Raw genomic sequence first — 57,671 nt, 5'->3', positions numbered from 1 at the left:
AAACGCTGAGTTAAACGATAGCCATCCATGTTCGGCATATTAACGTCAGTGAGCACGATATCGACGTTATTGGCACTCAGCACCGCCAGAGCGTCCAGCCCATCGTTCGCTGTCATCACCTGATAACCCAATGCGGTGAGCTGATCGGCTAATAACCGACGATTAATCGGATGATCGTCCACAACCAAAATTTGCATATCCGCATTATCATCCTGATTGGCTTTCGGCGCTGGTAGCTGTATGGGGGAATTGCTGGCCACCGACAGCGGCTCAAGCAATAACCGATCCAGTAGCGAGATAATCTCTAGCAACGTAGAAGTACTCAGCAACCAATAACCTGGGCGAGTCTCTTGTGGCAAACCGATATGCTCAATGGAGAGTTGAATCCAAGTCGATAGCGGCGCGCTGATTTGTGGCAAATAATCACAAATCAACACTTGATCGTTCAAGGGCTGATCAAGGCTGTAGCGCCGAACTATGGCACCAAAATGACTCAGAAGATCAAGTAAATAGCGCTCCAGACGCGCATTGCGAATATCCAGCCACAGGGTTTTCCCTTGCCAGCGATCGCTCTGTGGCAACACGGTATTATTGGCTTCATCGCTGTTTTCGGCTAAATACAGTGGGATGCGGATAGCAAAAATACTGCCCATCCCTAACTCAGAGATCACCTCGACATCCCCGTCCATCAAGTTGACCAACTTCTCGCAGATAGCCAAACCTAAACCCGTCCCCTGGAAATGGCGCTGCACGCCAGTGCCTACCTGGAAGAAAGGATCAAAGAGCTGGTTTATCTCGCGCGAATTAATGCCGACCCCCGTATCCCGTACTCGGAACTCCAGATAGTCGCCACGCACCCGCACTTGCAAGATGATGCAGCCTGTATCGGTGAATTTAATAGCGTTATTCAACAGGTTAGAAATCACCTGTTGCAGGCGAACAGGATCCCCCATCATCACTCGCGGGACATCCGGTTCAATAAAGCAGTACAGACCTAGCCGTTTTTTCACCACCAGCGGTAGATAGTTAGCGGAGATATGTGTGATCACTTCAACGGTAGAAAATTCACTTGGCTCAATTTTCAGTTGTTCAGACTCGATTTTAGAAAAGTCGAGTATGTCACTGATAATTTTGAGTAATAAGCCAGAGGAGTTATTCATCGCCGTCACCAAGCGGTCAACACCTTGTGGGAGCTCTTTGGTTTGCAATAAATCGAGGTTACCAATAATCCCATACAGTGGGGTGCGCAACTCATGGCTGACGGTGGCCAAAAACATCGATTTAGATTGGCTGGCCTGCTCTGCTGCTGCGGCCATCTCTTGCAGTGACTCTTCCATTTTCACCCGCGAACTGACATCCACCAGCACGCAGATAGCCACATCTTCGTTACGGTAGCGGGAGTGAACAAAGCTAATTTGCAGATTATTGTTATTACTGGTCATCACATCGACGAAGTTAGCCTGCTGCTCACAAATAATGCGGGTAATGCGTTCACGGTCTTCGTTCGTTAACAAATTAATATAGTTATGCGCTAATTCATTGCTGAGGATATTGGTCCCATCACTGATGCGCAGGATGGAGATCCCCACCGGAGCAGAGGCCACAATTTTGCGGTTGAACTGCTCATGCTCTTCCAGTCTCAAAGCATTATCTTCAGCCGGGTGGAACATTTTTCGTTCAAATAGCCAGGCTAGGGTAAATATCACCACCGCAGAGAGTATATTCAGCAGTAATGCATTAAAAATTAATAACTTGAATGTTTCGATTATCGTTCTAACGGGCAAGGAATAGGCAATGCTGAGGGTCGATGGCAGCAAATTCTTTTTCAGTATCAGACTATTATAATCATCGATATAGCCGAAATAAGATGGGGAATCAGGATAGTTATCCAGCATCGAAGCATGACGCTCCCCGGTCGCCAGCCGTAATACCGGCTCATTGTCCTGATCCAGCAAGGTCACGCCAATCGGCAGTGGCCCAGATGAGATAAAATCCTCCAGACGAATCGTTTGCTCAGTACCGACAAATGCTTCTAATTTGTTACCCACATACAACGGGCTAAGCACATACAACGTCCCAATCTCTGGCCGTACGCCAGGAACCACCCAATACAGCGCGCTATCTTTATCCTGACCATTAGCATCACGATATTTTAAAATCTGTTCATTCAGTGACTTAAGTAGATTTTCTTGATCCATTGGCGCGTTGCGGATATCGAAATCCACCATACACAATGTGTCGTTACCGATAAAGAAGATGCGGTTAAGGTCATAAGCGGCGGCGAAATTCTCTTTCCAATACAGGATAAGGTTACTCAGCGAATTTAATGAGGAGTGGCGAGAGGTGTTAAGCGCAGCGCAATCGGCATCTGAATTGAGCGGATAATATTTTGGTGTCGTTTTGTTTCTAATGAATGAGCCAGCGGCAATATCGCTGCTCGCCGAATTGTGATTTAACCTATTCTCCGCCATATATTTGATATCGCGAATAATGTCGGAGGAGTGCCGGATGTAACTCTGCGCCTGCTCAAAGTTAGTATTATATTCCTGCCGAATATCAGACTTTTTCTCATTAAGAATGTTCAGGATATAAAACGTCGTCAACAACGCACCGAGTGACCATAGCATGACGGCCAATACCCGAAACAGGTAGCGGGAAATTTTCAGTGTCGTGCGAAATGAAGAAAGATATTTCAATCTGATACCTGGTTAAAGCATTGCCGGAGAGGCTACGTGGTTGACAGAATACACTACCAATAACACATAAAAAAGCCAGCACGTAGGCTGGCCTTTGTCTTCATCAAGTGACGCTGCGGTTGATAAGTTCACGGGAGCCATTAACAGCTCCCGGATGCACTTATCAGCGCATTATGCGTTCTCGTCTTCTACATCATCGTCTTCAGCTGCAGCATCGTCTTCCGGTGCGTTCAGTGCTGCGTTTTCATCGCCGCCCTCTTCACCTTCCAATGACTCGCCATCAAGGATGTCATCATCCTCTTCCGGTTCGGCGACACGTTGCAGACCGACCACATGCTCATCTTCAGCAGTACGGATCAGCGTGACGCCTTGGGTGTTACGACCCACAACGCTCACTTCTGAAACACGGGTACGAACCAAAGTACCGGCATCAGTAATCATCATGATCTGATCGGTTGGTGCAACCTGAACGGCACCGACAACCTTACCATTACGTTCACTGACTTTAATGGAGATAACCCCCTGAGTCGCACGGGACTTGGTTGGGTACTCTTCCACTGCGGTACGTTTACCGTAACCATTTTCAGTCACAGTCAGGATTTCACCATCACCACGCGGGATAATCAGGGAGATAACCCGATCATCGCCATTGAGGTTGATACCACGAACACCCGTCGCAGTACGGCCCATCGAGCGGACCTGCGTTTCTGGGAAGCGAACCACTTTGCCTAATGCGGAGAACAGCATAACTTCATTGCTGCCATCGGTCAGATCCACACCAATCAGCTCATCGCCTTCATTTAGATTGACGGCAATAATACCGGCACTGCGTGGGCGGCTGAACTCAGTCAAGGCCGTTTTTTTCACAGTACCGCTAGCGGTTGCCATGAAGATGTGGCGGCCTTCTTCATATTCCCGCACTGGCAGAATGGCGGTAATACGCTCATTCGGCTCAAGCGGCAACAAGTTGACGATTGGACGACCACGCGCCCCACGGCTGGCCTCAGGCAACTGATAGACCTTCATCCAGTAGAGACGACCACGGCTAGAGAAGCACAAAATAGTGTCGTGGGTATTGGCAACCAACAGGCGATCAATGAAGTCTTCTTCTTTGATACGCGCAGCTGACTTACCTTTACCGCCACGGCGCTGAGCTTCGTAATCCGTCAGCGGTTGGTATTTGACGTAGCCCTGATGGGACAGCGTCACAACCACATCTTCCTGATTAATCAGATCTTCGATGTTGATATCAGAGGTGTTGGCCGTGATTTCAGTACGACGAGCATCGTTATATTGCTCTTTAATCGCCACCAACTCTTCGCGGATCACTTCCATCAGGCGCTCTGGGTTATCCAGAATAAAGATCAGCTCAGCAATAGCGGTCAGCAGCTCTTTATACTCATCCAGCAGTTTTTCGTGCTCCAGACCGGTCAGTTTCTGCAAACGCAGATCCAAAATGGCCTGAGCTTGTTGCTCGGTGAGGTAATATTTGCCGTCACGGATACCGAACTCTTCTTCCAGCCATTCAGGGCGGGCAGCATCACCACCGGCACGTTCCAGCATGGCAGCAACGTTACCTAACTCCCACGGACTGGCAATCAAGCCGGCTTTCGCTTCCGCAGGGGTCGCCGCACGACGAATCAATTCGATAATCGGATCGATGTTAGCCAAGGCAATGGCCAGCGCTTCCAGGATATGTGCGCGGTCACGGGCTTTACGCAACTCAAAAATGGTCCGGCGCGTGACCACTTCACGGCGGTGGCGCACAAAGGCAACCAGAATGTCTTTCAGGTTCAGCAATTTAGGCTGTCCTTGAGACAGAGCCACCATATTGATACCGAAAGTCACCTGCAATTGCGTCAGCGAGTAGAGGTTGTTGAGTACCACTTCGCCGACGGCATCACGTTTGATTTCAATCACGATACGCATGCCGTCTTTATCAGACTCATCACGCAACGCACTGATGCCTTCAACTCGTTTTTCTTTAACCAGCTCGGCGATTTTTTCAATCAACCGCGCCTTATTCACCTGATACGGGATCTCGTGAATAATAATGGTTTCACGGCCAGTTTTAGCGTCAGCTTCTACTTCACCACGAGCACGGATATACACCTTGCCACGGCCAGTACGATAAGCTTCTTCAATACCACGGCGACCATTGATAATGGCGGCTGTTGGGAAGTCTGGCCCCGGAATATATTCCATCAGCCCTTCGATGCTGATGTTTTCATCTTCGATATAGGCCAAACAGCCATCAATAACCTCAGAAAGGTTATGTGGCGGAATATTGGTTGCCATCCCAACGGCAATACCTGACGAACCGTTAACCAAAAGGTTAGGGATGCGCGTTGGCATTACAGCAGGAATTTGCTCGGTGCCATCGTAGTTCGGCACATAGTCGACGGTATCTTTTTCTAAATCCGCTAACAATTCGTGAGCAATTTTAGACATACGGATTTCGGTATAACGCATCGCCGCGGCGGAGTCGCCATCAACGGAACCGAAGTTACCCTGCCCATCCACCAGCATATAGCGCAGTGAAAACGGCTGGGCCATACGCACTATTGTGTCGTAGACCGCGCTGTCACCATGCGGGTGATATTTACCGATAACGTCCCCAACTACACGGGCCGATTTTTTATATGGTTTATTCCAGTCATTGCCCAGTACATTCATCGCGAACAGTACGCGACGGTGAACCGGCTTCAGTCCATCCCGGACATCTGGTAAAGCACGTCCGACAATAACGGACATCGCATAATCCAGATAGGAGCTTTTCAGCTCTTCCTCGATGTTGACCGGTGTTATTTCTCTGGCAAGGTCGCTCATTGAGCCGCTATCCCTCTACTAATTACCGGATTTAAAGGTACGAAACTATATCACAAAACCCCAATTTTGGCGAAACTACATTGCGCTTAAGTCTTAGACACAAAACTGCGCCAATTGATGGGGAACATGTATAATCCGCGCAAAGAAACAGAACAGTGAGAACTCTTCATGCGTGTAGATACCACAGCCCCCCAACACAATGTCGACGAGCAAGAAATCGCTAAATTTGAAGCGGTTGCCTCCCGCTGGTGGGATTTGGAAGGTGAGTTTAAGCCACTCCATCGCATTAATCCCCTGCGTCTCGATTATATTTTGCAGCGCTCAGGCGGCATTTTCGATAAAAATGTGCTGGACGTCGGTTGCGGCGGCGGCATTCTAGCAGAAAGCATGGCACAGGAAGGTGCACAGGTCACCGGGTTGGATATGGGCTATGAACCGCTACAAGTGGCACGGCTGCATGCGCTTGAAACGGGTGTCAAACTGGATTATGTGCAGGAAACCGTTGAAAGCCATGCGCAAAAATTCCCACAACATTACGATGTAGTGACCTGCATGGAGATGCTCGAGCACGTTCCTGATCCAGCCTCGGTGATCCGTGCCTGTGCGCAATTGGTCAAACCTGGCGGGCATGTTTTCTTCTCAACTATTAACCGCAATACCAAATCCTGGTTGATGGCCGTGGTCGGCGCGGAATATGTTTTGAAGATGGTGCCGAAAGGTACCCATGATTCGAAAAAATTTATTCGCCCATCAGAACTTATCGGCTGGGTCGATCAAACCCCGCTGCGCGAACGCCACATTATCGGGCTGCATTACAATCCGATAACAGACCATTTCAAGTTGGGTCGCAACGTTGATGTGAATTATATGGTGCATACTCAACGAGATACAGAGTAATCACCTTAGTCATTGGCGTTGTGCTGTCTTGCTACTGCGCCAATGACTTCTGCACGAAACTGCACCTGAGTGGCCTCAGCCTGCACCAATTTGTGACTTTATACGCCGTCAATCGAGAAAATGGGCAGAAACGGTTTTTTTAAACAAAAAAAGCGATAAGTTATGCTGTTTTTTCTTAATGTTTAATAAACCGGCAAACGATCAAATTTTTAAGATTTTCAGTAAAATCTTATCCCCTAGATTGGCAGTAGGTGAGCCCCAGTAATGACGCAGCCTGAGGGCCGTTTGTAACAATTCACCCCCAAGTTATCCACACAATTGTCCGATCTTGTTCACTTGCTAAAAGACACAATACTCACTATCTTGTTATCTAACCAACACCCACCCCCTATATATTGTGTTTACATACTGAACAATGACACTACTCACTGCCTGAAAATGCAGCGTGGCGTTTGCTTGGCTTACAGAGTGTAAACACACGGAAGGTAAAAGATCACATGAACCAAAGCCTACTTGTTACTAAACGCGATGGCACTAAAGAACGCATCAATCTGGATAAAATCCACCGGGTCATCGACTGGGCCGCGGAAGGTTTACATAACGTCTCGGTATCTCAAGTAGAATTGCGTTCACACATTCAGTTTTATGATGGTATTAAGACTGCCGATATCCATGAAACCATCATCAAAGCTGCGGCTGATCTTATCTCCCGTGATGCACCAGATTATCAGTACTTGGCCGCTCGTTTGGCGATTTTCCACCTGCGTAAAAAGGCTTACGGCCAGTTTGAGCCACCAAAACTTTTCGCCCATGTGACGAAAATGGTGGATATGGGCAAATACGACAAACATCTGCTGGAAGATTACACCGCAGAAGAGTTCGAACAGATGGACACTTTCATCGACCATTGGCGCGATATGAACTTCTCCTACGCTGCGGTTAAGCAGTTGGAAGGCAAATATCTGGTGCAGAACCGTGTGAGCGGCGAGATCTATGAAAGTGCCCAATTCCTGTACATGCTGGTTTCCGCTTGCCTGTTCTCTAGCTACCCGCGTGAAACTCGGATGGATTACATCAAGCGTTTCTATGATGCCATTTCGACCTTTAAAATCTCGCTGCCAACACCAATTATGTCCGGTGTTCGTACCCCTACGCGCCAGTTCAGCTCTTGCGTGTTGATCGAGTGTGGTGACAGTCTGGATTCGATCAACGCCACCTCCAGCGCCATTGTGAAATATGTGTCACAACGTGCCGGTATCGGTATCAATGCAGGCCGTATCCGTGCGCTGGGTAGCCCAATTCGTGGCGGTGAAGCCTTCCACACCGGTTGTATTCCGTTCTACAAACACTTCCAGACCGCCGTAAAATCCTGCTCACAGGGCGGAGTTCGTGGCGGTGCGGCCACCTTGTTCTACCCAATGTGGCATTTGGAAGTTGAAAGCCTGCTGGTGCTGAAAAACAACCGTGGCGTTGAAGGCAACCGCGTGCGTCATATGGATTACGGCGTACAAATCAACAAACTGATGTATCAACGTCTGCTGAAAGGTGAAGACATCACCCTGTTCAGCCCGTCAGATGTGCCGGGGCTGTATGATGCGTTCTTCGCTGATCAGGATGAGTTTGAGCGCCTTTATGTCAAATATGAGCAAGACAGCAGCATCCGTAAACAGCGTGTAAAAGCGGTTGAGCTATTCTCTCTGATGATGCAAGAACGCGCTTCTACAGGCCGCATCTATATTCAGAACGTGGATCACTGCAACACCCATAGCCCATTTGACCCAAAAATTGCACCGGTACGTCAGTCAAATCTGTGTCTGGAAATTGCTTTACCAACCAAGCCGTTGAATGACATCAACGACGAAAATGGCGAAATCGCACTCTGTACCTTGTCGGCGTTCAACCTCGGTGCCATTGATAGCCTTGATGATTTAGAAGACTTGGCGGTGCTGGCAGTACGTGCGCTGGATGCTCTGCTCGATTATCAAGACTACCCGATTGCCGCAGCACAACGTGGTGCAATGGGCCGTCGTACCTTGGGTATTGGCGTGATTAACTTTGCTTATTATCTGGCGAAGAATGGCGTGCGTTACTCCGATGGCAGCGCTAACAACCTGACTCACCGCACTTTTGAAGCGATTCAGTACTATCTGTTGAAAGCTTCAAACGCGCTGGCCCGTGAACAAGGTGCTTGCCAGTGGTTCAACGAAACCACCTATTCACAAGGTATTCTGCCGATCGATACCTATAAGAAAGATTTGGATGCTATCAGCGACGAACCTTTGCATTACGACTGGGAAACGCTGCGGAAAGAGATTCAGACCCACGGCCTGCGTAACTCCACGCTGTCGGCGCTGATGCCTTCTGAGACGTCATCGCAGATCTCCAATGCCACCAATGGTATCGAACCACCACGTGGTTACGTCAGTATCAAAGCCTCTAAAGATGGTATTCTGCGTCAGGTTGTTCCTGAATATGAGCGCCTGAAAGATGCTTACGAACTGCTGTGGGATATGCCAAATAACGACGGTTACTTGCAATTGGTTGGCTTGATGCAGAAATTCGTCGATCAGGCGATATCGGCAAATACCAATTACGACCCAACCCGCTTCCCATCAGGCAAAGTGCCGATGAAGCAGTTGCTGAAAGATTTGCTGACCACCTACAAATTTGGTGTGAAGACCCTTTACTATCAAAACACCCGTGACGGTGCTGATGATGTGCAGGAAGATATTCAAAGCCAACCGGGTGATGACGACTGCGAAGGCGGTGCATGTAAGATCTGATTTAGCAGTCAGGCCCTCCCCCAGTTGATGCCAGCTTTATCACGCGGCAAGCTGGGGGATGATTAATTTTGTTATTTATACCAATAACTTGGTGTTGCAGTTAACCCCCGTGCGTCGCCAAGTAAGAAGGTATAAAGGGCTTATTTTTATTTGCCCTTCGCTTGTCCCCTGAGGAAATCATGGCCTATACCACTTTTTCACAAAATAAAAACAACCAGTTACTCGAACCCATGTTCTTGGGTCAATGCGTCAACGTGGCGCGTTTCGATCAGCAAAAACACCCTATTTTCGAAAAACTGATTGAGAAACAGCTCTCTTTCTTCTGGCGTCCAGAAGAGATCGACGTCTCACGCGATCGTATCGATTACAACGCATTGCCCGATCACGAAAAACATATTTTTATTAGTAACCTGAAATATCAAACCTTGCTGGACTCCATTCAGGGCCGTAGCCCTAACGTCGCCTTGTTGCCGCTGATCTCGATCCCTGAGCTGGAAACCTGGGTAGAAACCTGGTCGTTCTCTGAAACTATTCACTCCCGCTCTTATACGCATATCATCCGCAATATCGTTAACGATCCAGCGATTGTTTTCGATGATATCGTGACCAACGAAGAGATCCTCAAACGCGCGAAAGATATCTCGGCGTATTATGACGATTTGATTGAAATGACCAGCTACTACCATCTGCTGGGCGAAGGCACTCATCAGGTCAACGGCAAAACCGTGGTCGTCAACCTGCGTGAGCTGAAGAAACAGCTTTATCTGTGCCTGATGAGCGTGAATGCGCTGGAGGCGATCCGCTTCTATGTCAGCTTCGCCTGCTCATTTGCGTTTGCTGAACGCGAACTGATGGAAGGCAACGCCAAAATCATCAAAATGATCGCTCGCGATGAAGCACTGCACCTAACTGGCACCCAGCACATTCTTAATTTGATGCGCGCTGGTGAAGATGATCCGGAAATGGCTGAAATTGCTGAAGAGTGTCAGCAACAGTGCTACGACCTATTCGTTTTGGCCGCGCAACAAGAGAAAGAGTGGGCAGAGTACCTGTTCCGCGACGGTTCCATGATTGGGTTGAACAAAGAGATTCTGTGCCAATACGTTGAATATATTACCAATATCCGCATGCAGGCCGTCGGTCTGGGTGTGCCATTTAATACCCGCACCAACCCGATTCCCTGGATCAACTCTTGGCTGGTCTCCGATAACGTGCAAGTGGCCCCGCAAGAAGTTGAAGTCAGCTCCTACCTGGTCGGTCAGATTGATTCCGAAATCAGTGCTGACGACCTGAGTGATTTCGAGCTGTAATTGATGACGTCTATTGTGAAGTTGAGCACCACCGGTGCTCAACTCAACCGCCCCGCTAATAGCCGCAATTTGCTGGAAACACTCGAGCACCATCAAATACAGATTGAGTACCAATGCCGCTCTGGTTATTGCGGCTCTTGCCGCCTGCGCTTACTCAAAGGTGAAGTTTGCTATTCACAGCAACCTCTGGCGTTTATTCAACCCAACGAAATCCTGCCTTGCTGCTGCCAGCCATTGGGTGATATTGAGATCGAGCTTTAACCCCAAAGATCCCTACGGGTCTTTCAGGTCGTTGACCACATTGATTAGCGAGGAAATGTATCGACTAGGCCGTAACGGCGTAAGCCGTCGGAGTGCCCATCGGTGCAATCGCCCCGCCAGCCGCTAAGCCGCCATAGGCCTCAACGTTCCTCTTCAACTTGCTGATTGCGCACTCAAAATATAAGCTTGAGTTATTCCTCATCGGAATACTTCGGATTTCACCTATAATCAAACTTTGGGTTGTATGCTATCTTAAGTGCGGCATTACCTGAAAAATCATAGGGATAAAAGATGAACAAAAATAGAATCATGGTAGCCTGCTTGTTAGTGGCAGCATCGGCTAGCGCGATGGCAGAGACGCCACAACCGCTTAATCAACAGCAGCCATTAGAAAAAATCGCGCCTTATCCAGCGGCTGAAAAAGGCATGACCCGCCAGGTCATTTTCCTTGATCCACAAAAAGATGAATCACGCTTCAAAGTGGAATTACTGATCGGAAAAACCCTGGAAGTTGACTGCAATCGCCATATGCTCGGTGGTCAGTTGGAAACCAGAACCTTGTCTGGCTGGGGCTTTGACTATCTGGTGATGGATAAAATCTCAGAACCCGCCTCCACCATGATGGCGTGCCCAGATAATAGCCGTCACCCACAATTTATCGCCGCCAATCTCGGTGATGCCGCCATGCAGCGCTATAACAGCCGCTTGCCGATTGTGGTTTATGTGCCACAAGGCGTAGACGTGAAATACCGGATTTGGGAAGCGGGCAAAGAAGTGAGAAACGCGCAGGTGAAGTAACCCTCCGCTGAGTTATTTAGTCTGACCTCATGAAAAATACCCATTCAGCTGAGTGGGTAGTAAAGCTTTCAGGTTGTTATGCCGAATAAGTAGCCATTCGAAATAGATAAGGACTAACAAGGGCCTGCCGTCAATGTAGGGGCAACAAGTTGCGCTGTTTTAGCTGGCACAAAAACACTCTCATAGTCACGGATTGAACGATCAAAATCTGCCGTGATATTAATCAGCTGCCCCATATCGTCATGGGTAAATGGGCTATCAGATAACATAGCGTCTGCCTCCGCAAAAATAAAATCCTTCGCATCAAGGTGCTCGACATCCAACCCATCCAGATAGGCCAGCTCAATACTATGCCCTTCAGGGCCTTGCGCCGCTGATTTGATATCCACTCCTTGAATCAGAGCCAATCCATTAATAACCATCGAACGCCGTTTTGTTAGCGTTAACTCACTGAAATTACGAATACCCACGGCGCTCAAATCAATTTTATCAATACCGGCGCGGAATCCTCGAACCGCATTGCCATACTCCAATTTTCCCTGCTGAGACATCACAACATAGATGCTGGGTTTGGCATTATCTCGCTGATAGACTTTACCCGATAATGCGGCAACCATTTTATTATCAACGAAGGATAAGCTGACACCGCCCCCACCGCCATTGAGCATAATACCCGATGGTTTCGCTGCTGCGGATGTATCTAGCACGATAGGAGCCGCTTTTGGACCCTCGATCCTCATGCGGCTGTCAAAATAACCCGCGGGAGGGGCAAAGGTATCCTCAAAGTGAAAATGGTGTGCCTTAAGTGCCGTAACCTGCCTATCTTTGATAATAATATGCTGATTATCAGCCAGTTGAACCTTCACATCCTTCTCGGCTTGTATCAACTGCACTGTATCGAACCGCTGATCCGCAAAGCCCACCAATTGGATGAGTTCCCCTTTATCAGCATCAAAGTTCACAATCCAGTCACTGCCATTAGCGCGTTGGCGCACCACAAAAATCTCTTTTCCTACCCCACCTTCCAACAGGTTTATCCCACGCCCACCATCAAGCACACTATGCTGCTTACCCGCCGTTAAAGTATCGTTGCCATCACCACCCATCAGATTATGAATATGCTCGGGGGAACGGATCGTCAGTGGAGTACCGCCAAGACTTGCCTTTCCAGTCAGTAAATTGACCTTCACATCACCGGACATTGCCGCCGCATTCAAGGTATTGCGGCCTCCGGCAACGCCATCAATAACATCGTCGAGAATTGCCCGTGCTGGCAGTTGCGCGACCAGCGCGGTAAACTCATCGGTATAAAAGTAAGTATCATCATGACTAATCTGGCTGCCAAATAACCGTAATGACCATTTTTTCAGTTCAACAGGCAAACCGTTTTGGCTATTTCTAACCATCAAGCGCCACTGACCGCCAGACTGTTCGCCCCGATGATGCGTCGACATAAAGGTATGGTTAAAATCGCCGCTGATCTGGCTGCCAGTGTCGACATCGACATCACCATGATCATCACTGTCAGTCGTTTTTTTCCCTGCACGATCAAGCAGAATGCTTTTAGTGCCATTCGGGGAGATAAGTGTCAGAGTCAGATCCCCTAAACGCCCCACATTGGCACTGAAATCCACTTCAACCTGTTCAATGTCAAAATCGAGATTGTCACTCAGCACTATCGATGTCTCTCTCGCCATTCCAGCAGAGAGTGGTCCTCGCGCTCCAAATCTATGGCGAGCTTCCAAAACCTGTTGATTTGCATTGGTCTTCTGAACAGTCCAGCTTTCCGCCAAGCGCACGGCTGCCCGCGCATCCACTACACCAAAACCATAATCATGACTCACATGCATACCGCCGCCATTCCAATTCTTGGCGCGATTTATGCGCCACTGAGTCGCAGTATCGTCAACCCGGCGTGCCGATAACGCGAGGATCGTCTGCACATCCCGAAACCCAAGATTCGGATTGGCCTGAAGCATCAGCGCCGCAATACCTGAAACTATCGGCGCAGCAAAGCTGGTCCCTTGTTCGTGGCTGTATTGGGCTCCGAATACGGCCCCGCGCTCGGTCGTGATCTGGTGGCTGCTGGAAAGAATATGGCTACCTGGGGCTGAAATCAGCAAGCTGGCTCCCGTGTTTGAAAAAGGCTCTGAGTGCGCACGTAATGTGGAAAGATCCGCTTTGGCATTCATCGCCCCCACTTGAATACCAAAGCGGGAATTGCTCATCAAGGATCCTTGAGTGCTACCGCCCTGCTCACGTTGATTGCCGCCGGAGGTCACAATAATAGTGCCTAATCCCCCGCGGCCATTAGCCGCAGCATAGTGCAACGTCGTATTGAGTATATTGGCGAGATTAATCATTCCGCTGGAGACATTACTGATGGCAAACTCATGCTTGAAGCCCCAGCTATGGTTCACAACGTCATAGCTGGACATCTTACCCAAGGTGGTCAGATCCGCACCATTATTGCTCAGATAGTGACCGCCCAGTGTCGCGTCATAAGCGACACCCACACCACCCACCTGATTTTTAGCCGCCACCATCACGCCAGCCACCATAGAAGCATGATTTGAAATAGCTTCAGGCAGTACTCCAGTATTCTGTTGTGTGGCGAGCCAATGGGGATCGACGTTCGCGACTAAATCGGGGTGCTGGATATCAAAAATCTCTGGGACAGTGGCGAATTGGCCGCCTGGCTCAAACTGACCAATGCGTACGCCTTTGCCGGTATAATCCTGCCAAACAGGGATCACATTGATATCGTTGAGATAAGTTTGCTTGATAAGTAGGGGATCGTTAGGAATATCAGCGCTGCGCATGACGACGGTGGCCCGCATCGTTGTTGACTCTCCGCTGGGTAAATTCATAACGAAAAGTGCGGGGTCTCCTGTGGTACTTTTTACTTCATATTTAAAACTCATCACTCCTGTGAATGTGCTATCCGGCATGAATAGCACATCACCATCATCCTTAAGCTGAACAGTGCCGCCGATAGCGTCACTGACGTTGGCGATGACCAGTTTCGTCTCATTATTAAAGCGAAAATCATTCCCCAGCACCGCTTGTGCCGGAATATTTGTATCCAGAAAGCGGCTAATGGGTGAGCCATCACCATAAATTAAAATATCATTGAGCGGGATAATCCTATTTTCGCCCAGCGCGACCGCTGAGATATCGGCAAAATTCAGTTTTTGAATATTCTTCAAGGTCAGGGTGCCATCACGATCCGCGACCTTATCCTTCACCTGATAACCGCCTTTCGTACGAGTCATGGTGTAATCCGCATAGCTGCCATGCAACGCCACCACATTAATACCTCCCCCGCCATCAATCAGCGCATCTCCTTTACCCGCCACAATCACATCATCGCTCTTATTGCCATAAATGCGATCGGTACCCCCTCCGGCGTGGATAATGCTGCCTTGCTCGGAAGCATAAATGATATCGCCTTGTGATCCGGCGTAAATCACCGCTTTGCCACTGCCGCCGACAATGCGGTTCTTGCCGCCACCACCACTCAACACGTCATTGCCACCCCCACCGACCAGTGTGCTATTACCCTTACCGCCCTTAATAAACACGCCACTATCGCCACCACTAAGAATGATGTCATCGCCGTCTCCCCCCTGAGCAATGGTGATGCCACTGTGCGCCATATTCAGTGCAACGGCCTTATCACCCGTGATCAGGACAGTATCTGTTCCGCCGTTCCCTTGAATATTGTTGGGATCATCACTGGCACTGATAACAAACACATCATTGCCTGACTTGCCCTTATAAGTATTGCTGCCACCGCGCCCCACCAGCCAACTGCCCGCCGCACTGGCCGTTAAGATGTCATCCTTGTTGCCACCATAAATATTGTTCACCGCTAACACATCGGCAAACAGCTTTGCTTTTTTATTACTGAGTTGAACATAGGCAGTGGTCGTCACATCTCCGATGACAGAACGGATAAATGCGCCATTATTGTCACGTTTGGTGATCGTGTTGCTCACGGGTGAACTGATAAAATTCACCGCCAGTACCTCTCGGGGCTTGCCATTCATCATAAAAATACTGCGAGCCATGACTCTGTTGCCATTGCGAATATCATTGTCTATTGCACTCGCATCAACATTGATTTGCGAAATACGCCAGTGATGTAGCGTCCTCAGTTCCCCCCGATCAACGATGCCATTACCTGAACTGTCATACCAAACACGCAACTTATGCCAGACAGGATCACCTTTATCAATCACACCATTACCATCACTGTCTTCACTGGCCAACGCGGCAAATCCATCCTGATAACGCCTTTCTCCCGGCTGACCCTCCACACCGGTGGCCCCCGCATAATATTCCGAATACATCTGGCTGATATTTTCGATTTTCCCGCTGCCGTTATCGATAACCAGCATGCCGGTATCTGGCCCTGCCCAGCCAGTACGTTTTAAGGTACCGCTATTATCGCTATCAAATAATACGCCATCCCTCAGGCCACTGATCTTCACGCCGCGACCCGATAGATCCAGCAATAGCGGATCAACATAGGTATTCATGGTGGTTTGTGCTGACAGCCCATTTAGCGTGGCCGCATCAAATAAGCCCGTCTCCGGCAATAGATAATAGGGGCGTTCAAGATAGTATTCAGATAAATAGCGGCTGGGCTGTGTATTGGGATCTAACTGAATTTCGCCGGGGCGAATTCCCCCCGAGGCCATGCTCCCCATCTGTACCGAGGCAAAATCGGTTTTATCCAGTGTGCCGTCGGTAAAAGATAAACTGTGGGTGGGCTTATTCACCAAATAACCATTAGCCACATCACGTCGTGCTTGATCTTCATCGGTAATACGCTGTGTCGCAAGTGGCGATGGAGTAATGCTGATGTCGATATTGCACTGCTGGGTTGAAACTGGGGGGGCTTCATCAGAGGTAAAGAGCTGGTTACCTAAGGCGCTTGCGACTGCGCCAAGGTTATCGATGTCCGAAACGGTCTTCAGCCAGATACGAATCTCTGGCTGATCTACCGCTTCCGAAGTCGATAATTTGTCAAACATGTACTTGGTGGTGTAATAAGAGAGCCATATCTCTTTAGCTGGCTTCCCTGCTGCATTCAATGTGTCCTGCCAATATCCTTCCCGAAAATTTTCTGGCATCACCTTTAAAACCGGATTCAGTGTCCAGGCCTCTGGGGGTAACCCATATTTATTAAGCACTATATAGTGGAATTTTTCTGCCTGCTTATGGTTGATATCACCGTAAATAGTACCTGTACGACTGTCTAACCTGCTTTGCAGCATATCAAGATAGCCAAGTGCCATATCATAGCGAATATTAATAAGCTGCACTTCCGTTATCGGCTGATTATGGCCGCCAGCAACGCTCTTTAAGTAGCTAATCGCTATTTCGCCGGCGATAGAGTTCCCATTAACTACGCCATTAGCCAATATTGCATAACGATCACCCTTCGTGATTAAAAAATCATACATCGGGCCAGGGTTCTTACTTTCTTTGTGAGATTCCAATATTTCTCTGGCACATTTCAAATCAGCAGTATTAAGCTGCAATTTACCAAGATTACTTTTTTTCTCTAGCATAATTATCTTCCTTAGCGTTTAATATGCGATAAAAGAAACTGTTGGGTGTTACTGACAATCATTTTCCATTGCGGTAGTTTTTCAGGTGTAAAAGTAACTTCAACCAACGCGCCTATTTCTGGCATCACAAAAATGGCATCACACATATAATATCTTTTCTCCAACGGGAGCCAGACACAATCAAATACCACCGGCACTCGCCCCTCGACCTCAGCCCAGTAATAACCATTAATATCCTCATCAAACCAATAGGGATCATTTTTATCCTGTGGTTCAGGCCGAATTAGCTTTTTGGTTACCTTGACAAAAAAAAGCCCTAATTTATCAATATAAACAACCGGATCAAATGCCTTATCCTTCCGTTTTTTAAGGTAGAACTCACGCTTATAGGTAATATCCATATCGGGTCGCCTTAAGGGTTCGACAGTGATGGTTAAACCTTCAAACTCTAGCATCTGTTTATACCAAACCTCCTTATCTCCCGGTTGCATATCCGGCCAATGGGTTATCATGGGTAATGAAACGAAATTAGCATCGCAACCTTTTTTATTATTAACAAAATCAGGGTCCCAGGCACTGGCTCCTTCATATTCTGCCCAGTAAATAATATAGCTATTAGGCACTTCCATGACATGACCATTAAACTTGCCGCAGACAAAACCCGGCCGATTCTCAGCAGAACTGAGTGGTGACATCATCATGAAAAACACTATTAAATAGCTCAACAGAGTTTTATTTTTTGATGAAGATAGTATATTCACCTCAGGAGACATCATTATCTTCCTTAACGTTTAATATGCGATAAAAGAAACTGTTGGGTATTACTGACAATCTTTTTCCATTGAGGCAATTTTTCAGGTGTGAAAATAACTTCAACAAGCGCGCCTATTTCCGGCATCACAAACAGAGCAATACAATAAAAATCTCTTTTTTCTAATGGATGCCATTCACAACTAAATATGACGGGGATCCGTCCGTTAACTTCTGGCCAATAATAACCATTAATATCCTCATCAAACCAATAAGGCCAATAGGGATCATTTTTATCTGGACGTTCAGAACGCATTAACTTCGTAGTAACTTTGACGAAAAACATTTCTAAATCATCGAGGTAAATTACAGGGTCTATTTTTTTATCTTTTCTTTCTTCGAGATAAAAATCACGCTTATAGGTAATATCAACATCGGGTCGCCTTAACGGTTCGAGGCTGATGGCTAATCCTTCAAATTCCAACTTTTGATCATACCATTTTGACTGATTACCCGGCTTCATCTCTGGCCAACTGGTTATCATGGGTAAAGATACAAAATTAGCATCACAGCCTTTCTTATTTTTGGTAAAACCCGGTGTCCAAGAGCTTTTCCCTTCATACTCTGCCCAATAAATAATGTACTCTTCCGGCACTTCTATGACATGACCATTAAACTTGCCGCAGACAAAACCCGGCCGATTCTCAGCAGAACTGAGTGGTGACATCATCATGAAAAACACTATTGCCAACACTATTAAATAGCTCGACAGAGTTTTATTTTTTGATGAAGAGAGTATATTCACCTCAGGAGACATCATTATCTTCCTTAACGTTTAATATGCGATAAAAGAAACTGCTGGGTGTTACTGACAATCTTTCTCCATTGAGGCAACTTCTCGGGTGTAAATTTCACCTCAACACGCGCACCTATTTCCGACATCACAAACAGAGCAATACAATAAAAATCTCTTTTCTCCAATGGATGCCATTCGCAACTAAATATGACGGGGATCCGTCCGTTAACTTCTGGCCAATAATAACCATTAATATCCTCATCAAACCAATAAGGCCAATAGGGATCATTTTTATCTGGGCGCTCAGAACGCATTAACTTCGTAGTGACTTTGACGAAAAACATTTCTAAATCATCTAGGTAAATTACAGGGTCTATTTCTTTATCTTTTCGTTTTTCGAGATAAAAATCACGCATATAGGTAATATCGACATCGGGTCTCATTAATGGCTTAGCACTTATTTTTAGTCCTTCAAAACGCATCTTCTGAACATACCATTTTGACTGATTACCTGGCTGCATATCCGGCCAACTGGTTATCATGGGTAAAGACATAAAATTAGCATCACAGCCTTTTTTATTTTTGGTAAAACCCGGTGTCCAAGAGCTTTTCCCTTCATACTCTGCCCAATAAATAATGTACTCTTCCGGCACTTCCATGACATGACCATTAAACTTGCCGCAGACAAAACCCGGCCGGTTATCAGCAGAACTGAGTGGTGACATCATCATAAAAAACACTATTGCCAACACTATTAAATAGCTCGACAGAGTTTTATTTTTTGATGAAGAGAGTATATTCATCTCAGGAGACATCATTATCTTCCTTAACGTTTAATATGCGATAAAAGAAACTGCTGGGTGTTACTGACAATCATTTTCCATTGTGGTAGTTTTTCGATGGTAAAAGTGACTTCAACCAGTGAACCTATTTCCGACATAACAAAAATGGCATCACAGATATAATATCTTTTCTCCAATGGGAGCCACATACAATCAAAAACCACGGGGACTCCACCATCAGTTTCTTGCCAATAATAACCATTAATCTTCTCATCAAACCGATAAGGATCATTTTTTTCTACCGGCGGGAAACGAGGTATTTTTCTGGTCATTTTTACAAAAAACAGTCCTAATTCATCAATATAAATAATCGGATCAAATGTTTTATCTTTTCGGGGGGTAAGATAAAAATCACGCATATAGGTAATATCCATATCGGGTCGCCTTAATGGCTCAACACTTATGGCTAACCCCTCATACCTTAGTCCCTGTACATACCACTTCTCCTGATCTCCGGGCTGCATATCCGGCCAACGGGTTATCATCGGCAACACCACAAAATTAGCATCGCAACCTTTTTTATTATTAATAAAATCAGGGTCCCAGGCACTGGCCCCTTCATATTCTGCCCAGTAAATAATATAGCTATTAGGCACTTCCATGACATGACCATTAAACTTGCCGCAGACAAAACCCGGCCGATTATCAGCAAAAACAGACTGTAATAATAATAAAAATAAAACAATAATTAATACCAATGAATCAAATAAATATTTAAAACAGAAATACCACCCAAATAATATAATCAGCATAATCACACCCTGACTTAAAATAAAAATGTATCGTGGAAATAAAATCAAGGCAAGGCAAGACCGCTAAGTTATTAATATGCAATTTCAGCTAGCGTGAAAACAAAAAAGTACAGTCGATAAATAATGAATTGGATTTATTTAATATGTGAATACATTTCAAGATAAAAGGCGTGATTTAAATTCGACGCCTTTATATTAAGGTAGGGTTATTTCTTTAACGGTAAAATGTCAATGACTTCTAGCCAGCCGTGTTGACCACAGACAGGGCTGCCTCTTAACCAACGGCGCAACATATCCAGCGCCAGCATAGCACTGCTTTCCTGACGAATCCGCAAACCATGGCGGCTGGCCTGATAACGCACTGTTTGAGCGAACGTCCCCTCAGGGGTATGCAGCGCCACGCTCAGGCAATCATTTTGCATCGCACTCACTGCCAATACCAACTGAGCGCCACACAGCATTGATAATGATTGCGCGCGGTTGGCTACCTCGGCTAATGACTCCTGACAATGCGCCGGCAGCAGTTCACCACCCACCAGCGGTACAGCTGCGCTCTGCAACTGCCAGTGCATCAATCCGCCAGTAAATTGCTCACTGACGGCCAGCAACAAGCCGCGCTGTGTCAATTGTTCGGCCAACCATGCCGGTAAGCCCTGAGTGCCTTCAAATATCGTGCTATCGCCTGCAACCGCCCTGACCTGCTGCCACACCTGTTCCATCGCGGGACGTGCAGAAGCTGGCCCAGTCAACTTCAACTCAATAATGGGTGCAGAGGAACGATAACCCAGCACCACGCCTGCCGGCAGTGGTAGCGGATCCAGCTCTAGCGCCAGATCACTTTCAGAGCGGCCAAAGGTGGTCATTCGTAAGCACAATGGCGGTTCGGCGACATCAAAGTGTTGGCGTAAACGCGGCATAATCTGCTGTTCTACCATCACTTTAAATTCTGACGGCACGCCAGGGGTGAAAAACATCAGGCATTTATTCAGCTGTAACGCAAAACCACAGGCAGTACCGACTGGGTTATCCAGCATCTCGGCATTGGCCGGAATATGAGCCTGCTTGCGGTTGGTCGCTGACATCACCCGACCACGCTCATGAAAGAAAGCCTCCATGCGCGCAATCCATTCCGGATGCTCAATCAGCTCTGTTCCGGCGGCACGGGCAGCGGCCAAGGCACTCAGATCATCACTGGTTGGCCCAAGCCCCCCATTCACAATCAACACATCGGCAACTTGGCTACGCTCCGTCAGCACCTCAATAAGTGCTGAGAGTGAGTCACCGACAGTTTCCCTGCTACTGATAGGCAAACCCTGATTAAACAAATAATCCGCCAGCCAAGCCGCGTTGGTATCAATAATCTGCCCATGCAGCACTTCATCGCCAGTGCTCAACATCTCCACTCTGATCATTTTATTCTCCGTTGGTGCCCATGCGTTGGTACCCATATTAGTTACTTTATGAATCCCGTCACTTAAACACAATCATTTCCCGTAGGGAGAATAAGTAACCACTATAAAATCAAACCGTTGACAAACTTTCCCGCCCCGCACATCGTAACGATATATTTACACCGATCGTAACGACGATTTGACACAAACAGGCCAATCCACTACCCTGCTGCACTCAATAATTCCAATAAATTGTCATGTAGTAGAGGAAAGCGTGAAGAATCGCACTCTGGGCAGTATATTTATCGTTGCAGGGACCACTATTGGTGCAGGCATGTTGGCAATGCCACTGGCGGCTGCCGGGGTCGGTTTTGGCGTCACCCTTGCCTTGCTAATTTCTCTTTGGGTATTAATGTGTTACACCGCCTTGCTGTTAGTAGAAGTTTATCAGCATGAAGCAGCAGATACCGGACTGGGAACCTTAGCGAAGCGCTATCTTGGCAATCGGGGGCAGTGGCTTACCGGTTTCAGCATGATGTTTTTGATGTATGCGCTGACGGCGGCTTATATCAGCGGTGCCGGTGAGTTGCTAGCCACCAGTATCAGTCAATGGACCCAGCAGTCGTTTCCAACCTCACTGGGCGTATTGCTGTTCACGTTAGTTGCCGGTGGCGTCGTTTGTATCGGCACCCATTCAGTCGACCTATTCAACCGCATTTTATTTAGCGCCAAAATTATCTTTTTGATTGTGATGCTGGCACTGATGATGCCGCATATCGAAAAAACTAACTTACTGACGTTGCCGTTGGAGCAGGGGCTGGCGCTCTCTGCGATTCCGGTGATTTTTACCTCATTTGGCTTCCACGGCAGTGTGCCGAGCATCGTCAATTATATGGGTGGCAATATTCGTAAGCTGCGTTGGGTGTTTATTATCGGCAGCGCCATTCCGCTAATCGCTTATATTTTTTGGCAGTTAACCACTCTCGGGGCCATCTCTTCCCAGACCTTTGTCGGCATTCTGGCGCAGCAAGCTGGGCTGAATGGCTTATTACAGGCAGTGCGCGATGTGGTCGCCTCGCCACACGTTGAGCTGGCGGTTCACCTGTTTGCCGATTTAGCGCTGGCGACCTCCTTCCTCGGGGTAGCATTGGGGCTGTTTGATTATCTGGCCGATCTGTTTAAGCGCCGTAATTCTGTGCGCGGTCGCCTGCAAACGGGCGCAATTACGTTTACCCCTCCTCTACTGTTCGCGCTGTTTTACCCACGCGGTTTTATTATGGCGCTGGGTTTTGCCGCTGTTGCGTTGTCGGTATTAGCTTTAATTCTGCCGGCAATGCTGGCGTGGAAGGCACGTAATATCCATCAGGGAAGTTATCGGGTCTGGGGCGGAAAACCCGCACTGGCCGCGGTGTTTGCCTGCGGCGTCGTGGTGATTGGTATTCAGGTAGGGATTGTCACCGGCGCATTACCGGCCGTCGGATAATTCAGGCCGCAAATAAAAGGGTGCATATCCAGTCAGGAATGCGCCCTTTTATTTAATCAAAAATGACCAATATATTAGCCAAGCTCGCAGGTAGGCAGCAAGCGAACGCATCCCGATGAGCTGACCCAAGTCAGTGATTCGGCTAAGTGAGCGTAGCTAACACCCCTGCGGCGCCAGGTCGCAGGATATTAGCCAAAGTCATTGGGGTCGCAGGTAGGCAGCAAGCGAACGCATCCCGATGAGCTGACCTAAGTCAGTGATTCGGCTAAGTGAGCGTAGCTAACACCCCTGCGGCGCCAGGTCGCAGGATATTAGCCAAAGTCATTGGGGTCGCAGGTAGGCAGCAAGCGAACGCATCCCGATGAGCTGACCCAAGTCAGTGATTCGGGTAAGTGAGCGTAGCTAACACCCCTGCGGCGCCAAGGACGCAGGATAATTAAAAGTTAAGACCAGCGCCGATATACACCCCATCCGCTACACGATTATCCCGCTTCCCTTCTTTACCTTCCATATTGATGTAGCGATAGCCGACATCTACGGTCAGTGGACGGAATACATTCCAACGCAAGCCGCCGTTGGCTTCGCTATAGGATTTCATGCCGCTGGTCAGCTCTTCAGGGGCGAAATAGCCCTCACCGTACAGGGTGAATGATTTGTTGATTGGGTAAGTTAGCCCGCCACCAATCGCGATGGCACCGCCATTGCTGCCATCTTCCGGTGACATATAGATGCCTTTGCCACCGACGGTCGCCATCATTGGGCCAATAGGGAGATTGAAGCCCAGCCCCAATCCATAGATGTCACCGTCATGATCACTGCGCGCCCAGTTACCACTGATCGCCAATCCGCCAGTATTGGTCCCCATACCAAAACCTAAGTTGGTGTAATCACGCCCTGTTTCGGCGTTAAAACTCACAGCACTGGCGGAACCCGCCACAAACAGCAAGCTAGCTGCACACGCGATCAAATGCTTATTCATATTTTTCTCTCATTATTCGTGATGTCACCCGTGAGCAGATTGCGGCAAACAGGTTTCCCTGCGTCGAGTTTAACCGAAAAAAACACCATAAATACACGTAAAAAACGATTAAATAACACAGCATTTCAAATGATTGTAAATATCCATTCAATTGAAGCCCTTTATGTTAGCAATGGTAATGATAAGGCGTACCTATTTGCTGAATGCAGTCAATAAGGCTACAACTAGTGTGGAGATCAAAGAATAAGCCGCTGTTGTTGTTTAAATTATTATCTTGTCAATCAGGCTTTTGGCGAAATGTCATGCTTTTAAGCACCCGAAAAGTCAGTCAATTCAATAGCATTAATGGAGAGAATGATGAGCAAAAAGAAAGGGTTAACTACCGCAGCGGGCGCACCCGTTGTTGATAATAATAATGTCGTCACTGCTGGCCGCCGCGGCCCCATGCTGCTGCAAGATGTATGGTTCCTGGAAAAACTGGCCCATTTTGATCGCGAAGTGATCCCTGAGCGCCGCATGCATGCTAAAGGCTCCGGTGCCTACGGTACTTTTACCGTCACCCATGACATCACCCAATATACCCGTGCAAAAATTTTCTCCGAAGTGGGCAAACAGACTGAAATGTTTGTCCGCTTCTCAACAGTGGCCGGTGAGCGTGGTGCTGCCGATGCGGAACGTGATATTCGTGGCTTCGCCATGAAATATTACACCGAGGAGGGTAACTGGGATTTGGTCGGTAATGACACCCCCGTGTTCTATTTACGTGACCCGCTGAAATTCCCTGACCTGAACCACGTAGTGAAACGCGATCCACGCACCAACCTGCGTAACCCTACCTATAAGTGGGATTTCTTCTCCCAACTGCCCGAATCGTTGCATCAGCTCACCATCGATTTCAGTGACCGTGGCCTGCCAAAATCTTATCGTCACATGCACGGTTTCGGCAGCCATACCTTCAGCTTTATCAATGCCAACAATGAGCGTTTTTGGGTTAAATTCCATTTCCGCTGCCAGCAAGGCATTGAAAATCTAATGGATGATGAAGCTGAAAAACTGGTCGGGGCTGACCGAGAAAGTTCTCAGCGTGATCTGTACGAAGCCATTGAGCGCGGTGATTTCCCGCGTTGGAATCTACAAATTCAGGTGATGCCAGAGCACGAAGCATCCCAAACCCCGTATAACCCATTCGATCTGACCAAAGTGTGGCCGCACGGTGATTACCCACTGATTGACGTCGGTTTCTTTGAGCTAAACCGCAATCCAGAAAACTACTTTGCCGAAGTTGAGCAATCCTCATTCAACCCAGCCAACGTGGTGCCAGGAGTGAGTTTCTCCCCTGACCGCATGTTGCAGGGCCGCCTGTTCTCTTACGGTGATGCCGCGCGCTATCGTTTAGGTGTGAACCATCATCAGATCCCGGTGAACAGTGCCAAATGTCCGTTCCATAATTATCATCGTGATGGCGCGATGCGTGTGGATGGTAACAGTGGTAATGGCGCGACTTACGAGCCAAACAGTTTTGGTTTGTTCCAGGAGCAACCTGATTTCAGCGAACCACCATTAACATTGGAAGGTGCTGCTGATCACTGGAATCACCGCGAAGATACCGATTACTTCTCACAGCCACGGGCGCTGTTTAATCTGCTGAGTGCAGAAGAGCATCAGCGGATGTTCGCCCGTATTGCCGGTGAGTTGTCACAGGTTCCAGAGGAGATTCAACGCCGTCAAGTTGCGTTGTTTAGTCAGGTTCATCCGGATTATGGTGATGGGGTGAGGAAGGCGCTGGGATTAAATTAAGGTTTTGGCTTATTTGCCCCTCGAATGAGGGGTTTTTTTATTGGATCAGGGTTCGGTTGATATTCGACTCAATCATCCGGTTCGGTTGATATTCGACCCAATCATCCGGTTCGGTTGATATTCGATCTCGTGCTCTGGTTCGGTTGATATTCGACCCAATCATCCGGTTCGGTTGATATTCGACTCAATCATCCGGTTCGGTTGATATTCGACCCAATCATCCGGTTCGGTTGATATTCGACTCAATCATCCGGTTCGGTTGATATTCGACCCAATCATCCGGTTCGGTTGATATTCGGTCTCGTGCTCTGGTTCGGTTGTTAAAGCTTCAGTGCGTACCTTACCTCCGATGCCCCAACCGCCAAAGGGGGCAGCGGCCCCCTTGTGGAATCCCGCGCTTCGCACGTATCGCTTGCCCACTTCGTGGGTGCCCTCAATCATCGTTCCGGCTGACGGACCGGGCCGATTCACTCCTGTTCAAGCGGCCCTCGCTCGGCATCCATGCCTCGCGTCCTACCTCCACTCTTCACTCGGCAGCTCAAATGTGCTTTTGACTTTGAGCGCAATCAGGAATATTACCGACAAAGATTGCAGGCCGAATGAGCCGCATGGACGCGGCGAAAGGGGCTGTCGAGCTGGGAGCGAGTCAGCCCCGGTTCGAACAGCCGGCAAGCTGCCGGAGGGCACTGCGACAGCAGTAATATTTCGCGCAAGCCGCAGGTGCAGGAGGGCCGGCCTGCCCTCCTGCTCGGTTGAGGCCGTGAAGGTAAGGTAATCACTGAACGAATATCAACCGAAACCTAATCCACCCTGCTTTAAGCTCTTAGTCATTACGCATCATCTCAACCGAAACCTAATCCACCCTGCTTTAAGCTCTTAGTCATTACGCATCATCTCAACCGAAACCTGATCCACCCTGCTTTAAGCTCTCAGTCATTACGCATCATCTCAACCGAAACTTGATCCAACCACAAAATCAATAACTAGCCGCCTTGATACCTTAATCCCTCCCCCCTTTAGCGCCTCCGGCAGACGATAAAACGCCACTGGGCGCTGAAACACTGCCAGTTGCGGCGCTAACCAATCCGCCAATGCCAGATCATCCACAACCTCGTCAGCATCAATCACCGCGACGGGTCGGTGACCAAATTCACGGTCAGTGACAGGGACAACAAATGCTTGCTGCACGCCCGGATATTGCAACAAAACCCGCTCGATATCTTCCGGCTGAATCCCCTCACCACCACTGAAAAACAGGTTATCTAGCCGCCCAAGAATACGTAGCTCACCTTGCTGCCATTCACCACGGTCACGGGTATGAAACCAGCCATCAGCGTCGGATATTGGTCGTAACTGCCCCTGCTGCCAGTAACCGGCGGCGAGGCAATCGGCTTTCACCCACACTTCATTTCCCACCAGTTTGACCTCACGGCGCGCGAGTGCCACCCCCACACCGGGTAGGTCGTCGGCGCGTTTGGCGCACACCGTGGAGGCCGCTTCAGTCAAGCCATAACCGCACCAGCAACGGATGCCGCGGGCCTCGGCCTGTTCCGTCAATTCGGTTGGGATCATCGCCCCGCCCAGCAATACCTCTTTCAGGGTTAACGCCGCACCCTGACTCGCCAATAATCGCCATAGCTGCGTGGGAACCAGCGAGGCGTGGCTACATCCACTCAATGCTTCCGCGAGCGGCGTGCCCTCCTGCACCGCCAAGGTCGCACCGGCACTTAACCAACGCCAGACAATACCCTGCCCTGAAACATGAAATAGCGGTAACGATAACAGCCAGCTATCTGTCGCCGTGAAATTCATCAGCTGTAACACGCCATCGGCACTGGCTAAATGGGCCGCCACGGTATGCACTGCCGCTTTAGGGAGGCCAGATGAGCCGGAGGTGAGTGTCATGGTCGCCAACCGTTGGTTATCCCATGCTGCCGTGAGGTTATCCGTGCTCAGCACCACCGGGCTATCGGTGCTCAATGTCAGCGAGGTAAACGCGAAGTGCGCGGGCAGAGGTGCCGCCAGATTCAGCATAAAATCGATATTCAGCTGTGGGAGAAGCTGTGCCAATAGCACATCGGGCAATTGCGGATTTAGCGGCAGAACACGGGCGGCGCACTGCAATGCCGCCAGATATGCCAGCAACAGCGAATAACTGTTTTTACCCCGCAGCACCACGCCACAGCCGGGAGTCACACCCTGCTGCTGGAAGCCGGATGCCAGAGAGTCGATATCAGCGGCCAGTTGTTGCCAACTGATCCGTTGCGACCCCGCGCGTATCGCTATCGCTTGGGGTCGTAGATTGGCCCACTGTTTCCATGGAGAGACAGATTGCCTAGGCCAATCAGTTAGCTGTGCCATAGCACGTCCAGTTGATCCACCGTCAGCAGCGGCAAGTGACTGTCCGGCCATGGGCGTAGCAGTTGCGCCTGCATCAAGTCCAGTGTATCCAGCCCAGGTACGGTGGAGGGCGTTAGCCAGTGGGCCAAGCGCGCCAGTTGGGTCAGGCCCAGACTCGACTCAATGCTGGAGCTGATCACCGCCGCCAAACCCACCTGATGCGCTTGTTGCACTAGCTGTTGGCAGCGGGCAATGCTACCCACCAGCGTCGGCTTGATCACAATTGCGGCGACACCCGGCTCAGCTTCAACCTGAAAATCAGCTTCGCGTACACTCTCATCCCAGGCAATAGCGATCCCAGTGTCCCGTGCAAATTTGCGAGATTCCGCGCGGGTTTTGCAGGGCTCTTCCAGAAACGCAATGCGCGAGCGCAGCTCGGGATTGACATATTTGGCAAAGCCATCCGCTTTGGCACCTGTCCAACTGCGATTGGCATCCAGCCGCAGTTTCAAATCAGGCAGCGCTTCCAGCAGCACATTGACGATCATGCCGTCGCGTACCGCTTCATACAGCCCAACTTTAACCTTGGCGACTTTCTCACCCGGCAGCGCTTGTAGCACCGCGAACAGCTCATCGGGATCTCCGGTACACAGCGGGGCTTTGCGGTAATCTGCCGCCAGTGGCAAGCATTGATCAAGCTCCGCCAGTGCGCAGCTAAGACCGAATGCCACGGAAGGCAGCGCATCGACATCCGGCACCTCACCCGTCACCCAGCTTTGCAGCCACCGGGTCACCGCGGTTTGTGCTTCAGCCAGCGTTTCCTGGCTGAACTCCGGTAAGGGGGCGATCTCCCCCCAGCCAGTCTGTTCGCCCTGCTGCAACTTCACCAGCAAGCCATCGCGATTTTTTAGCCGTTGATGGCGCAGGATCACTCCCGCGTCCATCGGAATGCGGTAGCGATAAAGTGTGGCCGCGCGCATTACGGATTACGCTTGAATTTGCTGAAGTCCGGCTGGCGTTTCTCATTGAATGCGTTGCGCCCCTCTTGACCCTCTTCGGTCATGTAGAACAGCATAGTGGCGTTACCGGCCAGCTCTTGCAGGCCCGCTTGACCATCGCAATCCGCATTCAGTGCCGCTTTCAAGCAGCGCAGTGCCATCGGGCTGTTTTCCAGCATTTCACGGCACCAGCGCACCGTCTCTTTTTCCAAATCGGCTATCGGCACCACGGTGTTGACCAGCCCCATATCCAAGGCTTGTTTAGCATCATATTGGCGGCACAAGAACCAGATTTCGCGCGCTTTTTTCTGGCCGACAATGCGCGCCATATAAGCCGCACCCCAGCCGCCATCGAATGAGCCCACTTTTGGCCCTGTTTGGCCGAAGATGGCGTTATCCGCCGCGACCGTCAGATCGCACATCATGTGCAATACATGGCCGCCACCAATGGAATAGCCAGCAACCATTGCAACTATCGGTTTCGGGCAGGTGCGGATCTGACGCTGGAAATCCAGCACGTTCAGGTGATGAGTGCCAGTGGCATCCTGATAGCCGCCGTAGTCGCCCCGGACTTTCTGATCACCGCCGGAACAGAAGGCTTTGTCGCCTTCGCCAGTCAAAATGATCACGCCGATATTGTCATCATAGCGGGCGTCAGCCAGCGCCTGAATCATCTCTTTCACCGTTAGCGGGCGGAATGCGTTACGCACATGGGGGCGGTTAATGGTGATCTTGGCGATCCCATCGCTGGATTTGTGATAACGAATATCTTCAAACCCGGCGGAGCAATCTTGCCAATCGATGGCGGCGTACAGTTGTTCTTCGCTCGGATAAAGCATAGTAAGCATTCCTTTAACGGGAGAGTGGTGAAAATGAAGACTGTGATAGAAACGAAAGTACCTGCGCGGCAAATGCACCGGGGTTAGCACGGTGAGCATTGTGTCCGGCGCGGGCCAGTGTGCGTAATGGCAATTTATGCTGTGCCGCCAATTGCTGGAATTTGTGGTCGCGCTCGCCGCACAGATAGGTGTAAGGGATGCGCAGGCGCTGCAGGGCAGGCAACAGCCATGGCTGATGCCCCAATGAGGTTGCTTCGAGCATCTCAGCCACCGCAGGGCCGCTATTGTTGGCACGTAAGAGCACCAACTGCTCGCGCTGCTGGGCGTCTAAATCAGCAAATACGGCTTGTTGATACCAGTCGGCCAGCACTTGTGGCAAAGGCTCAAGACGAAAACGCTGCGCCCATTGGTGGTCGTTTTGTCGGCGCTGGAGGCGCAACTCATCGCTTTCCAATCCGAGGTTTCCCCCTTCAACCAATAACCCCTGTAAGCCATGATGGCTACCATAGCAGGCGTGATACATCGCAATTCTGCCGCCTAAAGAGTAGCCTGCCAGCCAATATTCGCGAATGCCGTTAGCCTGCAATGTTTGCGTTAACTGGCGGCTAATATCCGCAAAACCGCGGGTGGTCAGGGTGGCAGATTTGCCGTGGCCCGGCAGGTCAACCAGCAACGAGGGGGTGTCACCGCACAGTTCGGCCACGGGTAACCAATCCTCGCCACTCCCCAGCAGACCATGTAACCATACCAGCCACGGCCCGCCGTGTTGCTGCGCGGCGGATTGGGGGTGGGCGGCGAGTTTACGGCAAGCTAGCGTCATAGTTGGGCCACCTGTTGTACCAATTGTTGCAGTGTTTCGGCCCCCTGACTCGGCGGCACCGCTATCTCGATCAGTGTCACGCCACCTTGTAACCAGCACTGCTCGACCCGCTGCTGTAGTGCTAGCCAGCTCTCAGGGCGAGCATAATTCAGGTTGAACATCGCGGCGGCATGCTCAAAATTGACGTTTTGCGGCATGCAGTAGAAGCGCTGACGGTCGGCCTCCGGTGTCGGCAGCAGTGAGAAGATCTGCCCACCATTGTTGTTCACCACCAGCAACACCATCGGGGCTGAACTTTGGCGCAATAACGCCAGCGCATTCAGGTCATACAGGGCGGAGAGATCACCGACGATCGCCAGTGTCGGTTTGGCGGTAGCGCGCTGAACACCCGCCGCCGTCGATAACAGACCATCAATGCCGCTGGCACCGCGATTGCTGTAAACCGGATAGCCCACGGGCAGTTGGCCGAGGGCATCAATGAGGCGAACAATCAAACTGTTACCGACAAATAGCTGGCCGTTTTCAGGCAACAGTGCCGCCAGTTGGTGCGCCACTGCCGCTTCGCTGAACTGATCGTTCAGCACTTTAGCCACATGGAACTGTGCTTTTTGCGACAATTCCATCAGTTCAACAGCCCAAGGAACACGGCGCTGCGCGGGATGCTGCTCCAGCCACTCATTCACCGATGAAATAATTCTGCGCCCGCGGTGATTCGCTGGATCAAGACGGCCCGGTAGATTATCCACCAGCCAATACTCTTGCGGCTGGCACTGTGCCTGCCACTGCAATAACCTTTTACCCGTCAGGCTGCTCCCCACTTGCAACACCAGTTGCGCCTGACTCAATATTTGCTGTGCATCCGGACGCCCCAGCCACAGATCGGCGCAAGGCAGCGGTTGACCGGTTTGCGATAACACATCGCCAATCAGCGGCCAGCCCAGCAGTTCCGCCCACTGCGCCAGTTGTGCGCCCTCTTCTGCCGTCATGCGTCCGGCGATCACCACACCGCGCTTTTGCCGCCAGAAAAACCAGTCGGGTTGCTGCATCTGTGGTTGATAGCGTGATTGCCGCAGCCACGGATGGCAATCTTGCCACCAGTCACCCAAAGCGGCAGACCAGTCGGCATAGCACTGCTCATCGCCGCCATACAGCGGTTCGGCAAAGGGGCAGTTAATGTGCAGGCCGCCATGGGGTAATTGCGCCATCGCGCTGTCGAGGGTCGCCACCAGCCAACGGGCAGGAATATCCGGCGTGGGCCGAGGCAAATTGATGCTGACCTTGGGGTGGCTGGCAAACAGCCCTTGCTGGCGGATCGCCTGATTGGCGCCGCAGTCGATCAACTCTGGCGGGCGATCTGCGGTCAGGAAGATCAGGCGCTCACCGGTTAGCCCCGCTTCAATCAGCGCTGGATAGAGATTGGCCGCCGCCGTGCCGGAGGTGACAATCACCGCCACCGGTTCGGTGGAGGCTTTCGCCAAGCCAAGCGCCAGGTGGCCCAGACCACGCTCATCAAAGTGGGTGTGGCAAACCAGCGACGGGTTGGCCGCCGCCGCTAAGGTTAAGGGTGTCGAGCGGGATCCTGGCGCAATACAGATGTGACGCACACCGTGGCGCGTTAACGCTTCCAGTAGTAATGCCGCCCAACGACGGTTAAAAACACTTGTCGACATGGTTTGCCCAAAAGTCAGTTAACAGACACTACGGCCCCGACAGTCAGCATGAGGAACGCCATTTATCCTCTGAAAAAGCCCGGAGTGGCTGAGTAATGGTTAAAGTTCTATCGTTCTATATCAGGAATGTGCCCTGAATAACCTATTAACCACAGTTTACACCCGGCATCGGGGTGTCACAATCCGCCCACATAACGAGTGCGGTTAATTGCGACATTTTAGGTTTTATTCTCTTGCTGATGATGAGCGAGCAAGGTGCGTAATCCCGCTGATTTATGGTTAATCTCTTGCCACTCCAGTTCAGGGTCAGATCCCGCCACAATTCCGGCTCCGGCATACAGATTGACCCATTTATCTTCCACCCATGCCGAGCGCAGCGCGACACTGAATTCGGTCTGTTGCAGTGAAAGATAGCCCGCAGAACCGGCATACCAACCACGGGAAAAGGGCTCATTCTCGGCAATAAACTGACGGGCAACATTGCGCGGTAAACCGGCCACAGCCGCTGTCGGTTGCAGCCGTTGCAGGCAATCAGTATCACTGGCGCGGTTGAGTTGCGCGTGAATGCGGCGGCGCAGATGCTGCACTTTGCGCAAGCGGATAATCTCTGGTGGCATGACGTCCACGGCCGCGACACCGCCCTGTAAACGCTGGCAAATATCATCAACCACCAGCAAATTCTCGCGCTGATTCTTTTCATCGCGCATCAACCAGTCAGCCAGCACCTTGGCTTGCTGATGGTCATCATCATTAGAAGTCGTGCCCGCTAACGCTTCAGTTTCCAGATGCCATTTCTGGCGCAAATAGAGGCGCTCTGGGCTGGAGCCTAAAAAGGCCCGCGCAGCATCAAAACGCAACATAAAGTGAAAACAGTGATGATTAACCTGCCGGCTGGCATCCATAAACGCGCTACAGGACAAGGGCTTATCGAGAGTTAAGCGGGTCGCACGGGCCAAAACCACTTTTTCCATTATCTGCTGCTCAATCTTGCCCAGCGCCTGCTGAATCAGGCTGCTCCATTGCGGATATTCTGGCGTATGGCGGGCATCCTGTACCTGAACATCCAGCACCGGCAGCGGTTTGGCAGCAACCAGTTGGTCAATAAAGGCGATAGCCAGTAGCGCATCTTGCTGTAGGGAGAAATCACTCACTAAATTGAGGGTCACGTGGGTATGGTTACCACGGCGCAAAATTTCAATGCGGGGGAGAAACAGGAAACTGGTCTGCGTCTGTTGCGTGGTGTCAGCGGAGGGCAGCATAAGACTCACTGGCTCGAAGGCATTCAGCCCCCAAATCCGTAATTCAGTGCCATCACTATTTTGTCTTATCAGCTTATGTTGCTGGATAAAAGCATCCGCAGACTGCACATCGTTAAATTGGCGAGTTTGACCACAGACGGCAGCCTCTTCATGGCCTTCACGGTGGTGCCAATAAAATTGAGGGAAATGGTTTTGCGCAGCCAGCCACTCCAGCAATTGGCTTCCCACCTGACCCGATGCGGGCAAGATTATTTGCCGAATACCTGCCTGGTCAGGGAAACCGGCACGTAATCTCTGCCGTAATTCGCCCAACAAACCAGAAAGTTGTTTCACGACCACCTCGGCAAACCAACAGAAAGAGTGGGATTATACGGGCCGTGAATAATAATAAAAGTCTGATTCAAAAGTTATTGTTAGTTATCACACTAATATTTGATATTGATGTTTTTATATACTCAACAAGGGGTATCTGGCGATCACTGACATTGGGTGATTTGTGCTCAGGGCCAGATAAGCCCATCCGCTTAAGCCACTTGTGTTGTAACGACGGCATCACCAAAATCTTAGTTATCCTACGACTAGGAATATCACGAAGATATAGGTTATCTCCGTGATATTTTTCATATTAGTCATTTATTTACGCTATGCCGAAACAATGCTCCATTGCTGGGTTTCAGACAACGTTGCTACCAGTGAGTAAACGTTACCTGAGTATTTCAACTCACTGGCATTGGTCACGGTTTGGGCTAATACTTGCCCCATTTGAACCCCTTGACCGGCGGCAATGTAATAGAGAGGTTCCGGTGTATAAATTTGAGTGGTATTGGTTAAGACTTGTTGCACGAAAGTTCCCTGTCCTGACATACCAATCCCAGTTGAATAGATGTTGTTTTGCATGTGACTGCCTTCCAGAATCGTCAACTTGCCTGCTTGTCCCCCACTCGATAAATGACTAAACATCGGGGTGTTATTTGCCGTGTCAAAGGTCACCTGATTGTTTCCTGCCGGGTCCGCATTCAATACAGCACCAGCCTCAAAAACCACCCCATCCGTCAATGTGCCTGTTCGACCCCAGATAAAGGAGTAGTCAATTGACCACTTGAAAGTGAAAAAGCTATTAGGTGCCACTTTAAATGGGGATGCTTGCCAGGCTAAGGAAAATATGTCCGAGGGTTGATTCGGCATTTTTTGATATAAATACACAATCCAAGCGGAGGGAGACTGATTTATAAATTTGACTTGATAGGGCGTGCCATCTGATGAATAGGTAGACAGATCGAGAGTATTACTCATGATAGATTCCTCATTTTGTTAATATTAACCATCTCAAATAAAATTAGTTAACAGGATTAAAATAAGAGCATTTATGATTTCCACTCTATAAAAAGAGTCAAAGATAAAAGTTAAGTATTTTATGACTACAAATATTATTATAGGCACAAGCTGCATTACGACGCTTATTTATTCCCTACGTTTTTCATTTAAGTTAGATAATAAAAAACAGATTAATTAAACATATCATTTAAATATTAATACTTATTTTCGCATTAAATTAACAATCAATGCTTATAATAAAAACGACCCATTTAAGGGCCGCTAATAAGATTTTAAATAATTTTACTTAACTGCTTACGACAGCCATTATTTCACGAGGATATTTTAGCGCCGCGCCAATAATAGCCCGACAACTAACCCGACAGTCGCGCCAATTCCCACGCTGCACCAAGGCTTTTCGTGGACATAATCATCAGTGCAACACGCCAGTGCTTTCGCCCGTTTGATATAGCAATCACTGCGGCCACTCAAACGGTTCTGTACCTCCTTTAAGGCTTTCTCCGCTCTGGCCTTGATCTCTTGATAGCTTTCATCTGCGGCATCGCCGGAGGCGCGTAGCACCTCTTCCAAGGTGTCGGTCAGCATAGTCAGATCATCATCCAGCGAGGTTTGCTGTTCTTTATCTCGATTCATATGCGTTCTCCATGAGTGAAAAAAGGGCATCTCATAAGCATAGTCGAAAATAGGCGAGGTAAGTGTCATCAGGAGGTTTCAGGATTAATCTGTAGGGTGAATAATTTGTAGGGCAAAAGGTGAGTTCAATCGCCCTTCGCCGCACATTTATGACTAAAAACGTAGGTATCACTAAAAACGAATGCAGCACGCCCCCTGCTCTGCCCCAGTCAATTGCTCACGTAGCGCACCAAATAGCTCACGACCACATCCTACATGAAACGCCGAGATATCCGGCAGTGTGGGGTGGCGTGCTGCCAGCTCACTTTCATCCACCAACAGCGAAAGCTCCCCACTGACACCATCCACCCGCACCCGATCACCATTACGGATTTTTGCCATGAGGCCGCCACAATAGGCTTCGGGCGTCACATGGATTGCCGAAGGCACTTTACCTGACGCGCCGGACAGTCGACCATCAGTGACCAGAGCCACCTTAAAGCCGCGATCCAACAATACCCCCAAGGGTGGCATCAGTTTATGTAGTTCCGGCATACCAATGGCCCGTGGCCCTTGATAGCGCACCACTACCACGCAATCGCGGTTCAATTCGCCGGATTCAAAAGCGGCCCCGACATCATGTTGGCTGTCAAACACCACCGCTGGCCCCTCAATAATCTGATGATCACGCGGAACGGCCGAGGTTTTCATCACTGCCCGTCCCAGATTGCCACTTAAGACTTTGGTACCGCCGTGGGCCGAGAAAGGCTGGGCGATGCTGGCAATCACCGAATCATCTAGTGAGTGCTGCGGCCCGCTGCGCCATTGCAGTTGCCCATGATCCAGATAGGGCTCTTGCGTGTAGCGATGCAGACCAAACCCCGCCACAGTGTGGACATCTTCATGCACTAAACCGCCTTGCAGCAGCTCTTTGATCAGTAAGGCGACCCCGCCTGCGGCCTGGAAATAGTTGATATCCGCTGGGCCATTAGGGTAGATTCGGCATAATTGTGGCACCACCTCCGATAGCTCGGAGAAATCATCCCAATCAATAATAATGCCCGCCGCGCGCGCCATCGCCACCAGATGCATGGTGTGGTTAGTCGAACCGCCAGTTGCCAGCAGTGCCACAATGCCGTTGACCACCACCTTTTCATCCACTAATTGACCTACCGGCAGATAATTGCCACTGCTTTCCGTCAGGCGAGTCACCTGACGCGCGGCAGCGGCGGTAAGTGCATCTCGCAGTGGGGTGTTGGGTTGGATAAAGGAGGAACCGGGCAAATGCAACCCCATCACCTCCATCACCATCTGATTGGAGTTGGCGGTGCCGTAAAAAGTGCAAGTGCCAGCGCTATGATAAGAGGCGGATTCCGCTTCCAACAAGGCGTGGCGGTCAACTTTACCTTCCGCGAACAGTTGGCGAACCCGCACTTTCTCTTTATTGGACAGGCCCGTCGCCATTGGCCCTGCAGGGACAAAAACCGCCGGTAAGTGGCCGAATGACAAGGCGGCCATCAGCAATCCGGGCACAATTTTGTCGCAGACGCCAAGGTAGAGTGCGCCATCAAACATATTGTGTGACAGGCCGATAGCCGCGGACATGGCGATGACATCGCGGCTCATCAGTGACAACTCCATGCCATCCTGCCCTTGCGTCACGCCATCGCACATCGCGGGAACTCCCCCCGCCACCTGCCCGACGGCACCGACGTCATGCAGTGCCTCTTTCAGTTGTTGCGGGTAATATTCATAGGGTTGATGAGCGGATAACATGTCGTTATAGGAAGTAATAATGGCAATGTCGCTGCGCACCATATTCTTCAGCGAGGCTTTATCTTCCGGCTGACAAGCGGCGAAGCCGTGAGCCAGATTGCCGCAGGCCAGTTGAGAGCGGTGAACTGTATTTTCTTTTGCCGCGCTGATTCGTTGCAGGTAGGCCGTGCGGGTCGCCGCAGATCGCGCAGTAATACGCTGCGTGACACGGGTGAGAGTCGGGTTCATCGCCATTCCTTATTCGCTCAGGGGAGCCAAAAGTTCAATGCTGCCCGCAGGCAGGCCGATGAACTCCGCCAGTACCTGTAACAGCAAATTGTGATCATCCAAATGTGGCGCGCCGGAAACATTAACGCTGCCAATAATACCCGCCTGTTTGACCTGTAACGGGAAGCCGCCACCCAACGCAGCATAGTCCCGCAAACTCACCCCATAGCGAGCTTCAAGGGTGGTTTGACGCTGCTGTAGCATCAATCCTGCGGCATAGGAGCTGGTATTCAACAGCTCAACGACATTACGTTTACGCCGCAACCAATCATGATTCTCTGCGCTGGTACCAGGCATGGCATAACTGAATAGGGTTTGGCGATTGACGGTGATATCAATAGCCAATGCCGCACCTTGCTGCTCCGCTTGCCGCTTTATTTTTTCACCTAATTGCCAGGCGATTTGGTGATCGACGTGCATCAGTTGTAGCTGCTGCTGATGCTGTTGGCAGGCGATGAGTTGCTGCTGTAAATTCATGAGATTCTCCGGTGATAACCCGCAGGCGATATCACTGTTTCCAGCCGATACCGCCTACCGGATTTAAGCGCGTTTAACCTTGATCAAGCCTTTGCCAGTGACGCCCTGCCCCTGAGTATTGACTTCAACATCACACTCTTTCGGCAATGTCAGCGTAATCAACCCAGCGATAATCAATGAGCCTGCTAACATGCAAACCGCCGCACTTTGTCCATAGAAGAAGATCATCACGCCGACCAGATAGGGGCCACAGAATCCCCCCAAATTACCTAAACCATTGATGACACCCCGTGCGCCACCCGCCACTTCCGGCACGGCGATGCGGCCCGGAATTGACCAGAATGGGCTGGTGGCGGCTTTCAGGAAGAATCCACACACCACCAGCGCCAGATAGGAGATCAGCACGTTGTGGCGGAAAATCACCGAGGTCACCAGACCGGCGGCGAAGCAGAACAGTGAAATCATAATCAACAGACGGCGTTTGCCGGTTCTATCCGATAGCGTAGAAATGGCATAAATACCGGCAGTGGTGGCAATAAACGGCAGAATAGCCAGAATACCGACCGAGGCCATATTACCGCCGGTCAGATTTTTCAAAATGGTGGGCAGCCACAGGGTGTAGCCATAATCTCCGGTTTGATAAAAGAAGTTCAACGCCACCAGTTTCATCAGCCCTTTATTCAGGAACACGGCTTTCAAGGGTGCATTGGTCACTGGCGCATCAAGCATCCGCTCCGCCCGTTCCCGTGACAGTTCAGTGACCAGATAGTCACGCTCTTTGGCGGAGAGCCATTTAGCCTCTTCAGGACGATCACTGATAACAAACCACCACATCACCAGCACGATGGCGGACAGGGAACCTTCGAGGAAGAACAGCCAGCGCCAATCGAGCGCATTAATAATAAAGCCGGACAGTGGCGCGGTGAACATTCCGCCAATGGGCGCGAACATCATGACGAAGGCATTGGCGCGACCAATTTCACGTTCCGGGAACCAGTTGCTCACCATGGTTAAGACCACCGGTAGCATACCGCCCTCAGACACCCCCAACACGAAGCGCAGGAATAACAGTTGATAATGGTTGGTGACAAAGCCAGTCAGAATCGAGACGACGGCCCAGACCGCTAGAGAATAGGCAATAAATTTTCTGCCGCTGCCATGTACCGCAATACGGCCGCCGGGTACTTGTAAAAATAGATAACCAATAAAGAAAATACCGCCCGCTAAACCGGCCATTTGGCTGGTAATCGCTAGATCACTCTCCATACCGCCAGGTAGCGCAAAACTAATATTAACCCGGTCCATAAAAGAAATAATACAAGCAATCATTATTGGCACAATAACGCGGAACCAACGGGCATTAGGGATCTTACTGTCCATATAAACACGCCTCATGATAATAGCTAAGTATTACCCTGCATCATGAATAAAGACGCAGGGAATACCGAAAGCAAATAAGGAATATTTGCAGTTGTTAATTAAAACTCACGAATGTTTTTATTATTACTATGACTGGCTTATTTAATAATTGATTGCGGTTGGTGCCTGTTCACCTGAGAAATGGGCATGGATATTAGAGAACACAATATCGCTCATTTGAATGCGAGTCTCTTTTGTGGCGCTGGCAATATGTGGCAGCAACACGACATTATCCATCTCGATCAACGCCTGTGGCACATTCGGCTCATCGGCAAATACATCCAGACCCGCACCGCCAATATCTTGCTGTTGCAGCGCGTGAATTAAGTCATCCTGATTAACCATGCTGCCACGGGCAATATTGATCAGAATCGCCTGATTTGGCATCGCCGCAAAAACAGCTTTATCGACCAGACCTGCACTGTCTTTCCCACCCGAGATAGCCACCACCAGAATATCGCTCTGCTGCGCGAGAGTGATTAAATCTGGCACATAGTGGTATGGCAGACTCTCAATGTGTACTGTATCGGTATAGGCAATTTGCATATCGAAGCCCGCGGCACGGCGGGCAATGGCTTGACCAATACGGCCCATACCAAATACCCCCAGTCGTTTACCGGTCACTTTGGAGGCTAATGGCAAACTGCTGTGTGGCCACTGACCAGCGCGCAGGAATTTATCGGCCTGACATAAACGGCGCGAGGTGGCAATAATCAGCCCCAATGCGGTGTCAGCCACATCATCGGTCAACACACCCGGCGTAGTGGTAACAATGATTTTGCGCTCACGGGTATAATCCAGATCAACAGCATCAGTCCCAACACCGAAGATTGAGATAATCTCCACTTCCGGTAATAACGCCAAGATTTCGTTGGTCACGCCAATATCACCACGGGTCACGATACCTTTAATGTTATTGCCCTGTTCAGCCAGAAATGCCGCGTGATCCACCATCTCGAAGAGTTTGTGAACAGTGAAGTTTTGTTCCAATTTTTCCGTCAGATAGTCCATTACCGGGGCGATGATTAATACGGCTTGATTGGAGCTGGGTTGCGTGCTGTTTTTCATTATGAGTACCTGACCATGTCAATAAATCAAAGAAAACAGAATGGCGAGGGAGAATCATCGGATGATGCAGCCATTCAGCGAATGTCGTTATGAGACCTGTTTTCAATGTTTTATTTTGTGATGTGGGTCACTGTAAATCATGTTAAGAAAACATGTTACCGGTAACGTGAGCCACTTATCATTGTCGGTGCTGAATTGTTTCAGCTAATCAAATGAGCGTTAATAACTTAGGTAAGGCATTAACTGAAATGTTATCGGCTGCGGTAATTTGTTATGGCGCGAATCAGATCACAGCAAGGGAAAGAGTTGGAAGTGGGTAACTGCCATTGTGCGACGCAATGGCAGAGAATGAGGGGGCCCCTCCGCGCAGAAATGGCTAGAGCCTTAAATAGTGCCACCAAGTGAAATCCGATAGTGAAGGTCAACTTGTTCAATTGTCGGGATTTTTTTTATTTTCTTAATCAAAATCTCAGCGGAAACTTTACCCATTTCAAAACGTGGCGTGGTGACACTGGCCAGCACTGGCGTAGTTGCCTGACCAATATCCAACCCATGAAAGCCGGAAATTGCCATTTCAGTGGGTATGACCATGCCCAATTTTAAGCACTCTTGTAACACCCCCACGGCCATATCATCATTGGTGCAGAAAATAGCATCAACCTGCGGATACATTTGTCGTGCCAATGCCAACATCCCTGCCCCAATAGAAACCGAAGAGACTTTATTGGGGGTAATATGTAATGGCGTGAAACCTGCATCACTCATTGCCTGGCTATAACCTTGATAACGTTTGCGATCACGCACATCAGACATGGAGCCGAAATAGACAATATTCTGTTTTCCACTGGCTAACAGTGTGGCCGTCATATCATAGGCAGCCTGATAATTATTGAATCCGACGGTGATGCGGTTGAATTGCGGCTCCAGATCCATCACTTGTGCAATTGGAATTTCTGATGCATTCAGATATTTATCAGCGCGTAAGGTATGTTCGGAGTCCGTGAGTATCAAACCGGAAATCTGGCAGGAGAGGAGATTAATGATCTGCTCCTCTTCACGCTCTTTACTGTAGTTATAGTTAACCACCAGCGTCTGATAACCACTGGCGGCAGTCACTGACTCAATACCGGCTAATAAATCGGAGAAAATCTGGTTATTAAATGAGGGTACCAAGATTCCTATGCGCGGACTTTTTTGATTAAGACCCGTCTCCCCGTCAGAATCAGCACTGTAATTCACTTCAGCCATCACCTGAGCAATGCGCTCACCGGTTTCTGGTGCCACTTTTTCCGGCGTACGTAAATAGCGACTGACGGTCATTTTGGTCACGCCGGCAAGTAACGCGATATCCTGTAACGTAACACGCTGGTTTTTCATGGCAAATACCTGGAACAAGAGTGCGGGATGGGTAAAGTGATTATGCACTGTTAGCGGGTGTAATGAAAAGCATGTTACGGGTTAAATATGCCATAACAACTCTGCTGATGATTATTAAGTTATTTTATTATCAATAAGTTAATCTGCAATCTGTTAATGAAATGGGCAAACCCCCTGCTAACTGCGCTCTTTTTCTAGCCTCAAGGCGATATCGCTCACGTAAGCGGTAACAGCTTGCCGTAACATGATTTAAAGTGATCTGCATCACAGTTTGATAAGGCAGAAAACGGTCTGATAGGCACATGTTTTCAGACGGTCAGCTTAATGGAAGTATCGCTACATTTAATCTGATTTACATCTGTTTTAAAGCAAGATTGGGAAATAATAAAGACTTTATTATTCGCGATTACTATTGCCGAAAATTAATTTATGACTGTATTAATCCGACAGTCATCGACTATGACATTTATTTTACATGTCGCTTGTTAGCGTCATTAGGAATTCACAATGAAGAATCTATTTTCGTTAGAAAAACGCAAAGTATTAATTACGGGTTCCGCACAAGGTATCGGATTTTTATTGGCAAAAGGTCTGGCCGAATTCGGCGCTGAGATCATTATTAATGATATTACCGCCGAGCGGGCAGAGAAAGCGGTTGCTGAATTACGCACTAGCGGATTTATTGCCCATGCGGCAGCCTTTAATGTGACCGACCATGCTGCGGTTAATGAAGCCATCGAACAGATAGAAAGCAGTATTGGCGCGATTGATATCTTAATTAATAATGCTGGCATTCAACGCCGCCATGCTTTTACTGAATTCCCAGAAAAAGATTGGGACGATGTTATCGCCGTAAACCAGAAATCAGTATTTTTGGTTTCACAAGCTGTTTCCCGTTATATGGTTAAGCGCCAACGCGGCAAAATTATCAATATTTGCTCGATGCAAAGTGAATTAGGTCGCGACACTATCACGCCTTATGCCGCCTCTAAAGGTGCGGTCAAAATGCTGACGCGTGGTATGTGTGTCGAGCTAGCCCGTTACAACATTCAGGTCAATGGTATCGCCCCCGGCTATTTCAAAACCGAGATGACTAAAGCGCTGGTGGACGATAAAGCCTTTACCGATTGGTTGTGCAAACGTACACCCGCTGCCCGCTGGGGGGACCCGGAAGAGCTGATTGGTGCTGCGGTGTATCTGTCATCCAAAGCCTCTGATTTCGTTAATGGTCATCTGCTGTTTGTTGATGGCGGCATGCTGGTCGCAGTCTGATAGGTACAGAGGGAAGATATGTCTGGTGAATGTATTATTGTCATGGGTGTCTCCGGCACAGGTAAATCCTGTGTGGGTCAGGCGCTGGCGCAGGCCCTTAACGCCAAATTTATTGATGGTGACGACCTGCATCCACGCGCCAATATTCAAAAAATGGCGTCAGGTCAGCCACTTAATGATCAAGACCGCGCCCCTTGGCTTGAGCGGTTGAGTGATGTGGCTTATAGCCTGCAACAAAAGAATGAAGTGGGTTTTCTGGTCTGTTCGGCACTGAAAAAGCAGTATCGTGATCGTCTGCGCGAGGGTAACCAGGGTATCCGTTTTTTGTGGCTGACCGGTGATTACGATTTAGTGCTGCACAGAATGCAGCAACGCGCTGGGCATTTTATGCCTGAGAGCCTGTTAAAGAGCCAGTTTGCGACATTGGAAGCCCCGGGGGCCAGCGAACCGGACGTCATTCAAATCGATATTTCGCCTGATGTGGCTGGGGTTGTTGAACTCTGTATTGCCGCACTGGAAGATGAAAAGAGCGTGAGTCATTGCGCATAAGCGTGGGCCACCAAAATCCATAGGAATAGTTATGATACTTGATGAACTCAAAACTGCGGTGAATAACCCGCTGTATCCGGATGTGATCCGCCGGACGTTGGCAACGATCAGCCAGATGGATTTAGCCAATTTGCCTGCGGGCGAGCAAGAGATTGAAGGGCGTGAAATTTACCTGAATCATATTATTGCCGCGTCTAAACCCTTGTATGAGCAGGCCCCTGAATTACATCGCTATTACATTGATATTCATATTCTGCTAGAGGGCAGCGAGGTGATTGGGGCTTCACCCTCGGCTCAAGGGCAACGTCCGACGATGGATTTTGATAGTGAGCGGGATTTTGGTCTGTTTGAAGGAATGACCACCGAAACCTTGTTAACCCTGGCTCCTGGCGATATCGCCCTGCTGTTCCCTGGTGAGTTACATCGCCCGATGGGAACGTTGGGAGAGGTAGCACCGCTGCGTAAGATTGTGGTTAAAGTAGCAAATCATCTTTTGTGATTCGGTGTTATTTCGGTTGATATTCGTTTAGGTTATCGGGTTAGGTTGATAGATACCGGTAACCTGAACGAATATCCCCGAAACCCGATCCCGTAACATATCAACCGAACTTGATCACTAATCAATATCAACCGGCGCTCCCAAGGAACTCTGCCCTTGCTGCTCCCGCCGTGCCGCCAACCACAATCCACTGTTCTTCATGGCATAGCCAAATACCACCCCGACTAACAGCGAGACAATGACCAGTTTCCAATGACCATTACCGGCAAAGGTGGCGCAAGCACCGATAAAGGTGCCGGGAACAAATGCTAGCCACTGCTGACAGGCTTGGATACACATCAAAAACGCCACAATACCGGTCAGAACATATCCAAGGATGGCCCATTCAGGCTGCAAGGCGCTGCCCTGAATAATCATCATTGCCCAGAATACCCCACTCATGCAGGTTAACAGCGTGATCAGCAAACCTTTCAAGCCGCCTTGTGGGCAGGCAAAATAGGCGGTACAGCCGAGGAAACCCGCCCAGCTGATTAGGCCCAGGCTGACCGCAACCCACCCCCAGAGACCAGAGAGAATGCCGGTGGTAATGGCAATCATCAGAATAATGTTCATCAGTATTAACCTGCGCAAAAAAACGTTAAACAGAATGTTTATTGAGTGAAAGTTGCGCAGTTTACCTGAATCCAAAGTGTTTTTTGGGATTTTAGTCACATAAATACTGAATCAATAACATTTAATACATTTACTTAGTGACAAATATCACACTATCTGGGGAAAATGTATTGCATGACGCGTACCAGTAGACCGGTTCAACAATTCTTCCAACTCGCTATCAGATAGTGATTTGGTATACTCTAATTGCTCGACGACTCTATTCACAACGCTATTAATGAGAGTTCCTAACTCTTCCATTGAAGGTAAAAACAGACTTTCGGCTTTGTGCTCATAATATTTTACTATCAGAGGATAAAATATTTCAGGCTCTACGTTGTAGCTAGCATGCTTATTTATATGATCCGTCAAATCAGAAGAAATATGTTCACTGCCACTGACAGAATCCAGAAACTTGATTTTTTCATTTGTTTCTCCCAAGTTAGATATACTGTCTTTTAGCTCATATAATATCAGGCTGCCAAGATCTATAAATTTTGAATATGAAGAAGCCGCTCTCTCACACGTTAAATCAACCTTTCCAATGATTTCATTAACAACATGATTTTTAACGAACTTAACCAGTTCCAGTCTCATTTCAGGTCGTTCTTTTGATATGCCACCGACAAAGTCACACTGTGATCTTTCAATAAGATAACTACATGAACCTTCATCTTCTTGTGCTTTTAAAAGAAAACAATCAAGGTGTTCTTTGCTTTTATTCAACATCTTATCTATTTCTATAGGAACGGAAAGTTTATCAATTACAGTTTTCTCTTTTTCTTCTTTATTTAAGATGCCAATTAGCCTATTAATTTTATTTTTTTCAGCCCAATCAAAGACTTCCGGCTTTGCCTTTAAAAAAGACTTATCGTTAGGATCATGATTAATCAATTCCTTGGCAACATAAAAACTCTCACGAACAAAACTCATTAAACCCATAAACATCACCTTAAATAATATTATCCACAATGAGCACTCCCATTAATGGAGCACTCTATAAAGATCCTATTTTATTTAAACTAAATATGTCATAGCATCCACTGTTTACCCCACCCCCACCTTATACAACCTTAATTTCGCGGAAAATCCGCGCGGGCAATGAGGACAGCCAAGAATAAACACACCGGCGCAGCCACAATAAATAAGGTATTGGCGGCCATTAACAGGCTATCGCGGTCAATTATCACCCCCAGCAACACCGGCACCCAGTTGGCGGTGTAGGCAATGACATAAAACAGCGACAACAAACGCGCATGGCTGGCTTTAGGGGAAATAAAGTTCACCAGCGCGGCGCTACCGACGAAGATAGAACCAAATGCATACCCCGTCACCACCATGCCGATGCCCGCTAAAAGCAATGAATGGAAGTGAATCGCAGCCGCAAAAGTCATCACGGCAACCCCTTGCGCCAGGCAACCGGAGTACAGTGAGAAGCGGCTATCCAAATTGCGACTGACTAATTGGCAGATACCGGCAATCACCAGATATAACGCAATGACATAGCCAAACAACCCTTTGCTTTGGACTGACAATAACTGCTGCGCAATAGCTGGCCCGAGAGCCAGAATACTGGCGGCCACCGCCCACGAAACAAACAGTGCCGACGCACAAAGGAAAAACTTACTGCCGGTCAGCCTCAAACCCATCAGCAAGGTGCTGTCTGGCGAGCGCGGAGCATTTGTAGAGTGTGAGACCACCGCAGCGACGTGCTTGGGCCAGAAAAATGCCACTCCCAGCGCGGCCGTCACAGCCAGGAGAATAATTAAAACAAACGGCACCACTGTCGGGTGGAAATTGGCTTGCAGTGACAAACTGCTAAATACCGGCCCCAACGCCAATCCGACGGTAAAAGATAAGGTGGCAATCAATGCCGCGCGTTTACCGCCATCAGGCGGACAAAAACGAATCAAGGCCAGATTTGCTGCGCCGGTCAGCGCCCCAGTGCCGATCCCCGCTAATAATCGCGCCATAAACATTAGGCTGAAAGAACCTGCAACGGCGAATAACAATGCGCCCCCCAGCACCACCCCCAGCGCAGGCAGCATCATCAGCCGCAGGTCAGTGACCCTCCCGGCCAAATTCCCCACCGCAAACAGTGAAATCAACACGCCCGCAGCATAAGCGCCATAAATCATGGTCAAGCTGACCGAGGTTAGGGCCAGTTGTTGCTGATACAGCGGATACAGCGGCGTTGGCGCACTGCTGTTAAGCAGTGCCGCGGTCAATGCCAGTGCAATGAAAAATAGCACTGAAAAATAAGATACCGCCGTGCGGGTTACACCCTCAGTCATGATTGACTCCTGAAACTGCGCGAGATTATAAGTACCACGGATGGAAAACAGCGCATTATACGGGGGGGATTAGCCGGTCAGTATCGGCAAAAATGCATCAGAGTGATGCATTTATTCTCAGCCGGATCGCCATTAGCTATAATTCCCCCCCTATCCCACCTAACAACCCAGAGGCGCTATCAATGAATTGGGATGATGCCAGAGTCTTCCTTGCCGTCGTGCGCAAAGGCAGTTTGCGCCAGGCCGCCCATGATTTACAGGTGGATCAGGCCACTGTCGGCCGCCGAATCACCACATTGGAACAGGTTCTGGGCGCGAAGCTGTTTATCCGCACGCCAAAAGCCTTTACCCTCAGCCCGCTAGGTGAAGAGGTGCTGGCTGAAGTTAGGGTGATGGAAAACGCCGCGCAGAGTATCGGGCGCAAGGCCGCCAGCAGTGATAGTCGCTTACAGGGCATGGTGAGCATCGCCACCACCGACACTCTGGCTGAAGCTTTTGTGTTGCCCGCCCTTAAGCAGCTACGCCAGCAGCATCCCGAGATTACGCTGCGAGTGCTGACCGGCATTGATATTTCTAATATTGCTTATCACAGTGTCGACCTGGCCATTCGCGGTGTGCGCCCTGATGATAATGAGTTGATTATCAAGCGGTTGGCAACTATCGAGATGGGCCTGTATGCCAGCCGTGATTATTTGGCCCGGTTCGGTGTGCCGCGAAATGGCGAACATTTTAGCGGCCACGAGCTGCTGCTGTTCCCGCAACAATCAGTGCCGCGCCACTGGCAAGATTTATGCGGTGAAACCTTGGAAAATCCCAATGTGGTGCTGGAGAGTAACTCTCAGCAATTGTTGCGGGCTGCAGCACGTAAAGGGGCGGGGATTGGCTTACTGTCGTGCTTTTTGGCTAATAATGACGACGAACTGGTGCGCATCTGGCCAGAGCAACAAGATTGGGTGGATATCTGGCTGGTGGTTCACCCGGATGTACAGCGAGCGGCCAGAGTGCGAGCGGTCATCAGTGCGCTTGAGATAAGCTTTAGCGGTGCCCGTCACCCATAAAACAAAACCCCCTGCGCGTTTCAGCTAACAGGGGGTTTTTAGAGTGACTTAACAATGAATTACATCAGCGGCTGTGCCATCTGAACCAGCGAAATCAATGGCTGCGGGTAGATACCCAAGAACAGCACCAGAATCGCGGAGATCAGTACTACCACACCACCGGCAGTCAATGCCCAGTTGTTTGGTGTATCTCGCACCAATTTTTCCGGCGCGCTGAGGAACAGGCTGACAGTCACGCGCAGATAGTAGTACAGGCCAATCGCACTGCCCAATACCACTGCACCGGTCAACCACCACAGGTTGGCGCTGACACCCATTGCGACGACGAAGAACTTGCCGATAAAGCCCAGTGTCATTGGGATACCTGCCAGTGACAACATCATCACCGTCATCACCGCAGACAAAATTGGCTTATGCCAGAACAGCCCGCGATAAGAGAACAGGGACTCCGCGTCCGGGCCTTTGTACGGGCTGGACATCAGACTGACGACACCAAAGGCACCCAAGCTGCTGAACAGGTAACCGGCCAGATAGACGCCGACGGTTTCCAGTGCCAGCTGATGGGTTTGCACTGCCACCAACGCAATCAGCAAGTAGCCAAGGTGCGCGATAGAGGAGTAACCCAACAGACGCTTGATGTTGGTTTGGCTGATGGCCATCAAGTTACCGAACAGGATCGATGCTACGGCAATCAAGGAGAGCACTAAACGCACCGCTTCACTGTCGGCGGCTGGCGCGTACAGGAATAGGCGCATCACCACCGCAAAGATGGCAATCTTGCTGGCGGTTGCCAAGAAGGTGGATACCGGGGCTGGTGCGCCCTGGTACACATCTGGCGTCCACAGTTGGAACGGCACTAAAGATAACTTAAAGCCAAGGCCAACAATCATCATCCCCAAGCCAGCCAGAATCAGCGGCTGGTGGATCATGGAGTCACTCAGGCTCTTGCCCAAACCGGCGAAAGACAAGCTACCAGACTCGGCATACAGCAGCGCCATACCAAACAGCAGGAATGACGACGCCGCCGCAGACAGCAGCATGTACTTGATACTGGCTTCCAGTGAACGCTTCTGGCGATAGGCATAGCCAATCAGGCCGAACAGCGGCAGTGAGATAAGCTCGATACCCAGGAATAGCGACGCCAAATGGTTAGCACTCGCCAGTAGAATGCCACCCATGGCCGCAATCAGCACCAGCAGGTAGAACTCTTCGCGGTTATCGGGGTAACCCGCTAACCATGGGTAGGCAAAGGTCGCCGTTGCCAGACTGGCGACAATCACCAGCCCAGTGTAGAACATGGCATAGCCGTCAACCCGCATCAGCGGAGTGACATCCATTGGCCCTACCTGCCCAACGAAATAGAGGGAGAGCAGCGCCAGGTTAAGCCCGATAACCGTCAGGGTGGCGTTGACAAAGTGATCGCGTCGCCACGCAATGGAGAGCATCACAACCACCACCGTCAATCCGACGATCAACAGCGGTAGCATTGCGATCAGTTGTTGAGGAGTTATTGTCATGGCGAATTACGGCCTTGTTGTTGGAATAGATGAAGCATTGAACCACTGCTGTACATTACTCATCGCAGCATGGGAGGTGTCGAGAATGGGCTGCGGGTAAACCCCGAGCAACACTAACAACGCCACTAACAGCAGGATGATAGACAGTTCCCTTGCACTCATGCCCGGTAACGCCTCTTCTGATTTTGGCGCGCCGTAATAAGCACGTTGCATCATGATTAGCGCGTAAACCGAAGCAAACACCAGCCCAAAAGTAGAGATCACAGTAATCACCGGAACGACCTGGAAGCTGCCGAACAGGATCATAAATTCGCCGACGAAGTTACCGGTACCCGGCATCCCCAATGTGGCCACCGCGAAGAACAGCGACAGCGCTGGCAAGTATTTAATCCGCCCCCACAGGCCGCCCATCTGGCGCATATCACGGGTATGCAGGCGCTCGTACAACTGACCGCAGATAATGAACATCCCCGCGGCTGACAAGCCGTGAGCAATCATCTGGATAACCGCACCCTGATAGGCCAGTTGGCTGCCGGTGTAGATGGCAATCAGCACGAAGCCCATGTGTGACACGCTGGTGTAAGCAATCAGGCGCTTGATATCGGTCTGGCAGAAGGCCATCCAGGCACCGTAGAAGATGCCGACAACACCTAACCACATGGCGATAGGCGCAAACTCATGGGACGCATTCGGGAACAGTGGCAGGCTGAAACGCAGCAGACCGTAGGCCGCCGTTTTCAGCAAGATCCCGGCTAAGTCAACAGAACCCGCGGTGGGTGCCTGACTGTGTGCATCAGGTAACCAGCCGTGCAATGGCACCACGGGCATTTTTACCGCGAAGGCGATAAAGAAGCCCAGCATCAGCAGATATTCCACATTGTGGGACATCGGCGTTTTCAGCAGATTTTCGTAGTTGAAGGTCCAGACGCCCGTGGCTTTGTAGTGCACAAACACCAGCCCCAGAATGGCAATCAACATAATCAAGCCGCTGGCCTGGGTATAGATGAAGAACTTGGTTGCCGCCGCGATACGGGTTTTACCGTCTGATGCTTTGTGACCCCACAAGGCAATCAGGAAGTACATCGGCACCAACATCATTTCCCAGAAGAAGAAGAACAGGAACATGTCGATGGCGAGGAACACGCCGATTACCCCACCCAGAATCCACAACAGATTCAGGTAGAAGAAGCCCTGATTGCGCTGAATTTCACGCCACGAACAGAGGATAGCCAAGGCACCGAGCAGGCCGGTCAGCACCACCATCAGCAGTGATAGACCATCCAGTGCCAGATGGAATTCAATACCGAACCGTGGGATCCACGGCAAGGTGAATTCTGATTGCCATTGCGGGATACCCGCTGGATTAACCAGTGAATAGTTGCCCTGTCCCCACAGTAGCAGGGAGAGCACCAATGTCAGCCCCATCGCGAACAGCGCTATCCAACGCGGTACTTTAGTACCGAAGCGCTCACACTGCCAAGACAGCAGACCGCCGATAAAGGGGAGAAGAATTAGCCAAGGTAATAGCATGGCGTTTTGTGTCCCTAATTAAACGAAAAGCAACAGAGCCAGTACGACGACTGCACCCAAACCCATAGACGCGACATACCAACGCACCTGTCCATTTTCACTGACGGTCAAACCACGATTACTCCAGCGCGAAAGTATCGCCGGGGTATTCATCAGTGAGTTCAGCGGATCACGTTGTAGCAGTTTTGCAATCCACAGATACGGGCGGACAAACACCTTATGGTACAGCCAGTCGAAGCCCCACGCATGGAACCACCAGACCGTAAAGAAGCGGCCCGGCGCACTTTGCGCAATGCTGTTAACCAGCTGACGTTTGCCCAGATACAGGAATGCGGCCAACGCAATGCCGATCACCACCAACACGCCGGAGAAAATTTCCAGTGGCATTTTGCCCTCTTCACCGAAGTGAAGTTCTGGCAACACGCCCGCCAGCGGAGGGGTAATCAATGCACCAACAAAGGTCGACAGCACCAGCAACACTATCAGCGGCAGGTTGTGAGTGATCCCTTTGACCGGATGCGCTTTGGTTTTTGGCTCGCCGTGGAACACAATGAAAATCATACGGAAGGTGTAGAGCGCGGTGAGGAATGCCCCAACCAGCCCGGCGACCATCAGATTGATATGGCCACTGGCCAATGCGCCCCACAGAATTTCGTCTTTACTGTAGAAGCCTGCGGTGACGATTGGCAATGCTGCCAACGCCGCGCCGCCCACCAGGAAGCAGATATAGACCAATGGAATGGTTTTACGCAAACCACCCATTTTGAAAATATTTTGCTCGTGGTGACAGGCCAGAATCACTGAACCGGAAGAGAGGAACAGTAACGCTTTAAAGAAGGCATGGGTCATCAGGTGGAAGATAGCCGCATCCCACGCCTGTACGCCCAGCGCCAGGAACATGTAGCCAATCTGGCTCATGGTGGAGTAGGCCAGCACCCGCTTGATATCGGTTTGCACCAGTGCCGCGAAACCCGCCAACACTAAGGTCACGGCCCCGATAATCCCCACCAGATGTAGCACTTCGGGTGCCATCAGGAACAGACCGTGAGTACGCGCAATCAGATAGACGCCCGCGGTAACCATGGTTGCCGCATGGATCAGCGCGGAAACCGGTGTCGGGCCAGCCATCGCATCGGCTAACCAAGTTTGTAACGGCAACTGCGCCGATTTACCCACCGCACCACCGAGAAGCATCAACGTCGCCCACGTAATCGCGGTCGAGCCCATTTCCAGTTTCTGCGGTGCCAGGATCATCAGCTCACGGATATTCAGCGTGCCCAGCTCCTGGTACAAGATGAACAGCGCGATAGCCAAGAACACGTCACCCACGCGAGTCACGATAAAGGCTTTCATCGCCGCCGCGCCATTAGCCGGATTGGTGTAGTAGAAACCAATTAGCAGGTAACTGCACAGGCCCACGCCTTCCCAGCCGAGGTACATCAGCATCAGGTTATCCGCCAGCACCAGAACGACCATGCTGGCGATAAACAGGTTGGTGTAGGCGAAGAAGCGCGAGTAGCCCTCCTCCCCACGCATATACCAAGAAGCGTACATGTGGATCAGGAAGCCGACGCCAGTGACCACTGACAGCATGGTGAGCGACAAACCATCCAGCGTTAGGGTCAACGGAATGTTGAAGGTACCGACCGACATCCAGTTCCACAGGGTTTGGTTAAACACCTGAACCCCGGTGGCCTTTTGACTGAGGAAGTCCACTGCCACATACAGTGTGACCAGCGCAGTCAGACCAATCGATCCCACCCCGACAGTGGCCGAGGTATTTTCAGACCAACGCCCACGGGAGAATGCCAACAGCAAGAAGCCCAGCAGTGGCAGCAGAATTGTTAAATATAATAGGTTCATCCGCGCATCTCACTGACTGTATCGATATTCAGAGTATGACGGCGACGATACAGCTGTAGCAGCAGTGCCAGACCAATACTGGCCTCCGCTGCCGCCAGCGTGATCGCCAGGATATACATCACCTGACCGTCAGCCTGACCCCAATAACTGCCCGCCACCACGAAGGCGAGCGCCGCTGCATTGATCATTACTTCAAGGCTTATCAGCATAAACAGCAGATTGCGACGAATCAGCAACCCCGTTAGCCCTAGCACAAACAGGATGGCCGCCAGAATCAGGCCATGTTGTAGAGGGATCATGCTTGTTCCTCCGTTTTTCTTTTCGCAGCTTCGCTCGCGCCCAGCACTTCGCCCGGCTTATGCTCACGCCCGATATGGAAGGCCACCACCAGACCAGCCAGCAGCAGCATTGACGCCAATTCAACCGCCAGTACATAAGGGCCAAACAGGCTGATACCGACTGCTTTGGCATCGACCATTTCGCCGCTGATACCGGAATCCGTGACCGAGCTAATGGCATAGATCAGTACTGACAGCAGCACCAGCGCCAATAAGCCGGGGCCGATCCACAGGGTCGGTTTCAGCCAGTCGCGCTCTTGTTGCTCGACGTTGCCGAGGTTCAGCATCATCACCACGAACACGAACAGCACCATAATGGCCCCCGCGTAAACGATGATTTCCAGCGCACCAGCAAAGTAAGCCCCCAGCGAGAAGAACACCGCTGAGATAGCCAGCAACGAAATAATCAGGTACAGCAGCGCATGTACCGGGTTGGTGTGAGTGATAACGCGAATAGTCGCCACCACTGCCACCAATGCTGCAATATAAAATGCAAATTCCATGGAAGCAGGCTCCTAAGGCATCAGACCTTTAACGTCGATCGGTTTGGCTTCATTTTCGGCTTCGCCTTTCGGCTTACCGTCAACCGCCATACCGGACATCCGGTAGAAGTTATATTCCGGATATTTACCCGGACCCGAGATCAACAGATCTTCTTTCTCATACACCAGATCCTGACGCTTAAACTCACCCATTTCGAAATCCGGCGTTAGCTGAATGGCGGTTGTCGGGCAAGCCTCTTCACACAACCCACAGAAAATGCAGCGGGAGAAGTTGATGCGGAAGAACTCCGGATACCAGCGGCCATCTTTTTGTTCTGCTTTTTGCAGAGAGATACAGCCCACAGGGCAAGCGACGGCGCACAAGTTACAAGCCACACAACGCTCTTCACCGTCCGGATCGCGCGTCAGCACAATACGGCCACGGTAGCGCGGCGGCAGGTAAACCGGCTCTTCTGGATACATTTGGGTTTCGCGCTTGTGGAAGGCATGAAGGCCAATCATCCACAGGCTGCGCACTTGGGTGCCGAAACCAACCACTAACTCTTTCAACGTCATGGTTCATTCACCCCTTATTGAGCGTTGTACAAAATGACCGCGGCAGTCGCCAGCAGATTCAGCAGGGTCAACGGCAGGCAAACTTTCCAGCCGAATGACATCACTTGGTCATAACGTGGGCGCGGCAAGGAGGCACGGATCAGAATGAACATCACCATGAAGAAAGCCGTTTTCAGCGCAAACCAGATAAATGGCGGCAAGAACGGGCCTTGCCAACCCCCGAAGAACAAGGTGACGATCAGCGCAGAGACGGTCACGATACCGATGTATTCACCGACGAAGAACAGGCCGAATTTCATGCCGGAATATTCAATGTGGTAACCATCGGCCAACTCTTGTTCAGCTTCTGGCTGGTCAAAGGGATGACGGTGACAAACTGCAACGCCCGCAATGGCAAAGGTCAAGAAGCCAAAGAATTGCGGGATCACGTTCCAGACGTGCTCCTGAGAGTTAACAATATCTTGCATGTTAAACGAGCCGGCCTGTGCCACTACGCCCATCAAGGATAAGCCGAGGAACACTTCGTAGCTCAGGGTTTGCGCCGAAGCACGCATCGCCCCTAACAGAGAGTATTTGTTATTACTGGACCAACCGGCGAACAGCACGGCGTACACCGCCAGCCCCGCCATCATCAGGAAGAACAAAATACCGATATTAAGATCCGCAACCGCCCAGGTCGGGCTGACCGGGACGATGGCGAAAGAGAGCAGCAGCGAGGTAAAAGCAATCACCGGTGCTAAGGTAAAAATAGCCTTGTCGGAGAACTTCGGTACCCAGTCCTCTTTGAAGAACATTTTGATCATGTCAGCAACCAGCTGCAATGACCCGCCCCAGCCCACACGGTTTGGCCCGTAACGGTTCTGGAACAGGCCCAGCAGGCGGCGTTCACCGAAGCTCATAAATGCGCCACAGGTAACTACCACCAACAGAATCACCACCGCTTTCAGGACAGAGATTAAAATCTCAATCAATTCAGGGGTAAACCAGCTCATAGTCCTGCCTCCCGCAGATTCTCAATGCGCGCACCCACCAGAATCGGTGGGATCCCCGGTAAGCCAAGTGGCAAGCCGACCTGACCTTGCGCCAAGGTTTCACTCAAACGCACGGGCAAACGCAAGGTTTGGCCCGCACAGTTGAACTCCACCAGCGTACCGAGGTTAACCCCTAACTGCGCCGCATCGGCTGGGTTGACCATCACATAAGGCTCTGGCATCCGTTGTTGAATCACATCTGAGCGTTGGGACATCTCTTCACTACCAAACAGGTGGTAGTAAGGCGCAATCTGCCAGCTGTCAGCTGTTGCGGTGAAGGCCGCCGGTACGGAATCGAAGTAGCCGAGTGTTCCCTCCCCTGCTTCAATCAGACGCACACCCGGATCACCAAAGCGCAAACTCCCGCCCACTTCCGCTTGGAATTTGTTCCAGGCTTGCGGTGAGTTCCAGCCCGGAGCCCAAGCAAATGGGATCTGCTGACGATCGGCCAGTGGGCTGTTGTTCCCTTCCATCGAGAAGGCAAACGGCGTGTCGATATCCTGCGGCTGACGCGGTTCGTGCACGCTGATATCTGCGCGCATCGCGGTACGGCCACTGTAACGGATAGGTGAACGCGCCAGTTTCTGCCCACGAATGCGGAAAGTCGCATCCGGTGCAGCTGCAACGATGCCCTCCAACTGTGGCAATGCCGCCACACACGCTTGAATCACGTGATCCAGCTGGGTCCAGTCCACATGGCGACGGGTATAGGTTGAGTGCAGGGAGTGCAACCAACGCCAGCTTTCCAGCATGATGCTGTGGTTTTCTGGTTTTTTCGGGTCGTCGTAATAGGTAGGATCATAAACCTGGAAGAAGCGCTGAGCGCGGCCCTCCTGATTGACTAGCGTACCGTCGCTTTCAGCGAAGCTGGCGGCAGACAGAATCAAGCTGGCGTTATCCATAATCGCGGTGCGCTGATGATCCACCACAATCAGATTGGCTGTTTTCTCCAGCGCGGCGTCCACTTTGTCTTTCGCCGCATGGCGATAGAGGTCGTTTTCCATCACGATGGCAGTATCGGCTTCACCGCTGGACAACTGCGCCAGCGCTTGATCCAGTGAACCGCCACCCATCATGGTCAGACCCATGCTGTTGGCGGCACTGGCAACAAAGGTGATGCCGACGTCAGCACCACGGCCTTTCAGGGCTTTCGCCACGTTGGCGGCCGCTTCAATGATGGCATCGCTGCCCGCACTGCTGCCGGTAATGATCAGTGGTTTTCTCGCACCGGCCAGCGCCTGTACGATGATATCCACTTTGCCTTTCAGCTCTTTCGCCAAATCATCAACCACAGGCGCAGAGTCATCCAGCGCATGGGCGATAGCGAAGCCTAAACGGGCTTGATCGTCCACTGGCGCACGGTAGTTCCATGCCGCGATATCATCCATGCGGGTGTTATCCACGTTGGTGATAAATAGCGGATGTTTCGCGTGCTGACCAATGTTCATGATGGCGGCAATCTGCCAATCAGCCACTTTTTGTGCTGCGGCCATTTCGCGGGCTTTGCCTTTCACCGCCTGACGCACGGAGAGCGCAATACGCGCGCCAGTCTGGGTCAAGTCTTCACCCAGAATCAGCACCGCATCGTAGCTCTCAATTTCGCGCAGCGCTGGCGTGTAGATCCCGCCTTCTTGCAGGACTTTCAGCATCAATTGCAGGCGTTGTTGTTCACCTGCGTCGATACCGGTGTAGAAGTTTTCCGCACCCACCAACTCACGCAGCGCGAAGTTGCTTTCTAAACTGGCACGTGGTGAACCGATACCGATGGTTTTCTTCGCCTGACGCAGAATATCCGCCGCACCTTGCAT

The 57,671-nt window shown here is 50.2% G+C and carries 44 protein-coding genes (2 of these 44 cut by a window edge); 11 read left to right on the top strand and 33 right to left on the bottom strand.

The genetic code is table 11. The annotated features are described in order from the left end of the window. Together rcsC and gyrA are read right to left on the bottom strand one after the other, a co-directional pair. A protein-coding gene (gene rcsC / locus ACZ76_RS15745) for a two-component system sensor histidine kinase RcsC (RefSeq protein ID WP_048619767.1) crosses the window boundary here: on the bottom strand, nt 1-2,696 show its 5' portion. It extends 175 nt beyond the left edge of the window; 2,696 of the gene's 2,871 nt are visible here — the first part of the coding sequence; its start codon is at nt 2,694-2,696; its stop codon lies beyond the left edge, outside the window. 171 nt (nt 2,697-2,867) lie between these two features. After that, on the bottom strand, nt 2,868-5,525 hold the full coding sequence (gene gyrA, locus ACZ76_RS15740) for a DNA topoisomerase (ATP-hydrolyzing) subunit A (protein WP_048619766.1): 2,658 nt from the start codon (nt 5,523-5,525) through the stop codon (nt 2,868-2,870). A gap of 168 nt (nt 5,526-5,693) precedes the next feature. On the opposite strand from gyrA, the gene ubiG reads away from it, so the two are divergent. The 5 genes from ubiG to eco all read left to right on the top strand — a co-directional run bounded on the left by ubiG (nt 5,694) and on the right by eco (nt 11,574). Next, nucleotides 5,694-6,422: a bifunctional 2-polyprenyl-6-hydroxyphenol methylase/3-demethylubiquinol 3-O-methyltransferase UbiG gene (gene ubiG / locus ACZ76_RS15735; RefSeq protein WP_048619765.1), complete on the top strand. Its 729-nt coding sequence runs from the start codon at nt 5,694-5,696 to the stop codon at nt 6,420-6,422. 497 nt (nt 6,423-6,919) lie between these two features. Continuing rightward, nucleotides 6,920-9,205: a class 1a ribonucleoside-diphosphate reductase subunit alpha gene (gene nrdA / locus ACZ76_RS15730; protein WP_048619764.1), complete on the top strand. Its 2,286-nt coding sequence runs from the start codon at nt 6,920-6,922 to the stop codon at nt 9,203-9,205. Nucleotides 9,206-9,384: 179 nt separating this feature from the next. After that, entirely contained in the window at nt 9,385-10,515 is a 1,131-nt protein-coding gene (nrdB, locus tag ACZ76_RS15725; RefSeq protein ID WP_048619763.1) for a class Ia ribonucleoside-diphosphate reductase subunit beta, read from the top strand. Nucleotides 10,516-10,518: 3 nt separating this feature from the next. Continuing rightward, on the top strand, nt 10,519-10,776 hold the full coding sequence (gene yfaE / locus ACZ76_RS15720) for a class I ribonucleotide reductase maintenance protein YfaE (RefSeq protein ID WP_048619762.1): 258 nt from the start codon (nt 10,519-10,521) through the stop codon (nt 10,774-10,776). Between the two features lie 291 nt (nt 10,777-11,067). Then, a complete protein-coding gene (gene eco / locus ACZ76_RS15715; RefSeq protein ID WP_048619761.1) occupies nt 11,068-11,574 on the top strand; it encodes a serine protease inhibitor ecotin in 507 nt (168 codons plus the stop codon). 113 nt (nt 11,575-11,687) lie between these two features. On the opposite strand, the gene ACZ76_RS15710 is transcribed toward eco, so the two are convergent. The 6 genes from ACZ76_RS15710 to ACZ76_RS15685 form a co-directional block, all read right to left on the bottom strand. Then, nucleotides 11,688-17,156, bottom strand: a complete 5,469-nt coding sequence (locus ACZ76_RS15710) for a S8 family serine peptidase (RefSeq protein WP_048619760.1) — start codon at nt 17,154-17,156, stop codon at nt 11,688-11,690. An 11-nt stretch (nt 17,157-17,167) separates the two neighbouring features. Then, the gene (locus ACZ76_RS15705) at nt 17,168-17,857 is read right to left on the bottom strand and encodes a hypothetical protein (protein WP_162489044.1); all 690 of its coding nucleotides are present in this window, start codon (nt 17,855-17,857) and stop codon (nt 17,168-17,170) included. Between the two features lie 83 nt (nt 17,858-17,940). Beyond that, a complete protein-coding gene (locus ACZ76_RS15700) occupies nt 17,941-18,639 on the bottom strand; it encodes a hypothetical protein (protein WP_048620329.1) in 699 nt (232 codons plus the stop codon). A gap of 95 nt (nt 18,640-18,734) precedes the next feature. Continuing rightward, a complete protein-coding gene (locus tag ACZ76_RS15695) occupies nt 18,735-19,433 on the bottom strand; it encodes a hypothetical protein (protein ID WP_412179163.1) in 699 nt (232 codons plus the stop codon). 95 nt (nt 19,434-19,528) lie between these two features. Beyond that, nucleotides 19,529-20,296 (bottom strand): hypothetical protein, encoded by a 768-nt coding sequence (locus tag ACZ76_RS15690; RefSeq protein WP_048619758.1) that lies wholly within the window; start codon nt 20,294-20,296, stop codon nt 19,529-19,531. Between the two features lie 206 nt (nt 20,297-20,502). Continuing rightward, nucleotides 20,503-21,708: a nicotinamide mononucleotide deamidase-related protein YfaY gene (locus ACZ76_RS15685; protein ID WP_048619757.1), complete on the bottom strand. Its 1,206-nt coding sequence runs from the start codon at nt 21,706-21,708 to the stop codon at nt 20,503-20,505. A 253-nt stretch (nt 21,709-21,961) separates the two neighbouring features. On the opposite strand from ACZ76_RS15685, the gene tyrP reads away from it, so the two are divergent. After that, nucleotides 21,962-23,170 carry a tyrosine transporter TyrP gene (gene tyrP / locus ACZ76_RS15680; protein ID WP_048619756.1) on the top strand — a complete coding sequence of 403 codons (1,209 nt, stop codon included), beginning with the start codon at nt 21,962-21,964 and terminating at the stop codon, nt 23,168-23,170. Nucleotides 23,171-23,606: 436 nt separating this feature from the next. Here tyrP and ACZ76_RS15675 read toward each other — a convergent pair whose 3' ends face one another. Further along, nucleotides 23,607-24,149 (bottom strand): YfaZ family protein, encoded by a 543-nt coding sequence (locus tag ACZ76_RS15675; RefSeq protein WP_048619755.1) that lies wholly within the window; start codon nt 24,147-24,149, stop codon nt 23,607-23,609. 357 nt (nt 24,150-24,506) lie between these two features. On the opposite strand from ACZ76_RS15675, the gene ACZ76_RS15670 reads away from it, so the two are divergent. Then, nucleotides 24,507-25,946, top strand: coding sequence for a catalase (locus ACZ76_RS15670; protein ID WP_172684452.1), 1,440 nt, complete (start codon nt 24,507-24,509; stop codon nt 25,944-25,946). 948 nt (nt 25,947-26,894) lie between these two features. Here the strand turns inward: ACZ76_RS15670 and menE are convergent. The 13 genes from menE to ACZ76_RS15600 form a co-directional block, all read right to left on the bottom strand. Next, a complete protein-coding gene (gene menE / locus ACZ76_RS15660; RefSeq protein ID WP_048619752.1) occupies nt 26,895-28,307 on the bottom strand; it encodes an o-succinylbenzoate--CoA ligase in 1,413 nt (470 codons plus the stop codon). Then, nucleotides 28,295-29,266, bottom strand: a complete 972-nt coding sequence (gene menC / locus ACZ76_RS15655) for an o-succinylbenzoate synthase (protein WP_048619751.1) — start codon at nt 29,264-29,266, stop codon at nt 28,295-28,297. The genes menE and menC overlap by 13 nt, the downstream gene beginning before the upstream one ends. Beyond that, entirely contained in the window at nt 29,266-30,123 is an 858-nt protein-coding gene (menB, locus tag ACZ76_RS15650; RefSeq protein ID WP_032815107.1) for a 1,4-dihydroxy-2-naphthoyl-CoA synthase, read from the bottom strand. The genes menC and menB overlap by 1 nt, the downstream gene beginning before the upstream one ends. Nucleotides 30,124-30,136: 13 nt before the next feature. Then, nucleotides 30,137-30,943 carry a 2-succinyl-6-hydroxy-2,4-cyclohexadiene-1-carboxylate synthase gene (gene menH / locus ACZ76_RS15645; RefSeq protein WP_048619750.1) on the bottom strand — a complete coding sequence of 269 codons (807 nt, stop codon included), beginning with the start codon at nt 30,941-30,943 and terminating at the stop codon, nt 30,137-30,139. Continuing rightward, on the bottom strand, nt 30,940-32,613 hold the full coding sequence (menD, locus tag ACZ76_RS15640) for a 2-succinyl-5-enolpyruvyl-6-hydroxy-3-cyclohexene-1-carboxylic-acid synthase (RefSeq protein WP_048619749.1): 1,674 nt from the start codon (nt 32,611-32,613) through the stop codon (nt 30,940-30,942). Before menD ends, menH begins: the two co-directional genes overlap by 4 nt. 218 nt (nt 32,614-32,831) lie before the next feature. Continuing rightward, nucleotides 32,832-34,205 (bottom strand): isochorismate synthase MenF, encoded by a 1,374-nt coding sequence (gene menF, locus ACZ76_RS15635; RefSeq protein WP_048619748.1) that lies wholly within the window; start codon nt 34,203-34,205, stop codon nt 32,832-32,834. A gap of 309 nt (nt 34,206-34,514) precedes the next feature. After that, nucleotides 34,515-35,165 carry a hypothetical protein gene (locus ACZ76_RS15630; protein WP_048619747.1) on the bottom strand — a complete coding sequence of 217 codons (651 nt, stop codon included), beginning with the start codon at nt 35,163-35,165 and terminating at the stop codon, nt 34,515-34,517. 366 nt (nt 35,166-35,531) lie between these two features. Beyond that, the gene (gene elaB, locus ACZ76_RS15625; RefSeq protein WP_048619746.1) at nt 35,532-35,840 is read right to left on the bottom strand and encodes a stress response protein ElaB; all 309 of its coding nucleotides are present in this window, start codon (nt 35,838-35,840) and stop codon (nt 35,532-35,534) included. 171 nt (nt 35,841-36,011) lie between these two features. Next, nucleotides 36,012-37,823, bottom strand: a complete 1,812-nt coding sequence (gene edd / locus ACZ76_RS15620; RefSeq protein WP_048619745.1) for a phosphogluconate dehydratase — start codon at nt 37,821-37,823, stop codon at nt 36,012-36,014. 9 nt (nt 37,824-37,832) lie between these two features. Next, entirely contained in the window at nt 37,833-38,339 is a 507-nt protein-coding gene (locus ACZ76_RS15615; protein WP_048619744.1) for a heme-degrading domain-containing protein, read from the bottom strand. 63 nt (nt 38,340-38,402) lie between these two features. Next, nucleotides 38,403-39,719, bottom strand: a complete 1,317-nt coding sequence (locus ACZ76_RS15610; RefSeq protein WP_048619743.1) for an MFS transporter — start codon at nt 39,717-39,719, stop codon at nt 38,403-38,405. Nucleotides 39,720-39,860: 141 nt separating this feature from the next. Further along, nucleotides 39,861-40,826 (bottom strand): 2-hydroxyacid dehydrogenase, encoded by a 966-nt coding sequence (locus ACZ76_RS15605; RefSeq protein ID WP_048619742.1) that lies wholly within the window; start codon nt 40,824-40,826, stop codon nt 39,861-39,863. 384 nt (nt 40,827-41,210) lie between these two features. Further along, nucleotides 41,211-42,203: a substrate-binding domain-containing protein gene (locus ACZ76_RS15600; RefSeq protein ID WP_048619741.1), complete on the bottom strand. Its 993-nt coding sequence runs from the start codon at nt 42,201-42,203 to the stop codon at nt 41,211-41,213. 507 nt (nt 42,204-42,710) lie between these two features. Here ACZ76_RS15600 and idnO point away from each other — a divergent pair. The 3 genes from idnO to ACZ76_RS15585 are packed head-to-tail and all read left to right on the top strand — an operon-like array spanning nt 42,711 to nt 44,523. Continuing rightward, complete coding sequence (gene idnO, locus ACZ76_RS15595) at nt 42,711-43,475, top strand: gluconate 5-dehydrogenase (RefSeq protein WP_048619740.1); 765 nt, start codon at nt 42,711-42,713, stop codon at nt 43,473-43,475. Nucleotides 43,476-43,493: 18 nt separating this feature from the next. Continuing rightward, nucleotides 43,494-44,024 carry a gluconokinase gene (locus ACZ76_RS15590; protein ID WP_048619739.1) on the top strand — a complete coding sequence of 177 codons (531 nt, stop codon included), beginning with the start codon at nt 43,494-43,496 and terminating at the stop codon, nt 44,022-44,024. Between the two features lie 31 nt (nt 44,025-44,055). After that, nucleotides 44,056-44,523 carry a YhcH/YjgK/YiaL family protein gene (locus tag ACZ76_RS15585; protein ID WP_048619738.1) on the top strand — a complete coding sequence of 156 codons (468 nt, stop codon included), beginning with the start codon at nt 44,056-44,058 and terminating at the stop codon, nt 44,521-44,523. Between the two features lie 117 nt (nt 44,524-44,640). Here the strand turns inward: ACZ76_RS15585 and ACZ76_RS15580 are convergent, their stop codons facing one another. The 3 genes from ACZ76_RS15580 to ACZ76_RS15570 form a co-directional block, all read right to left on the bottom strand. Beyond that, nucleotides 44,641-45,135 carry a DUF1097 domain-containing protein gene (locus ACZ76_RS15580; RefSeq protein ID WP_048619737.1) on the bottom strand — a complete coding sequence of 165 codons (495 nt, stop codon included), beginning with the start codon at nt 45,133-45,135 and terminating at the stop codon, nt 44,641-44,643. Nucleotides 45,136-45,282: 147 nt separating this feature from the next. Next, nucleotides 45,283-46,116: a hypothetical protein gene (locus ACZ76_RS15575; protein ID WP_048619736.1), complete on the bottom strand. Its 834-nt coding sequence runs from the start codon at nt 46,114-46,116 to the stop codon at nt 45,283-45,285. 131 nt (nt 46,117-46,247) lie between these two features. Beyond that, entirely contained in the window at nt 46,248-47,468 is a 1,221-nt protein-coding gene (locus tag ACZ76_RS15570; protein WP_048619735.1) for an MFS transporter, read from the bottom strand. Between the two features lie 182 nt (nt 47,469-47,650). Here ACZ76_RS15570 and ACZ76_RS15565 point away from each other — a divergent pair, with 182 nt between their 5' ends. Then, nucleotides 47,651-48,526 carry a LysR family transcriptional regulator gene (locus tag ACZ76_RS15565; RefSeq protein WP_048619734.1) on the top strand — a complete coding sequence of 292 codons (876 nt, stop codon included), beginning with the start codon at nt 47,651-47,653 and terminating at the stop codon, nt 48,524-48,526. Nucleotides 48,527-48,585: 59 nt separating this feature from the next. On the opposite strand, the gene nuoN is transcribed toward ACZ76_RS15565, so the two are convergent. The 8 genes in view from nuoN to nuoG are tightly spaced (at most 18 nt apart) and all read right to left on the bottom strand, a layout consistent with a single transcriptional unit that may run on beyond the window. After that, entirely contained in the window at nt 48,586-50,043 is a 1,458-nt protein-coding gene (gene nuoN / locus ACZ76_RS15560) for an NADH-quinone oxidoreductase subunit NuoN (RefSeq protein ID WP_048619733.1), read from the bottom strand. 6 nt (nt 50,044-50,049) lie between these two features. Further along, nucleotides 50,050-51,573 (bottom strand): NADH-quinone oxidoreductase subunit M, encoded by a 1,524-nt coding sequence (nuoM, locus tag ACZ76_RS15555; protein ID WP_048619732.1) that lies wholly within the window; start codon nt 51,571-51,573, stop codon nt 50,050-50,052. Between the two features lie 18 nt (nt 51,574-51,591). Further along, nucleotides 51,592-53,436 (bottom strand): NADH-quinone oxidoreductase subunit L, encoded by a 1,845-nt coding sequence (nuoL, locus tag ACZ76_RS15550; protein ID WP_048619731.1) that lies wholly within the window; start codon nt 53,434-53,436, stop codon nt 51,592-51,594. Further along, nucleotides 53,433-53,735, bottom strand: coding sequence for an NADH-quinone oxidoreductase subunit NuoK (gene nuoK, locus ACZ76_RS15545; protein WP_032815102.1), 303 nt, complete (start codon nt 53,733-53,735; stop codon nt 53,433-53,435). The genes nuoL and nuoK overlap by 4 nt, the downstream gene beginning before the upstream one ends. Continuing rightward, on the bottom strand, nt 53,732-54,277 hold the full coding sequence (nuoJ, locus tag ACZ76_RS15540; RefSeq protein WP_048619730.1) for an NADH-quinone oxidoreductase subunit J: 546 nt from the start codon (nt 54,275-54,277) through the stop codon (nt 53,732-53,734). Before nuoJ ends, nuoK begins: the two co-directional genes overlap by 4 nt. A 12-nt stretch (nt 54,278-54,289) precedes the next feature. Beyond that, the gene (gene nuoI, locus ACZ76_RS15535) at nt 54,290-54,832 is read right to left on the bottom strand and encodes an NADH-quinone oxidoreductase subunit NuoI (RefSeq protein ID WP_004876234.1); all 543 of its coding nucleotides are present in this window, start codon (nt 54,830-54,832) and stop codon (nt 54,290-54,292) included. 14 nt (nt 54,833-54,846) lie between these two features. Beyond that, complete coding sequence (gene nuoH / locus ACZ76_RS15530) at nt 54,847-55,824, bottom strand: NADH-quinone oxidoreductase subunit NuoH (protein ID WP_032820330.1); 978 nt, start codon at nt 55,822-55,824, stop codon at nt 54,847-54,849. Continuing rightward, on the bottom strand, nt 55,821-57,671 hold the 3' portion of the coding sequence (gene nuoG, locus ACZ76_RS15525) for an NADH-quinone oxidoreductase subunit NuoG (protein ID WP_048620327.1). It continues 894 nt past the right edge of the window; 1,851 of the gene's 2,745 nt are visible here — the last part of the coding sequence; its start codon lies beyond the right edge, outside the window; it ends in the stop codon at nt 55,821-55,823. The genes nuoH and nuoG overlap by 4 nt, the downstream gene beginning before the upstream one ends.

The sequence above is a fragment of the Yersinia aleksiciae genome (genome assembly GCF_001047675.1).
Lineage (GTDB): Bacteria > Pseudomonadota > Gammaproteobacteria > Enterobacterales > Enterobacteriaceae > Yersinia > Yersinia aleksiciae.
The sequence above is the reverse complement of the archived record's forward strand: the minus strand, read 5'-3'. Positions and strand labels throughout refer to the sequence as shown.

Coding starts and splice junctions, on each gene's coding strand:
- ACZ76_RS15585 (WP_048619738.1), top strand. CDS start 44,056: ATGATACTTGATGAACTCAAAACTGCGGTGAATAACCCGCTGTATCCG.
- nuoL (WP_048619731.1), bottom strand. CDS start 53,436: ATGAACCTATTATATTTAACAATTCTGCTGCCACTGCTGGGCTTCTTG.
- ACZ76_RS15670 (WP_172684452.1), top strand. CDS start 24,507: ATGAGCAAAAAGAAAGGGTTAACTACCGCAGCGGGCGCACCCGTTGTT.
- ACZ76_RS15705 (WP_162489044.1), bottom strand. CDS start 17,857: ATGATGATGTCACCACTCAGTTCTGCTGAGAATCGGCCGGGTTTTGTC.
- menB (WP_032815107.1), bottom strand. CDS start 30,123: ATGCTTTATCCGAGCGAAGAACAACTGTACGCCGCCATCGATTGGCAA.
- menH (WP_048619750.1), bottom strand. CDS start 30,943: ATGACGCTAGCTTGCCGTAAACTCGCCGCCCACCCCCAATCCGCCGCG.
- ubiG (WP_048619765.1), top strand. CDS start 5,694: ATGCGTGTAGATACCACAGCCCCCCAACACAATGTCGACGAGCAAGAA.
- ACZ76_RS15590 (WP_048619739.1), top strand. CDS start 43,494: ATGTCTGGTGAATGTATTATTGTCATGGGTGTCTCCGGCACAGGTAAA.
- yfaE (WP_048619762.1), top strand. CDS start 10,519: ATGACGTCTATTGTGAAGTTGAGCACCACCGGTGCTCAACTCAACCGC.
- ACZ76_RS15700 (WP_048620329.1), bottom strand. CDS start 18,639: ATGATGATGTCACCACTCAGTTCTGCTGAGAATCGGCCGGGTTTTGTC.
- ACZ76_RS15605 (WP_048619742.1), bottom strand. CDS start 40,826: ATGAAAAACAGCACGCAACCCAGCTCCAATCAAGCCGTATTAATCATC.
- ACZ76_RS15690 (WP_048619758.1), bottom strand. CDS start 20,296: ATGCTGATTATATTATTTGGGTGGTATTTCTGTTTTAAATATTTATTT.
- nrdA (WP_048619764.1), top strand. CDS start 6,920: ATGAACCAAAGCCTACTTGTTACTAAACGCGATGGCACTAAAGAACGC.
- idnO (WP_048619740.1), top strand. CDS start 42,711: ATGAAGAATCTATTTTCGTTAGAAAAACGCAAAGTATTAATTACGGGT.
- gyrA (WP_048619766.1), bottom strand. CDS start 5,525: ATGAGCGACCTTGCCAGAGAAATAACACCGGTCAACATCGAGGAAGAG.
- nuoJ (WP_048619730.1), bottom strand. CDS start 54,277: ATGGAATTTGCATTTTATATTGCAGCATTGGTGGCAGTGGTGGCGACT.
- ACZ76_RS15600 (WP_048619741.1), bottom strand. CDS start 42,203: ATGAAAAACCAGCGTGTTACGTTACAGGATATCGCGTTACTTGCCGGC.
- menE (WP_048619752.1), bottom strand. CDS start 28,307: ATGGCACAGCTAACTGATTGGCCTAGGCAATCTGTCTCTCCATGGAAA.
- edd (WP_048619745.1), bottom strand. CDS start 37,823: ATGAACCCGACTCTCACCCGTGTCACGCAGCGTATTACTGCGCGATCT.
- nuoN (WP_048619733.1), bottom strand. CDS start 50,043: ATGACAATAACTCCTCAACAACTGATCGCAATGCTACCGCTGTTGATC.
- nuoK (WP_032815102.1), bottom strand. CDS start 53,735: ATGATCCCTCTACAACATGGCCTGATTCTGGCGGCCATCCTGTTTGTG.
- ACZ76_RS15565 (WP_048619734.1), top strand. CDS start 47,651: ATGAATTGGGATGATGCCAGAGTCTTCCTTGCCGTCGTGCGCAAAGGC.
- nuoH (WP_032820330.1), bottom strand. CDS start 55,824: ATGAGCTGGTTTACCCCTGAATTGATTGAGATTTTAATCTCTGTCCTG.
- ACZ76_RS15580 (WP_048619737.1), bottom strand. CDS start 45,135: ATGAACATTATTCTGATGATTGCCATTACCACCGGCATTCTCTCTGGT.
- nuoI (WP_004876234.1), bottom strand. CDS start 54,832: ATGACGTTGAAAGAGTTAGTGGTTGGTTTCGGCACCCAAGTGCGCAGC.
- ACZ76_RS15675 (WP_048619755.1), bottom strand. CDS start 24,149: ATGAATAAGCATTTGATCGCGTGTGCAGCTAGCTTGCTGTTTGTGGCG.
- nuoM (WP_048619732.1), bottom strand. CDS start 51,573: ATGCTATTACCTTGGCTAATTCTTCTCCCCTTTATCGGCGGTCTGCTG.
- ACZ76_RS15695 (WP_412179163.1), bottom strand. CDS start 19,433: ATGATGATGTCACCACTCAGTTCTGCTGATAACCGGCCGGGTTTTGTC.
- eco (WP_048619761.1), top strand. CDS start 11,068: ATGAACAAAAATAGAATCATGGTAGCCTGCTTGTTAGTGGCAGCATCG.
- ACZ76_RS15610 (WP_048619743.1), bottom strand. CDS start 39,719: ATGGACAGTAAGATCCCTAATGCCCGTTGGTTCCGCGTTATTGTGCCA.
- ACZ76_RS15710 (WP_048619760.1), bottom strand. CDS start 17,156: ATGCTAGAGAAAAAAAGTAATCTTGGTAAATTGCAGCTTAATACTGCT.
- ACZ76_RS15615 (WP_048619744.1), bottom strand. CDS start 38,339: ATGAATTTACAGCAGCAACTCATCGCCTGCCAACAGCATCAGCAGCAG.
- menC (WP_048619751.1), bottom strand. CDS start 29,266: ATGCGCGCGGCCACACTTTATCGCTACCGCATTCCGATGGACGCGGGA.
- nrdB (WP_048619763.1), top strand. CDS start 9,385: ATGGCCTATACCACTTTTTCACAAAATAAAAACAACCAGTTACTCGAA.
- ACZ76_RS15630 (WP_048619747.1), bottom strand. CDS start 35,165: ATGAGTAATACTCTCGATCTGTCTACCTATTCATCAGATGGCACGCCC.
- menD (WP_048619749.1), bottom strand. CDS start 32,613: ATGTCGACAAGTGTTTTTAACCGTCGTTGGGCGGCATTACTACTGGAA.
- ACZ76_RS15570 (WP_048619735.1), bottom strand. CDS start 47,468: ATGACTGAGGGTGTAACCCGCACGGCGGTATCTTATTTTTCAGTGCTA.
- ACZ76_RS15575 (WP_048619736.1), bottom strand. CDS start 46,116: ATGGGTTTAATGAGTTTTGTTCGTGAGAGTTTTTATGTTGCCAAGGAA.
- ACZ76_RS15685 (WP_048619757.1), bottom strand. CDS start 21,708: ATGATCAGAGTGGAGATGTTGAGCACTGGCGATGAAGTGCTGCATGGG.
- elaB (WP_048619746.1), bottom strand. CDS start 35,840: ATGAATCGAGATAAAGAACAGCAAACCTCGCTGGATGATGATCTGACT.